This window comes from Mucilaginibacter sp. UYNi724 (genome assembly GCF_054057495.1).
In genome coordinates this window covers 1-57671 of the sequence record NZ_JBSRZI010000020.1, presented here as the reverse complement: position 1 = coordinate 57671, position 57671 = coordinate 1, and the positions used below count along the sequence as shown (strand labels likewise).

General features: G+C 43.3%; 48 protein-coding genes and 1 tRNA gene (1 of these 49 running past the window's edge). 27 read left to right on the top strand and 22 right to left on the bottom strand.

Going from position 1 to position 57671, the window contains the following annotated elements; translation table 11 throughout:
* Together ACVW0P_RS20805 and ACVW0P_RS20800 are read left to right on the top strand one after the other, a co-directional pair.
* Positions 1-581: the 3' portion of a tetratricopeptide repeat protein gene (locus tag ACVW0P_RS20805; RefSeq protein WP_457133774.1), read on the top strand. 271 nt of this gene lie to the left of the window's left edge; the window shows 581 of its 852 coding nt (coding positions 272-852); its start codon lies off the left edge, out of view; the stop codon is at positions 579-581.
* A gap of 228 nt (positions 582-809) precedes the next feature.
* Positions 810-2360 (top strand): Rne/Rng family ribonuclease, encoded by a 1551-nt coding sequence (locus tag ACVW0P_RS20800; protein WP_354427138.1) that lies wholly within the window; start codon positions 810-812, stop codon positions 2358-2360.
* Positions 2361-2424: 64 nt separating this feature from the next.
* Here ACVW0P_RS20800 and ACVW0P_RS20795 read toward each other — a convergent pair whose 3' ends face one another.
* Positions 2425-2895 carry a helix-hairpin-helix domain-containing protein gene (locus ACVW0P_RS20795; RefSeq protein ID WP_457133773.1) on the bottom strand — a complete coding sequence of 157 codons (471 nt, stop codon included), beginning with the start codon at positions 2893-2895 and terminating at the stop codon, positions 2425-2427.
* A gap of 93 nt (positions 2896-2988) precedes the next feature.
* On the opposite strand from ACVW0P_RS20795, the gene radA reads away from it, so the two are divergent.
* Positions 2989-4434, top strand: coding sequence for a DNA repair protein RadA (gene radA / locus ACVW0P_RS20790; protein ID WP_457133772.1), 1446 nt, complete (start codon positions 2989-2991; stop codon positions 4432-4434).
* Between the two features lie 97 nt (positions 4435-4531).
* Here the strand turns inward: radA and ACVW0P_RS20785 are convergent, their stop codons facing one another.
* A complete protein-coding gene (locus tag ACVW0P_RS20785; RefSeq protein WP_457133771.1) occupies positions 4532-5971 on the bottom strand; it encodes a DNA/RNA non-specific endonuclease in 1440 nt (479 codons plus the stop codon).
* Between the two features lie 165 nt (positions 5972-6136).
* On the opposite strand from ACVW0P_RS20785, the gene thiL reads away from it, so the two are divergent.
* Complete coding sequence (gene thiL, locus ACVW0P_RS20780; RefSeq protein ID WP_457133770.1) at positions 6137-7186, top strand: thiamine-phosphate kinase; 1050 nt, start codon at positions 6137-6139, stop codon at positions 7184-7186.
* Positions 7187-7237: 51 nt separating this feature from the next.
* On the opposite strand, the gene ACVW0P_RS20775 is transcribed toward thiL, so the two are convergent.
* From ACVW0P_RS20775 to ACVW0P_RS20755, 5 genes are all read right to left on the bottom strand, one after another.
* Entirely contained in the window at positions 7238-8602 is a 1365-nt protein-coding gene (locus tag ACVW0P_RS20775) for a DNA recombination protein RmuC (protein ID WP_457133769.1), read from the bottom strand.
* Between the two features lie 64 nt (positions 8603-8666).
* Entirely contained in the window at positions 8667-8915 is a 249-nt protein-coding gene (locus tag ACVW0P_RS20770) for a hypothetical protein (protein WP_457133768.1), read from the bottom strand.
* 72 nt (positions 8916-8987) lie between these two features.
* Complete coding sequence (locus ACVW0P_RS20765; protein ID WP_457133767.1) at positions 8988-9467, bottom strand: gliding motility lipoprotein GldH; 480 nt, start codon at positions 9465-9467, stop codon at positions 8988-8990.
* Positions 9468-11030, bottom strand: coding sequence for a PSP1 domain-containing protein (locus tag ACVW0P_RS20760; RefSeq protein WP_457133766.1), 1563 nt, complete (start codon positions 11028-11030; stop codon positions 9468-9470).
* Between the two features lie 2 nt (positions 11031-11032).
* Positions 11033-12178: a DNA polymerase III subunit gene (locus ACVW0P_RS20755; RefSeq protein ID WP_457133765.1), complete on the bottom strand. Its 1146-nt coding sequence runs from the start codon at positions 12176-12178 to the stop codon at positions 11033-11035.
* 152 nt (positions 12179-12330) lie between these two features.
* Between ACVW0P_RS20755 and ruvX the strand changes: the two genes are divergently transcribed.
* The 8 genes from ruvX to ACVW0P_RS20715 all read left to right on the top strand — a co-directional run bounded on the left by ruvX (position 12331) and on the right by ACVW0P_RS20715 (position 18678).
* Positions 12331-12741, top strand: a complete 411-nt coding sequence (ruvX, locus tag ACVW0P_RS20750) for a Holliday junction resolvase RuvX (protein ID WP_354427156.1) — start codon at positions 12331-12333, stop codon at positions 12739-12741.
* Positions 12742-13003: 262 nt separating this feature from the next.
* Positions 13004-14332, top strand: a complete 1329-nt coding sequence (locus ACVW0P_RS20745) for an alpha/beta fold hydrolase (protein ID WP_457133764.1) — start codon at positions 13004-13006, stop codon at positions 14330-14332.
* 77 nt (positions 14333-14409) lie between these two features.
* A complete protein-coding gene (locus ACVW0P_RS20740; protein WP_457133763.1) occupies positions 14410-15048 on the top strand; it encodes an O-methyltransferase in 639 nt (212 codons plus the stop codon).
* 2 nt (positions 15049-15050) lie between these two features.
* Positions 15051-15602 (top strand): glucosaminidase domain-containing protein, encoded by a 552-nt coding sequence (locus tag ACVW0P_RS20735; protein WP_354427158.1) that lies wholly within the window; start codon positions 15051-15053, stop codon positions 15600-15602.
* A gap of 47 nt (positions 15603-15649) precedes the next feature.
* Positions 15650-16480 (top strand): glucosaminidase domain-containing protein, encoded by an 831-nt coding sequence (locus tag ACVW0P_RS20730; RefSeq protein ID WP_457133762.1) that lies wholly within the window; start codon positions 15650-15652, stop codon positions 16478-16480.
* A 62-nt stretch (positions 16481-16542) separates the two neighbouring features.
* Positions 16543-17298: a hypothetical protein gene (locus tag ACVW0P_RS20725; protein WP_457133761.1), complete on the top strand. Its 756-nt coding sequence runs from the start codon at positions 16543-16545 to the stop codon at positions 17296-17298.
* A complete protein-coding gene (locus tag ACVW0P_RS20720; RefSeq protein WP_457133760.1) occupies positions 17277-17606 on the top strand; it encodes a hypothetical protein in 330 nt (109 codons plus the stop codon). Before ACVW0P_RS20725 ends, ACVW0P_RS20720 begins: the two co-directional genes overlap by 22 nt.
* Positions 17607-17685: 79 nt before the next feature.
* The gene (locus ACVW0P_RS20715; RefSeq protein ID WP_457133759.1) at positions 17686-18678 is read left to right on the top strand and encodes a DUF3078 domain-containing protein; all 993 of its coding nucleotides are present in this window, start codon (positions 17686-17688) and stop codon (positions 18676-18678) included.
* Between the two features lie 2 nt (positions 18679-18680).
* Here the strand turns inward: ACVW0P_RS20715 and ACVW0P_RS20710 are convergent, their stop codons facing one another.
* Both ACVW0P_RS20710 and ffh read right to left on the bottom strand, forming a co-directional pair.
* Positions 18681-19490, bottom strand: a complete 810-nt coding sequence (locus ACVW0P_RS20710; RefSeq protein ID WP_457133758.1) for a TonB family protein — start codon at positions 19488-19490, stop codon at positions 18681-18683.
* Between the two features lie 72 nt (positions 19491-19562).
* Positions 19563-20891, bottom strand: a complete 1329-nt coding sequence (gene ffh / locus ACVW0P_RS20705; protein WP_457133757.1) for a signal recognition particle protein — start codon at positions 20889-20891, stop codon at positions 19563-19565.
* 232 nt (positions 20892-21123) lie between these two features.
* Here ffh and ACVW0P_RS20700 point away from each other — a divergent pair, with 232 nt between their 5' ends.
* The 4 genes from ACVW0P_RS20700 (at position 21124) to ACVW0P_RS20685 (ending at position 27542) form a co-directional block, all read left to right on the top strand.
* Positions 21124-23580, top strand: a complete 2457-nt coding sequence (locus ACVW0P_RS20700; protein ID WP_457133756.1) for a DUF5916 domain-containing protein — start codon at positions 21124-21126, stop codon at positions 23578-23580.
* 75 nt (positions 23581-23655) lie between these two features.
* Positions 23656-25275 (top strand): M1 family aminopeptidase, encoded by a 1620-nt coding sequence (locus ACVW0P_RS20695; RefSeq protein WP_457133755.1) that lies wholly within the window; start codon positions 23656-23658, stop codon positions 25273-25275.
* 192 nt (positions 25276-25467) lie between these two features.
* Positions 25468-25845: a hypothetical protein gene (locus tag ACVW0P_RS20690; protein WP_457133754.1), complete on the top strand. Its 378-nt coding sequence runs from the start codon at positions 25468-25470 to the stop codon at positions 25843-25845.
* 158 nt (positions 25846-26003) lie between these two features.
* On the top strand, positions 26004-27542 hold the full coding sequence (locus ACVW0P_RS20685) for a YifB family Mg chelatase-like AAA ATPase (RefSeq protein ID WP_457133753.1): 1539 nt from the start codon (positions 26004-26006) through the stop codon (positions 27540-27542).
* A gap of 130 nt (positions 27543-27672) precedes the next feature.
* Here ACVW0P_RS20685 and ACVW0P_RS20680 read toward each other — a convergent pair whose 3' ends face one another.
* The 5 genes from ACVW0P_RS20680 to ACVW0P_RS20660 form a co-directional block, all read right to left on the bottom strand.
* The gene (locus ACVW0P_RS20680) at positions 27673-28293 is read right to left on the bottom strand and encodes an ABC transporter ATP-binding protein (protein WP_457133752.1); all 621 of its coding nucleotides are present in this window, start codon (positions 28291-28293) and stop codon (positions 27673-27675) included.
* A gap of 94 nt (positions 28294-28387) precedes the next feature.
* On the bottom strand, positions 28388-29173 hold the full coding sequence (gene lpxA, locus ACVW0P_RS20675) for an acyl-ACP--UDP-N-acetylglucosamine O-acyltransferase (protein ID WP_354427180.1): 786 nt from the start codon (positions 29171-29173) through the stop codon (positions 28388-28390).
* A gap of 2 nt (positions 29174-29175) precedes the next feature.
* Positions 29176-30573 carry a bifunctional UDP-3-O-[3-hydroxymyristoyl] N-acetylglucosamine deacetylase/3-hydroxyacyl-ACP dehydratase gene (locus ACVW0P_RS20670; protein WP_354427181.1) on the bottom strand — a complete coding sequence of 466 codons (1398 nt, stop codon included), beginning with the start codon at positions 30571-30573 and terminating at the stop codon, positions 29176-29178.
* A gap of 94 nt (positions 30574-30667) precedes the next feature.
* Positions 30668-31714, bottom strand: a complete 1047-nt coding sequence (gene lpxD, locus ACVW0P_RS20665; protein ID WP_457133751.1) for a UDP-3-O-(3-hydroxymyristoyl)glucosamine N-acyltransferase — start codon at positions 31712-31714, stop codon at positions 30668-30670.
* A gap of 108 nt (positions 31715-31822) precedes the next feature.
* The gene (locus ACVW0P_RS20660) at positions 31823-33049 is read right to left on the bottom strand and encodes an HD domain-containing protein (RefSeq protein ID WP_457133750.1); all 1227 of its coding nucleotides are present in this window, start codon (positions 33047-33049) and stop codon (positions 31823-31825) included.
* 139 nt (positions 33050-33188) lie between these two features.
* Here ACVW0P_RS20660 and porX point away from each other — a divergent pair, with 139 nt between their 5' ends.
* The 3 genes from porX to ACVW0P_RS20645 all read left to right on the top strand — a co-directional run bounded on the left by porX (position 33189) and on the right by ACVW0P_RS20645 (position 36504).
* A complete protein-coding gene (gene porX, locus ACVW0P_RS20655) occupies positions 33189-34742 on the top strand; it encodes a T9SS response regulator signal transducer PorX (RefSeq protein WP_354427187.1) in 1554 nt (517 codons plus the stop codon).
* A gap of 67 nt (positions 34743-34809) precedes the next feature.
* Entirely contained in the window at positions 34810-35226 is a 417-nt protein-coding gene (tsaE, locus tag ACVW0P_RS20650) for a tRNA (adenosine(37)-N6)-threonylcarbamoyltransferase complex ATPase subunit type 1 TsaE (protein WP_457133749.1), read from the top strand.
* Positions 35227-35277: 51 nt separating this feature from the next.
* A complete protein-coding gene (locus tag ACVW0P_RS20645; protein ID WP_457133748.1) occupies positions 35278-36504 on the top strand; it encodes an alanine dehydrogenase in 1227 nt (408 codons plus the stop codon).
* Positions 36505-36962: 458 nt separating this feature from the next.
* Here ACVW0P_RS20645 and ACVW0P_RS20640 read toward each other — a convergent pair whose 3' ends face one another.
* Complete coding sequence (locus tag ACVW0P_RS20640; RefSeq protein ID WP_457133747.1) at positions 36963-37100, bottom strand: hypothetical protein; 138 nt, start codon at positions 37098-37100, stop codon at positions 36963-36965.
* A gap of 159 nt (positions 37101-37259) precedes the next feature.
* On the opposite strand from ACVW0P_RS20640, the gene ACVW0P_RS20635 reads away from it, so the two are divergent.
* From ACVW0P_RS20635 to ACVW0P_RS20625, 3 genes are all read left to right on the top strand, one after another.
* The gene (locus ACVW0P_RS20635) at positions 37260-38291 is read left to right on the top strand and encodes a YihY/virulence factor BrkB family protein (RefSeq protein ID WP_457133746.1); all 1032 of its coding nucleotides are present in this window, start codon (positions 37260-37262) and stop codon (positions 38289-38291) included.
* A 228-nt stretch (positions 38292-38519) separates the two neighbouring features.
* Positions 38520-39608 (top strand): aspartyl protease family protein, encoded by a 1089-nt coding sequence (locus ACVW0P_RS20630; RefSeq protein WP_354427195.1) that lies wholly within the window; start codon positions 38520-38522, stop codon positions 39606-39608.
* 79 nt (positions 39609-39687) lie between these two features.
* Positions 39688-42297: a zinc-dependent metalloprotease gene (locus tag ACVW0P_RS20625; protein ID WP_457133745.1), complete on the top strand. Its 2610-nt coding sequence runs from the start codon at positions 39688-39690 to the stop codon at positions 42295-42297.
* 77 nt (positions 42298-42374) lie between these two features.
* Here the strand turns inward: ACVW0P_RS20625 and ACVW0P_RS20620 are convergent, their stop codons facing one another.
* The gene (locus tag ACVW0P_RS20620; protein ID WP_354427197.1) at positions 42375-42647 is read right to left on the bottom strand and encodes a hypothetical protein; all 273 of its coding nucleotides are present in this window, start codon (positions 42645-42647) and stop codon (positions 42375-42377) included.
* A 195-nt stretch (positions 42648-42842) separates the two neighbouring features.
* Here ACVW0P_RS20620 and ACVW0P_RS20615 point away from each other — a divergent pair, with 195 nt between their 5' ends.
* On the top strand, positions 42843-43751 hold the full coding sequence (locus ACVW0P_RS20615) for a hypothetical protein (protein WP_354427198.1): 909 nt from the start codon (positions 42843-42845) through the stop codon (positions 43749-43751).
* 218 nt (positions 43752-43969) lie between these two features.
* Positions 43970-46936, top strand: a complete 2967-nt coding sequence (locus tag ACVW0P_RS20610; protein WP_457133744.1) for an outer membrane beta-barrel protein — start codon at positions 43970-43972, stop codon at positions 46934-46936.
* A gap of 65 nt (positions 46937-47001) precedes the next feature.
* Here ACVW0P_RS20610 and ACVW0P_RS20605 read toward each other — a convergent pair whose 3' ends face one another.
* The 5 genes from ACVW0P_RS20605 to ACVW0P_RS20585 form a co-directional block, all read right to left on the bottom strand.
* Complete coding sequence (locus ACVW0P_RS20605; RefSeq protein ID WP_457133743.1) at positions 47002-47667, bottom strand: hypothetical protein; 666 nt, start codon at positions 47665-47667, stop codon at positions 47002-47004.
* Between the two features lie 76 nt (positions 47668-47743).
* Positions 47744-48364: a hypothetical protein gene (locus tag ACVW0P_RS20600; RefSeq protein WP_457133742.1), complete on the bottom strand. Its 621-nt coding sequence runs from the start codon at positions 48362-48364 to the stop codon at positions 47744-47746.
* A gap of 111 nt (positions 48365-48475) precedes the next feature.
* On the bottom strand, positions 48476-50161 hold the full coding sequence (locus ACVW0P_RS20595) for a sodium/sugar symporter (RefSeq protein WP_354427207.1): 1686 nt from the start codon (positions 50159-50161) through the stop codon (positions 48476-48478).
* A gap of 47 nt (positions 50162-50208) precedes the next feature.
* The gene (xylA, locus tag ACVW0P_RS20590; protein WP_457133741.1) at positions 50209-51537 is read right to left on the bottom strand and encodes a xylose isomerase; all 1329 of its coding nucleotides are present in this window, start codon (positions 51535-51537) and stop codon (positions 50209-50211) included.
* A 51-nt stretch (positions 51538-51588) separates the two neighbouring features.
* Positions 51589-53082: a xylulokinase gene (locus ACVW0P_RS20585; protein ID WP_457133740.1), complete on the bottom strand. Its 1494-nt coding sequence runs from the start codon at positions 53080-53082 to the stop codon at positions 51589-51591.
* A 176-nt stretch (positions 53083-53258) separates the two neighbouring features.
* Between ACVW0P_RS20585 and ACVW0P_RS20580 the strand changes: the two genes are divergently transcribed.
* Both ACVW0P_RS20580 and ACVW0P_RS20575 read left to right on the top strand, forming a co-directional pair.
* Positions 53259-53332: transfer RNA gene (locus ACVW0P_RS20580), tRNA-Asp, on the top strand.
* A gap of 253 nt (positions 53333-53585) precedes the next feature.
* Positions 53586-54803, top strand: a complete 1218-nt coding sequence (locus ACVW0P_RS20575; RefSeq protein ID WP_457133739.1) for a site-specific integrase — start codon at positions 53586-53588, stop codon at positions 54801-54803.
* 52 nt (positions 54804-54855) lie between these two features.
* Here the strand turns inward: ACVW0P_RS20575 and ACVW0P_RS20570 are convergent, their stop codons facing one another.
* Positions 54856-55812 (bottom strand): HNH endonuclease, encoded by a 957-nt coding sequence (locus ACVW0P_RS20570; RefSeq protein WP_457133738.1) that lies wholly within the window; start codon positions 55810-55812, stop codon positions 54856-54858.
* A 635-nt stretch (positions 55813-56447) separates the two neighbouring features.
* On the opposite strand from ACVW0P_RS20570, the gene istA reads away from it, so the two are divergent.
* On the top strand, positions 56448-57671 hold a 1224-nt coding region (gene istA, locus ACVW0P_RS20565), incomplete at its 3' end, for an IS21 family transposase (RefSeq protein ID WP_457133737.1).

Sequence of the window (57671 nt, the reverse complement as noted above, 5' to 3'; positions counted from 1 at the left end):
TGCAAAGGCAATTAGCCAAGCTTTGGGATAGCGTTGCACAGCCCGCCCCGGCAGCTTTCTACTACCTGGATATTGCTCAAAAAAGCAATGCCCTGGCAGATTGGTTAGATGCAGGTAAAGATTTTAACGGGGCTTACAAATTGTCGCAGGATACATCGGCACAGGGTACATATGTAGTAAATGCAGTTGATGCATTTAAAAACGCTACCAAACTACAACCCGCCAGCCTTGAGGCTAAAACGGGTTTAGGTGTTGCTTATGTAAATGGTGGCGCTTCGCCAATGCAAGGTATCGCACTTTTGCTTGACGTGGTAAAACAGGATCCCGAAAACCACGACGCACTGCTAAACTTAGGCATGTTTGCCATGAAGAGCGGCCAATACGAAAAAGCGGTTGAAAGGTTTAAAACGCTTATTGCGCAAAAAGAAGAACTTGAGCCATACTTTTATTTAGCCGAAAGCTATAAACAGCTGGGTAAAAAGAAAGAAGCGATTGCAGCTTATGAAAAATGCAAAGATCTGATGGGCGACCCTGCTGCAGGCCAGCGCATTGATGAGTATATAAAGGAATTAAAGAAATAAATAATCACATTTAAACATTATTACTATGCCAAGCGGTAAAAAACGTAAGAGACATAAAATGGCTACCCACAAACGCAAAAAGCGTTTAAGAAAAAACAGACATAAGAAAAAATAGGCTACTTAAGTAGTTTATTACCCCGGCCTGTGCCGGGGTTTTTATGTGAGTTTTTTTACCCACTTATTAACTCGCGGTGCAATTTTGCACCGTTTTAAGAAATGGAGTAGCAATTGATAAAAGAATTAATTATCGATTCATCCCCCAACGGGGCTACTATTGCATTATTACAGGACAAACAACTTGTAGAACTCCACAAAGAGCAGATCACTAACAATTATACTGTTGGCGATATTTATTTAGGCCGCATTAAAAAAATTATGCCGAGCCTGAATGCCGCATTTGTGGATGTAGGTTACGAGAAGGATGCCTTTTTGCATTACCTTGATTTGGGGCCGCAGGTACAAAGCCTGCTTAAGCTTACAAAACAAGTACGTAGCGGTGGGTACCAATCGAAGCTTTTAGATAACTTTAAGCCGGAAGCTGATATTAACAAAGGGGGCAAGATCTCTGATGTGTTATCAAAAGGCGTGCTTGTACCAGTACAAATAGCTAAGGAGCCAATTTCAACAAAAGGCCCCCGCTTAAGTTCCGACCTGTCAATAGCGGGCCGTTACGTGGTATTAGTGCCTTTTTCTGAGGTGATATCTATCTCAAAAAAGATCAAAAGCAATACGGAACGCAACCGCCTGCGTAAGGTGGTTGAAAGCATTAAACCAAAGCATTTCGGCGTTATTATACGTACCGTATCTGAGGGTAAAGGTGTGCAGGAACTGCAGAAAGATCTGTTAGACCTGATATCGAAATGGGAAACATTTGTGACCAAGCTGCATGGCACCGAGCCTTCTAAAAAGGTATTGGGTGAAATTGGCCGTACATCTACCATCCTGAGGGATATCCTTAACCCCGATTTTCAACATATTTATGTGAACGAGCAGAGTATGTATGAAGAGGTTAGGTCGTATATCCACGAGATCTCTCCTGATTTGGAAGGTATTGTACGTTTGCACAAACACAAGGAGCCTATTTTTGAGCACCATGGTGTGGATAAGCAGATAAAATCAACCTTCGGGAAAACGGTAAACCTTGCCGGTGGCGCCTATCTGGTTATTGAGCATACAGAGGCCCTGCACGTTATTGACGTGAACAGCGGTAACCGTACAGCTAATAAAGAGAACCAGGAGGAGAATGCTTACCAGGTAAATAAGGAAGCCGCCAAAGAAATTGCACGCCAGTTGCGCCTGCGCGATATGGGTGGTATAGTGGTTGTCGATTTTATTGACATGCATAAGCCAACCAACCGTAAAGAGCTTTTTGACTATCTGAAAGCCCAAATGGCCGATGACCGTGCTAAACACACCATTTTGCCTCCAAGCAAATTTGGCTTGATCCAAATTACACGCCAGCGTGTAAGGCCCGAAATGAATATCATTACAAGTGAGGTTTGCCCCGCTTGTGGCGGTACCGGTACCATCAGGCCAACCGTGTTGCTGATAGATGATATTGAAACAAACTTCAATTATATACTGGAGGAGCAAAACGAAAAAAATATTACGCTTTGTGTACACCCGTACATTGAGGCATACATTAAAAAAGGTTTATTTAACCGCCAGATGAAATGGTACTTTAAATATAACCAGTGGATAAAAGTGAAAAGCAACCCTGCTTACCAGATCACCGAGTTCAAGTTCTTCTCAAGCAAAGACGAAGAGATAAAGTTATAATTGCCGTAGGGCGCATATAGAAAGAGCGGATGTTTTAAGTAGCATCTGCTCTTTTTTATTTACATCATTTATTCGTGAAAAATATATTCTCTTTAGGCCTGGTATCGGGATAGCCATTTTCTCTGCGATAAGCTTTACGGGCTGTCGTAAAATCCCACCATTGATTCTTGCTGTTCGGGTGGTTGGCGTAATTAACCACCAGCCAAAACTGGTCTTCAACACATGGATCTACTTTATAGCCGATTTTATATTCATACTCGTTCAGCAAATCGGGCCCGCTTTTATCTTTAATATCAGTTAGTTGATAATATCCTAAAAATATAAGGTCGTGGGCAAACCTTATACCAACTGAGGGTATGGATTGAAATTCAAATAAAGCCTGTATTATCTGTACCCGTTGCGGAGGAGGGGATAATAATGTAATTATTTCATCAACAGCTAAATCTATAAGACTTTTTTGGGTAATATTATGTTTTTTCAATATAAGCTTTTCGGCTACCGTTAGTTCAAGGTTTATTCTCTTTTTTGTGATCATAAGGAACAATATTACTAATTATTTTAGTAATATTGTTTGCGATTCTTGATTAAATCTGCACATTTGTACATCTTCATATTTGCTCATCATTAAATGGCTAAATCTAAAATCGCTTATTTCTGTCAAAGCTGTGGTTACGAATCGGCTAAGTGGCTGGGTAAATGCCCAAGCTGCCAGCAATGGAATACTTTTGTTGAAGAAATTTTAGAAAAGTCGAACGCGTCTGTTCCTAACTGGAAGGCAAGCCCGGCTTCATCGCAGCGGGCCCACAAACCCGTTGAGGTAGGTGAAATTACCTTTAAGGAAGAGCATCGCCTGCTTACCCCCGACAAGGAGTTTAACCGCGTATTGGGTGGCGGTATTGTTGCCGGTTCGTTAGTGCTGATTGGTGGCGAGCCGGGCATCGGTAAATCTACCCTGATGTTGCAATTGGCACTTAACATGCCGAATGTAAAGGTGCTGTATGTATCGGGCGAGGAAAGCGACCACCAGATTAAAATGCGCGCTGAGCGTTTGGTGTCGTTAGATACCCATCAAGAACGCGCCAAGAATAAAGAATTAAAAGATGAGTTTGGCAAGGGTTGTTTTATCTTGACCGAAACCTCCACCCAAAATATATTTAAGCAGATAGAAGAATTGCAACCGGATATCCTGGTGATAGATTCTATCCAAACGCTGCATTCATCGCATGTGGAATCTACCCCGGGTAGTGTATCGCAGGTGCGCGAATGTACTGCCGAACTATTACGTTTTGCGAAGGAAACATCAACCCCCGTATTTTTGATAGGCCACATCACCAAAGATGGTATGATAGCCGGACCGAAGATATTGGAGCACATGGTAGATACGGTATTGCAATTTGAAGGCGACCGCCACCATGTTTACCGCATATTGCGTACCATTAAAAACCGTTTCGGCTCATCATCAGAGATCGGTATTTACGAAATGCTGGGCGAGGGCTTGCGCGAGGTGTCAAACCCATCAGAGATCTTATTATCGCAAAGGGACGAGCCTTTAAGCGGCATCACCATATCTGCCACATTAGAGGGCATGAGGCCCATGCTGATAGAAACCCAGGCGTTGGTAAGCACATCGGCTTATGGTACGCCTCAAAGAACTGCAACCGGCTTTGACACCAAACGTATGAGCATGCTGCTGGCCGTGTTGGAGAAACGTTGTGGTTTCCGCCTTGGCGCCAAAGATGTATTTCTGAATATCACCGGCGGCATCCGGGTAGAAGACCCCGCTATTGACCTGGGCCTGGCCGCTGCCATCATTTCATCGCACGAGGATATCCCCATTCCTGCGAAAACGTGTTTCGCAGGCGAGATAGGTTTATCCGGTGAGATCCGCGCGGTTAACCGGGTGGAGCAACGCATTGCCGAAGCGCAGAAGCTTGGCTTCGAACAGATCTTTATCTCCAAGTACAATATGCCTACCGCCGCGAAAGACAAAAAACGGTTAGACCTGTCGCGCTACACCATTGATGTAAAAGTTGTGGGTAGGATAGAAGAAGTATTTGGGCTCTTATTTGGATAGATACCGCCCATTATACTACAAAAAGGCCTTGCTTAATATATAAGCAAGGCCTTTTCTATTTGTGTAAAATCAATTCTGGATCGGTGTGATCCCCAAATTATAGATTATCTTTTTTCGTTTCAATAGCATCCTGCACACTTTGCGGCAAGTTAGATAATAGGTTATAACCTGTAGCAGTTTCAATATCGCGTACCGTTACGCGGTATTGTTTCCAATCGCTATTGGTGGTATTGATGTTTGGGGTGTTAACTGCAATAACGCGCGTATTAGTGGCAACACGGTTTGCATCACCATCGCTTTTTGGAACAATAACAGCAACCTTCCATACATTGCTTGGTACGGTGATATGGTCGTTATTTATTTTGTTGACGGTACCTTTTGAGCCCGTACCACCTACACCGTAATTACCCATAATAATATAAACCTCGTTACCGGCAACTACTTGCTCGCGCAGGTAGTTTTCCATATTGGCCCAGGTTTGCTGGTTATTGTTGGGTGCCTGCGGTATCATGTTAGTCATCAGGAAAGTTGCAGAATTTGCATCTGCCGAGCTTGTCCTATCTGCAGACGGACAATTGTGCCCCCTGTCAAAACCCGACCCTGAGTAGCTGGTGCTTTCTACATGGTAGAACGTATTTGATAAGCCAATAAATCCTGCAAAATTATCCACCCGCGGCGCCGCGTTTGTAATATTAGTAGCATCTAAGTGCCAGCTAACCCAGTTTGGCGTACCCCTTGTACTGCTGTACGATTCTGTGTAATAACCCTGGTCTATCAGGTAATTATCAACCATAACAATGGCCGGCTGCGCGCCCGATGGGTTGCCCATTAAAAGGTTGCTGTTATCGCCGGCATTGGGTGGTGCATCAGCACCTACGGTAACACCGCGCTCTGCGTTTGGGGTACCGGTTCCTGTACCGGGGTCGGTACTTCCGTCACCGCCGCTTGTATCGGGTGCGCCAATTACAATACCTGCATCACCTTTACCCTTAAACGTAATATCATCCAGGTTAATCCGTGTGGTGCCTGTTTTTTGGATCCGGAAACGTACCTTTTTGGTGGTATTAACCGCAAATGAGTCGGTAACTAAGGTGGTGTTATTTTCAGCTATATCTGCACCTAACTGAGTGTATGTACTGCCGCTATCTGTCGACATCATTAACTGCCAGGTAGAGGCGTCGTCGTTACCATATTTAGCGTGTTTAATGCTTATTTGTTCAACGCCTGTTATATCAAATTTCATAGTGATATCGCCCGTGCGCAAACGAACGGCTTTTAAACCAGCCTTAACATCAGCCGCAAGGTTACCGATCAAGGCATCGTTGAAACTCCATAAGCCGGTGTTCAGTTGTACATCGGCAATAGCGTAACTACCTTTTGTACTCGTTTCAAAACCTTCAGTAATTGCATATGGTTTTGGCATGGCGGGTATTATCACTACGGGTGGGTCTACCGGTTGTGTTGGGGCATTGTCTTTTTTACAGCTCGCAACTGCAAGTATAAGAGCCGAATAAATAAGTAATTTTCTGATTTTCATATAAACTTGTTTAGTAAAGCAAAAATAGACCCTTAGTATTAACCAAATGTTAATTATTTTATTGTATGATAAATATTACAGGGGGGATAACAGCATGCGCATAAAGCAATTAGCTTAAGGTTATTGTATTAAGCTTTTGTATTTTTGCACTTTGGAAATAATACTATGTTCGAGAACGAAGAGAAAACCAATATAGAGAACCTTGGCGAGTTTGGCCTGATAAGCCACTTAACCAAGAATATAACCCTTACCCAAAAAAGCACCATAAAAGGCGTGGGCGATGATGCGGCGGTATTAAATTTTGAGGGAAAGAAAACCCTGATATCTACCGACTTGCTTTTAGAAGGCATCCATTTCGATTTGGCTTACACTCCGCTTAAACATTTAGGTTATAAAGCGGTGCAGGTAAACCTAAGCGATATTTACGCCATGAATGGTACGGCCAGCCAGATCACCGTTTCTATCGGCATGAGCAGTAAGTTTCCGTTAGAGGCTGTTGAAGAATTGTACGAAGGTATTTACCTGGCTTGTGGCAACTACAATGTGGATATTGTAGGTGGGGATACTTCAGCATCAAAACAAGGTTTGGTGATCAGCATTACCTCTATTGGTTACGCCGATGAAAAAGATGTGGTGTATCGCAATACTGCCGAAGAAGGCGACCTGATCTGCGTATCGGGCGACTTGGGTGGCGCATATACCGGCCTGCAATTATTAGAGCGCGAGAAACTGGTTTACATCGAAAACCCAAACATCCAGCCCGATCTGGAAGGTAAAGACTACATAGTAGAGCGCCAGTTAAAACCGGAAGCCCGAAAAGATATTATCGATTTATTGAAAGAATTGAGTGTTAAACCAACGGCCATGATAGATGTCTCTGACGGTTTAGCATCGGAGGTATTACACATTTGCAAGCAAAGCAATAAGGGCTGCAAATTATATGAAGAAAAGATCCCTATCGACCCGATGACTTACGAAACCGCCCGCGAGTTTGGCCTCGACCCAACCGTATGCGCCCTAAGTGGTGGCGAAGATTACGAACTGCTCTTCACCGTGAAACAAGCCGATTACGACAAGATAAAACACAAGATTGACTTCTCTATCATTGGCTATATCACCGAGCCTAACGAAGGCTGTAACCTAATCACAAAATCGGGCAACCAGCACGAGTTAAAGGCGCAAGGGTGGAACGCGTTTAAATCCAGTGAGCAGTAGGTAGTTTTAAGTTTGCAGTTGCTCGTGCTAAAGCCAACCTGTAACTGCCAACTATTCCTCCCCAATATATTTCTGATCTATCTGCTTATTAGCCTTAGCACCTAATTTTTTGATTTTTTCGGCAGTAACAGTTAGGTTGCCGCGGCCGTCGGTTAGTTTGTTAAGGGCTTTATCGTAGTTGTCCTGGCTTTGCTTTATATTTTTGCCGATGCCTTCCATATCGCCAACAAAGCCCACAAATTTATCGTACATCTCACCGCTAAGGCGGGCAATCTCCAGCACGTTCCGGTTTTGGCGTTCCTGTTTCCAAATGCTGGCAATGGTGCGCAGGGTGGCTAACAAGGTACTTGGGCTAACAATTACCACCCGCTTATCCCAGGCATCGCTAAACAGGTCTGCATCCAATTGTACTGCAAAGCTGAAGGAAGATTCTATCGGCACAAAAAGCAATACAAAATCGGGAGAGTTTACCTGGTACAGGTCGTGGTAGCTTTTTGATGACAAGCCGTGCACATGATTGCGTAACGATTCGATATGCGCTTTTGAGTAAAGCTTCCGCTCCTCTTCCGTTTCGCAATTCACCAAACGCTCGTAAGCGATAAGCGACACTTTAGAATCGATTATCAAATGCTTTTCATCCGGAAGGTCAATTATCACATCGGGCTGCAACCTGCCGCCATCTACGCTGTTCAGGCTGGCTTGTACCCGGTATTCCCGGTCGCGCACCAGGCCGCTACGCTCTAAAACTTTCTCCAATATTACCTCGCCCCAGTTACCTTGTTTTTTGTTGTCGCCTTTTAATGCTTTGGTTAAGTTAGATGCTTCTGTACTGATCAGTTTGTTCAGGTCCATCAATTGGGTAATAACCCCTTTAAGCGTGTTGCGCTCGGCGGCTTCCATGTTGTAAACCTTGTCTACTTTTTCCTCGAAAGCTTTAATATTTTCTTTAAGCGGGTTTAGGATGGTATCGATGCTCAGCTTATTCACATCCGCAAACTCCCGCGATTTTTCTTTTAACAGCTTCTCAGCCACATTCTCAAACTCGCGCTGAAAATGCTTGCGGGTATTTTCGATGTCCCCTTTTTGCTCGGCAAGTTTTTCCTGTTGTGCCTTAAAGTAGGACCGGGACGATTCTAATGACTGATTAGCCTGGGCCAATTGGCCACGCTCGTACAATAGTTCGTCGAGCAGCCGGTTTTGCTCATCCTTTAAAAGTTTGGTGATGTTTTCCTTTTCGGACAATAAACCGGCAGCTTTTTGTTCTGCCTGGGCTACCGCTATTTTTAACGCTTCATTTTCTACTTTCAGGTTAGCAAACTCATCCGCAGAAAAACCATTTGAGGCAGGGCGCTTCAAAAAAATAAAGACCGCTATCAGCAATATAACTATAGAGAAACCTAAAACTAAAACGTCCATTTTGATAAAAATATTAGCAAAACGAATGTAGTGATTTTAGCATTAATATAAAATGCTTAGTAATTTACGGATTGCTTTTAAGCGTATCCTTTGGCGCATTAGTATTTCCGCTTCCATTGCCGCTGCTATCCTTGCCACCGGTTTCGGTTGGTGTGGTAAGCAGTTTATTAGTATCTGCAGGGCTCTCGTTGCCTACATGGGCTTGCCCGGAATCCGCTGCGGTGGTATCGCCGGCATTGCCTGCAGTTTTCCCTTTACAAGAAGTTATGGCGATTGCCGTAATTAAAAACAGATAAACAAATAACTTTTTCATAATTAAGTACGATGGTGTACTTTAACTACAAACGGATTTATTACAGGTTTTAATTATTTGGAATGAAGATTTTTACTGCGCTTTCTCTACCCTTAAACCGGCATCTATAACTTCGTGGAGGGGATTATCGCGCATGTTTTGCTCAACCTCGAAATGGTAAACCCCTTTGGCCGGGAATTTATAGTTGGTACGTAAAGGCAACTGGTAGCTGTACAGGTTGCCACTGCCGCTACCCAGCCATTCGCCATCTTTGGTAGCCAGCGTAAATTCGTAACGGGTGGTATGCGTTTTTTTGCCCGGCGACGTCTGGAACAGCAGCGCGAACATATTGGAGTATTTATAACTACCGCTAACCCTCAGGTTAAAATAAAGGTTATAGGGCACGCTTATATCATCTATCTTAACATCAAATTTAACCCGGTTAACGTACGACCAATTGTGATTGGCGATCTCTGTATTCTGATCAATAACCGCGTTAGGATCGGTGCAGCCTTGTGCTGTAAAAAGCACAAGGGTTATTAAGCCACCGAAAAGATATTTTAAAGCATTCATTTATTCTGCACTGCCGCCGCCCGGGTTATCGGTACGGGGTTGGTTGTTGTTTGGGTTATTTGGCCTTGGGCGGTTGTTGTTGCGCCTGTTGTTATTGCGGTTACCCTGCGGTCGGTTTTCACCACCGCCTTCGGGCTTTTGCCCGCCGGCTTGCTGCCCTTCGGGGCGGTTACCTCCTTGTTGCTGTTGCTGGCGGTTACCGTCGGGCCTGTTGCCCTGTGGTCGGTTGCCCCCACCTTCCGGCCTTGGCTGCCCATCCGGCTTATTGCCTCCTTGTTGTTGCTGCTGGCGATTGCCTTGCGGCCTATCACCTTCGGCACGGTTGCCCTGCGAGCGGTTTTCTCTGCCACTACCTTCCGGGCGTTGTCCGGCGGCTTGCTGGCCATCGCGTCTGCCATCGCCACCACGGCGGTTACGGTCGCGGTTATTATTATTGTTGTTGCTATTACTCTTGTTTCGATTTTGGTTACGGCGATCGTCCAGGCGGGTTAAGCTATCCTGGCCTACAACATTCTCGTAATCCAATGCTTTTGCCGGTGTGTTCTCCATCTCAACCATTTCACCCAGATCGGCAGGGATAATCCCCTCGCGGTTCTGTTGTTGAATTTCCTTTACCTTGGCAATTGGCATAGGCACCCATGCTTCTTCGCGTGGGTAGCTAAACCACATTATCTTTTTAAAGATGTCGGTTTTTTGCAGTCGCGCATCCCCTTTTTCGGTTTTAAGCACATTCACATTATCGGGGATGTGCTTTAACGCATCCATGTAAGTATCCAGCTCGTAATTTAAACAGCACTTTAACTTGCCACATTGGCCGGCAAGTTTTAACGTGTTTAAAGATAGGTTTTGGTATCGCGCTGCAGATGTAGAAACGGTCTTAAAATCCGTTAACCAGGTGCTGCAGCAAAGCTCGCGGCCACATGAACCGATACCACCTAAGCGGCTTGCTTCCTGGCGCATACCAATCTGGCGCATCTCGATCCGAATACGGAAACTCTCCGCCATTTTTTTGATCAGTTCCCTAAAATCTACGCGGCCTTCTGCTGTGTAGTAAAAGGTTGCCTTGGTTTTATCGCCCTGGTAATCTACATCGCTTATCTTCATAGATAACTTTAGCTCTAATGCCAGCGTGCGCGATTTATGCATGGTTTCCCACTCCATATCCTTGGCAAGTTTCCACTTGTCAACATCGGCAACGGTAGCGCGGCGATAGATCTTTTTAACAACGTCTGCCTCCTTTACATGGCGCTTGGTCATTTGCATGCGCACAAGTTCGCCGGTGATAGATACATGGCCAATATCATAGCCACCCGTGGTGGTTTCTACAGCAACCAGGTCGCCGGCTTCCAGGTAAATATTATCGTTGTTGTGATAAAACTCCTTACGCGATCCCTTGAATTTTACTTCGATTATTGAGTAAGGTTTATAGTTAGTTGGCATATCCATGTGCGATAGCCAATCGTGTACATCTAATTTGCTGCAACCATTTGTAAGGCAAGAGCCATTACTTTTGCAGCCTGCAGGCGAACAACCGCCGCCTGTTGAGCAACTTCCGCATCCCATAATTAATTCGGTATATAATGATTCCCCGCAGGGACAGTTTTCAAATTTAGAACTATTATAATTTGTAAAGATACGTCTAAAAACAAGATTTTAGGGTTAGCATTACGTTCTATATGATAATGAGCCTTTTCCAGCTCGCTTATGATAGCTTGTGCCTGTGCATTATTGATCACCGCCGACATCTTTTTAGCGGTTCCCATTTCCTGCTCCGGCAGTTTTACGATCCGTTCGGCCCCGGCGCGCAGCAGCGTACACTCGCGGATAAAACTGGTGCCGTATCGTAAAAAGTTCTTTTGGTTTTCCCGGCCCATCTTAGACATTTGATCAACAAAACTTAGTATCTCCGGCACCTTATTACTAAAACACAAGCGCAGCCATTGTACAAACAGCTCATGGTAGCTTTTGGTATCGTGTTGTAACATAGCCAAAGCCTCGGTCATATTGCCATTACTTAAATAAGCAATTTGCGAGGCGGCGGTTTCCGTTTGATGGTATTTGTCAATTAGCTCGCCTTTAATATCCTCGTAATTTAAACAAGGTATTTTGATGAGTTGTGTACGCGATAATATGGTGTTCAGGATCTGGTCCTGGTTTTGGGCCACAAGTATGAACAGCGTATTTGGCTGTGGCTCCTCTATCATTTTTAACAGGGCGTTACCCTCTTTATCAAGATACTCGGGCAGCCAAAGGATCAGGACCTTGTAAACCGATTCGAATGGCTTAAAGCTGAGTTTTTTGATGATCTGGTGGCACTCGGCAATGTTGATATTGGCCTGTTTGTTGTCGGCTTCCAAATAGCCACGCCAAATATCGAGGCTTAAATATGGGTGGGCCGTAAAGGCATCGCGCCACTGCTCAATAAAGGTAAGCGCGGTATCATCCTTATGCTTGGCGAAAAAAGGGTAAGAAAAATGCAGATCGGGGTGCATCAGTTTTTGGTATTTGCGGCACGATGAACATACCCCGCAAGAATCTTCCGGCTGCTTATCCTCGCACGATAGATATTGCGCGTAAGCAACTGCCAATGCCAATCCTCCCGCACCTTCGGGCCCTAAAAACAACTGAGCGTGGCTTACCCTGTTCTCGTTTACCGAGGTAATCAACCTTTGCTTAATTGCCCCTTGCCCTATAATATCCTTAAACCGCATTTGGTGCAAAATAGCGAATTGATTTTAGATGTACGATTTTAGATGTTAGATTTAGCCGACGCGAAGAACACAAACACAAATAATCCGCACATTTGCAGATATAGTTAAGCCATGCTCAAATCTAAAATCGTACATCTAAAATCTAAAATCCTATGCGCATAATGGCTTTCGATTACGGCACCAAGCGGATCGGCATTGCCGTTACCGACCCGATGCAGATCATCGCGACGGGGCTGGATACTATTCATCCGCTAAAAATTATCGACTATCTAAAAAAATACCTGGTAACCGAGCAAGTAGAACGTTTTGTATTGGGCGAGCCCAAGCAGATGGATAACACGCCCTCGCAATCGGCCATGCATGTAAAGGGTTTTGCCAATCTGCTCAAAAAAACGTTCCCCGAGATCCCGGTAGAAATGTTCGACGAGCGCTTTACCTCTAAAATGGCATCGGCTACCATCGCCCAAAGTGGAATGGGTAAAAAGGCCCGGCAGAATAAGGAACTGGTAGATACCATATCGGCAGTGATATTGCTGCAAAGCTGGATGAGTAAAAGCTTCTAAATATTGATTGCCATTATCAAGGCAGCGCTTCAAAAGTTAGTGTTTCGCCAGCACCTAAATATGTAAACTGCTGATTATAAAGAGATTTAAAAATATCCATGCCGTTCACGGCCGTGAACGTGAACAAAACCGTTGGTTTGACAGTTTAAATATGGGCGATTCCTTAAGCAGAAAATAGGCGCTTAAAAGCGTCCCGTGTTAAAGTTTGTTAAGTGCCGCAAAATCTGCACGTAAACAAATAGCTTTGGGAAAACATCACGCCATGAAACACCTATTAGTATTATTCGCGTCGCTATTTCTTTCGTCGGCGCTTTTCGCACAAACACCGGCGATTGATACAGCTTATAATCTTGGGTTTGAAAACGTCGGGCCAGGCAAGTCACTGCCAAACAAATGGCGCATGTTTTACGAATCGAAAGGTTATAAATGCGAAACAACCACAACCGAGAAACATAGTGGCGAACGATCTTTGCAAATAGAACAAACCGAGCCCGGCGATACGTGGGCCTATGCAAGCGTTGTGCAAGAGATCCCCGCAAAGTTTATTGGTAAAAACATAGAGTTTAAGGCCTGGATGAAATTTGCGGATGTTATCCAAGCAGTCGCGCTCATGATCCGTATTGACAATGCCCTACCTAAAATGGTGCAGTATAAAAGCATGCAGGGGCTACAAATAAAAGGCACTAAAGATTGGGCACAATACAGTATCAAAGCCGAGATCCCTATAGACGCGCATACGATATATGTCACCCCAATTTTAAGCGGCCCCGGTAAACTTTGGGTTGATGATGCCGAGATATTGATAGATGGAGTAGATATTAAGCAGGCAAAACTTAACCCCGATTACGACCCGCACCCTATCCCTTATGGCAGTAACAAGGCAGCATCCGGCACCGTGAAGTTAAAGGATGCTAATCTTTATTACGAAACCTACGGTAGCGGCGAGCCGTTACTATTATTGCATGGCAACAGCCAGGAGATCTACGCATTTAATTTCCAGATCGGGGCGTTATCAAAAAAGTATAAGGTAATTGCTGTAGATACACGCGGCCAAGGCAGAAGCATTGATGAAACAACCGGCCCATTAAGCTACGACTTGTTTGCCGAGGATATGAAGGAGCTGATGGATTCGCTGCACATAAAAAAAGCAAATATTTTAGGCTGGAGCGATGGTGGTAACACGGGCCTAATTATGGCAGTAAAATACCAAAAGTATGTAAATAAGCTGGCTATAATGGGCGCAAACCTTTTTCCTACAAACGAGGCTCTGCCAGATACGGTGCTTAACCAAATAAAACAAGCCGTTAATTTCTACAAAGATAATAAAAGCGCCAAAGCTAAAATGCAGACACGCTTATTTACTATGTTGCTTACCGAGCCGCACCTGACATTTGCCGACATCAAAAAAATAAAAGCCCCCGTGTTGGTAATGGCCGGGGAAAATGATCTGATACTGGATAAGCATACCCGCACAATTGCGGCAGCTATCCCCAAATCTAAAATGATTATTTTTAAAGGGGCTACACATTACGCCCCTGTTGAAATTGTGAAGGAATTTAATAAAACCGTGCTCGATTTTTTAGCAATGTAAAGACGACATAAATCGCTTGGAAACATGTGGTTATCTCCGCAAAAAAGGCGTTAAAATTATTTTCTTACTTTTGCGGCATGGAAATCCTTGATCCGGCCTTACAGGCTTACCTTGATAACCACTGCGACCCCGAGCCGGAGGCGTTGCAAAAAATAAACCGGGATACCTACCTAAAGGTATTGAAACCGCACATGCTTTCGGGACATTACCAGGGCCGGGTGCTGAGCATGCTCAGCAAAATGATACAACCTAAACTTATTTTAGAGATAGGCACTTTTACCGGTTACTCGGCTATTTGCCTGGCAGAAGGATTGGCAGAAGGCGGCATTTTGCACACCATAGAAGTTAACCGCGAATTTGAAGAATTGCTTAATTCACACTTTGCATCAACAAATGTGGATAAAAAAATAAAGCTTCATATTGGCCCTGCTGAAGCTATAATAGCTGATTTTGAGGACACTATCTTCGATTTAGTATTTATTGATGCGGATAAACGAAATAATTTTAAGTACTTTGAGTTAATAATTGATAAAGTAAGGCCCGGAGGCTTAATAATAATTGATAACGTTTTGTGGAAAGGAAAGGTGTTTGGCGCCGAAAAAGATGCCGATACCGAGAGCATCCGCAAACTAAATGAGCAAATAGCTGTTAGCACACAGGTTGAAAAATTCATTCTACCTGTACGCGATGGCCTACTGATCATCAGAAAAAAATAATTATGAAGAAACTCTTAACTGTTACACTTCTTTCAGTTTCAGCATTTTTTGCTTCAACAACAGCAGCGTCGGCTCAAAGCGCAGCACAATCATACATCGAGAAGTTCAAAGATAATGCCATTCGTATAATGCATGAAACCGGCGTACCGGCAAGTATCATTTTAGGCGTTGCCATGCATGAGTCTGCAAGCGGAAAAAGCGCTATAGCACAAAATTTAAACAATCAGTTTGGTGTAAAAGGCAGTGGTGGCGCAGTGTACTATAAAGGAAACAAAAAGGTACATTCGGCCTACAAACGATACGACAATGTAATGGCATCGTTCCAGGATTTTGCCCGCATCATGACAGAGCGTAAGCAATTTAGCCACCTTGCAGATAAGTTTACCCAGTACGATTACAACGGATGGGCAAAAGGCATCCAGCGCAGCGGCTACGCAAGCAGCAAAAAATGGTCGGCACAGGTATTAGGTATCATCAATAAATATGACCTTAATGACTACGATGACGATGCCGCAACTACCCCGAAAAAAGAGGAAATAGCCAATAACAATTAATAATTATATTTTTAACCTTAAGTTTGGCCAACAAAAGCTAAAACTGCATGCGTAGGATATACACATTAATGGTTGCCGTTTTGTTATTTACTTCGTGCTCGGCCCACAAGAGCGTAATTAGCAGCAAAAAAGCATCCAAAAACAATAAAATCATTCAAAAACGCAACCGTGCATCAATTGACGGGCACCGCGATTTTACTTCCCTTGAATATATAGAGCGTTTTAAAGCTATTGCCATACAGGAAATGAACACCTATGGCATCCCTGCAAGTATTACATTGGCACAGGGCTTATTTGAAAGCGGCAGCGGCAACAGCGACCTGGCTGTTGTAGCAAATAACCACTTCGGAATTAAATGCGGCTCTACGTGGACAGGTGAAAGTTACTACAAGAACGACGATAACGTGAACGACTGTTTCCGCGTTTATAACAATCCTGAAGAATCTTTCCGCGACCATTCTGAGTTTTTAAAGAAAAAAAATTACGCCCGCCTTTTCGAACTGGACAAGAACGATTTTAAAAGATGGGCCTATGGGCTTAAGGCTTGCGGTTATGCAACTAATCCAAAATATCCTCAATTATTGCTCAACATCATCAACAAATACCAGCTTGATCAATACGACCGACCGGAAGGTGAGTTAGCCAAAATAAAACGCGAGGACCGTGTGTTAGGCGAAATAAACGAAAACATTAATCAACCCCAACAGGATAGCATTTCTAAAACCCCGCCCGACGATAAAATATATACCGTAAAGCAAGGCGACACACTATACAGTATATCTAAACGTTTTGGTATCACTGTTGATGAGTTAAAAGCACTTAACAAACTATCTGACTATGGCATTAAGCTTGGGCAGAAACTTGTTGTAGTGAAATAGTGTGTTAAAGATTGTTAAAGTATAGTTTATCCCTCCACAAACGCTTAGCTTTAAACTTTGTAATGAAGTTATGGCCGGCTTTTTTCCTGTGCATTTTATGCGTTAATACATTTGCCCAAACCAGGCAGGTTACCGGTATTGTGTTTGATAAAGACAGCAAGGCACGTGTAGCTAAAGTAAACGTGCTTAACATTACCGCTAACAAAACCGTTTACAACACATTTAAGGGCGAGTTTAGTATTGACGCCAAACCCGGCGACCTATTAGTTTTTACCAAGCCCGACCACTTTACCGATACCGTTAAAATAAAGGACTACACCGCTTTGGCCATCTATTTAAAACCGAAAGCCATATCCCTGCAAGAGGTTACCATCCGGGATAGCTTTTTAAGCCCGCAAAGGCGGTATGCAAATACACGGCAAGAATACAGCAAGATTTATGGGTCGCAATACAACTCCGATCTGCTGAACCTTGGTTCTGGCGGGATAGGGTTTAGTATAGATGCCATATACAACGCTTTTAGCAAAAGCGGCCGTAATGCCGAAAAGCTTCGTGGCCTTATAGATGCCGAGTACCGCCAAAACATCATAGACTACCGGTTTAACAAAGGCTTTGTACAGGGTATAACTCACCTCGAAGAACCCAAACTGACCGACTTTATGCACAAATACCGCCCCGGCTTTTATTTAGTTACCACAGCAAGCGATTATGATTTTATCGATTACATCCGCAAGAATTTGAAACGTTACCAGCGCCGGCCAAATGCATACGAACTTGCCCCCTTACCACAAGTTAAATGGGAGCCAGATACAAAATAATTGTAGTGCCCTTTTTACAGGTTAGCGGCATGGCGTTGTTTCCATTTATATTGGTTAACAAAAAAAGTTTATTGAATGATGCCGTTACGATTAACCACGAGCGTATTCACCTGCGGCAACAAGCCGAATTACTGGTGATACCCTTTTACATTGCATACCTTCTCAATTACCTGATTAACCTTACCATTTACCGTAACCACAATAATGCCTATTTAAATATCGTTTTTGAGCGGGAAGCATACGCCAAAGAGGCTGATATGACCTATCTTAAACAACGCGGGTGGTATAGCTGGGCGAGGTATTTTTAATTAAACCATCGAAATAACAGATTTTTACTTTTTATTTGTGGCTATGTTGAAACCCGGTACCAGACTATTCCTCCTACTGATGTTCACAGCGGCGCTTGGCGCAAACGCGCAAACTGCCGATACCGTAAAAAAAGACACGGTAAAAATTGATACCAACCTGCTTAATAGGTACCGCATTCAAACAAAAAAGAATGCCATACCTGTACCCCCAACACCCATACAAATACAGCAGGAACTGATCCCGGTTACCATGCTGGATTATAAGATAAGTTACTGGCGCAAATTTGTAACCTTTGGGTTGAACTTTAGTCAGGCCGCTTTTAGCGATAACTATGCAGCGGGTGGTGTTACAGCTGTTGCCCTAACGTCAAACTTTATTTACAGGGTTGAATATAATAAAGCGCCATTCAGTTACACATCTGAGTTGAATTTGCTTTACGGTAAATCAAAAAACAAGGGCCAATCGTCCCGTAAAAGTAATGACAGGATCTTTTTTGATAATAAGATAGCCACGCAGATGTCCAAGCATTGGTTCTTTTTTGGGTCGTTAACCTTCGAGTCGCAGTTTGATACGGGTTACCAGTACGACGGAAGTGGCGTTAACCCTCCTGTGCTGATCTCTAACTTTATGGCGCCCGGTTACTTAACAGAATCGATAGGTTTTGAGTATAAACCGGCACCTTATTTCGACCTCCGTTTGGGTACAGGTACCGCCCGGCAAACCTTTGTGCTTGATGATAAAGTATTTAATAGCCTGCCGCCAGATCAAACAGAACTTTACGGCGTAAAGAGAGGGAACAGTATCCGTACGGATATAGCCTTCCAAATGGTAGCCATATTTGATAAAGACATTGCCAAAAATATGCACCTTAACGCTCGTTACGATGTGTTTGTACCTTACGGCGAGGAGCTAAGCTTTACCCGCCACCGCTTTGACGCCATCCTTGCGGCCAAAGTGAACCGCCTCATCAACGTATCTATCAACGGAACGATACTTTATGACAAAAAATCGAAACCGGGCGTGCAGGCTACAGAAGGTTTAGCGCTGGGGGTGCTGTATAAGTTTCCGTGATATTAAAAAGAGCGAATAATTGGTACACCAGCGGCCATAATTACTATTTGATTAGTCTTTGGCAACACATTTTCGCCTGTATATATAGCGAATAATAAGGATAATTCACATTGAACAGCGGCCGGCTTACCATTTACCACGGCCGGCACCCACTCCCCCAAAACATTTTTAACAGCATTTAGCGCGGTAGTTTCAAGTCCGTACCCAAGATTGGTTTTAGCAATGTAATTGCCAGTTGTGCCTTTTTCATCAACAGTAAAACCAATAATGACTTCGCCTTGCTTGCGGGCCTCTCGCGCTTCCGCGGGGTACTTAACGGAATTTGAAATGTTTCGAAATAATGAGGTAATTCCGCTTACATAAATAGGTTGCCTGTCGAATACCACGCCTGCGTTTGAATCTGTGATAATACTACTTGTTTGGGTTGAATCGCCGGGGTTATTGATAAATGCAACCATTTCATTTTTACTGAAATTGTATTTGAAACTTTCAAAACCTCGGGTATATCCAATCCACTCACCAACCTTTTCTCCGTTTTTATAATTGCCTTTCCCAACCAGTTTGCTATCCGAATAATATTTCCAAACACTATCCTTTAAATTATTACGGTAATAACCATCAACCAACAATTCTGAGTGAGATCCGGCAGACGAATACTTTTGATACTCGCCCTCCCGAACATTCTTGTCAGATTTTAAAACATAGTAAACTTCTCTGCTCCATGTTTTAAATTCCGAATGGGTAACTTTTTTAGTTTGCGCGCCTACAGAAAGCGATGAAAATATTACGATAAAGAGAAGTAGGCGTTTCATGAGTTAAAGATAATTGATACAAACGGAAAAGCCCCAACATGGTCGGGGCTTTTCTATTCATTTTTATGATCGTTACATTTTAGGCATCCTGCGCATCATGTTGGCCATGGCTGCGGGGTTACTCATTTGTTTCATCATTTTACGCATATCGTCAAACTGTTTCATGAGGCGGTTAACTTCCTGCAAGTCGGTGCCCGAGCCTTTGGCTATACGGTTGCGGCGGCTTGGGTTGATCAGGTCCGGGTTTTCTTTTTCTTTAGGGGTCATCGAGTTGATGATGGCTTCGATACCTTTGAATGAATCGTCGCTTACTTCAACATCTTTCATCATTTTACCTACGCCCGGTATCATGCCCATCAGATCTTTCATGTTACCCATTTTTTTGATCTGCTGAATCTGGCCGTAAAAATCGTTAAAGTCAAATTTGTTCTTTCGGATCTTGCGTTGTAGTTCGGCGGCTTCTTTCTCGTCAAACTGCTGTTGCGCGCGTTCAACAAGAGAAACCACGTCGCCCATGCCCAAAATCCTTGATGCCATACGATCAGGGTGGAAAACGTCAAGCGCTTCCATTTTTTCGCCCGTACCAATAAATTTAATAGGCTTATTAACAACCGATTTGATGGATAATGCCGCACCACCACGGGTGTCACCATCCAGCTTGGTTAAAACCACACCGGTAAAATCAAGGCGGTCGTTAAACACCTTAGCGGTGTTTACAGCATCCTGGCCCGTCATGGAATCTACCACAAATAGTATCTCGTGCGGGTTAACGGCAGCTTTAACCTGCTCTATCTCCACCATCATGGCTTCGTCTATAGCTAAACGGCCGGCGGTATCAATAATAACCACGTTATTGCCATTTTGCTTAGCCAGCGCAATACCTTCACGCGCAATAGCGATCGGGTCTTTCGACTCGAGGTTGGCATAAACAGGAACCCCTATCTGCTCGCCTAAAACCTGTAATTGTGTAATAGCCGCGGGGCGGTAAATATCATCGGCAACCAATAGTGGTTTTTTGCCTTTTTGTATTTTTAAATAGTTAGCCAGTTTGCCGGCAAACGTGGTTTTACCCGCGCCATTCAAACCTGCTATCAAAATAATGGTTGGCGATGCTTTAAGCTCAAGTTCGGCAGTGGTGCCGCCCATTAGCTCGGTCAGCTCGTCGTTCATCAATTTGGTAAGCAACTGGCCCGGAGAAATTGAGGTAAGCACGTTTTCGCCCATTGCCTTCGTCCTTACATCATCTGTAAAGGTTTTGGCGGTTTTATAGTTAACGTCGGCATCTAAAAGAGCTTTGCGAATCTCTTTCATGGTTTCGGCCACGTTTATTTCTGTTATTGATCCCTGTCCCTTCAGTACTTTAAACGCCCTGTCGAGTTTATCTGATAAATTTTCAAACATTATTAATTCCTAATTTTTGAGGACACAAAGTTAAGATTTTGAAGCGATTTGGCTAATATATCTGAAAATGACGGTGGCGGCCTTTAAGCTAACATTTTATTAGGTGGTAAAATATATAGCTACTCAATTTACTCATTACCAAACTTTAACATTCGTTAACCAACATTTAACATAAAACCTTGTAACGTTTTGCAAAATTTGAGCATCTTATCGATACTGTTAACCAACCTGAATGAGATTTTTTTTACTTGTCATATTGTTATCTGCTATAACATTTAGTGCCTTTTCGCAAGAGAAGAAGAAAACCCTTGTGGCTATAAAGACACAGGCCGCCCCAAAAATGGATGGTGAATTGGATGATGCCGTATGGCAAAATGTACCCATAGCTACAGATTTTGTACAACTACGCCCCAACGCCGGCACGCATGAAAGCCCTTCAGAACGGACCGAAGTAAAGATCATTTACGATAACGAGGCTGTTTATATCGGTGCCCGCATGTTTGAGAAAGACCCAAGTAAAATTGCCCGTGAGTTTGCCACACGAGACCAGATTGGTAACGCCGATTTCATCGGGATCATTTTTGATACCTATAAGGATGGTATAAATGCATCAGGCTTTTTTGTAACATCAACCAACGGGCAGTTTGATGCTAAGTATGCCCTGCCAAATTCGGAAGGAAATTCCGAAGACCCAACCTGGAACGCCGTTTGGATAAGCAAGGTAAAAATTGACAGCCTGGGCTGGACGGCCGAGATCAAAGTTCCTTATTCGGCACTGCGTTTCGCAAAAAAAGATATCCAAACCTGGGGGATGAACATCATTCGCAAGCGCCAAAACACACAGCAGCAATTATTTTGGAACGAACTCGACCCAAAACAAAACGGCTTTATAAACCAGGAGGGCATCCTTACCGGGATAGAAAAAATTGCGCCGCCTGTGCGTTTAGCCTTTTACCCATACTTTTCTACTTATGTAAACCACTACCCTTACAATACCGCGGGCGTCCCCAACACAAAAACATCTGTAAATGGTGGTATGGATGTAAAATACGGCATCAACGAAAGCTTTACGCTCGACCTTACCCTCATCCCCGATTTTGGGCAGGTACAATCAGACAATAAGATCCTTAACCTTACCCCGTTCGAGGTAAAATATAATGAGAACCGCCCCTTTTTTACGGAAGGAACCGAGTTGTTTAACAAAGGCAACCTGTTTTATACGCGCCGTGTGGGCGGGCAGCCCATCAACTATGGCAAGGCTTACGATAACCTGCAAACAGGCGAGTCTGTAGTAAGCAACCCTACCGAAACCAAGCTGATCAACGCGTTCAAGCTATCTGGCCGTACCTCAAAAGGGTTGGGGATCGGTGTTTTTAACGGCATCACCAATACCGCTTATGCTACAGTTGAGGACGCGGCAGGAAACCAACGCCAGGTAGAGACCAGTCCGTTGACCAACTATAACATCATCGTGCTGGATCAAAACCTGAAGAACAACTCTTCGGTAACGTTGATCAATACCAATGTTAACCGTTTTGGTAAAGATTACTCGGCAGACGTAGGCGGATTTGTATTCAACTTAAATAACAAACGCAACTCTTATAATCTATCCGGCTACGGGCTAATGAGCAACAAGTTCTATCGCGACCAGCAAACGGTTACGGGTTATAACTACAACCTTACTTTCGGTAAAACGCTGGGTAATTTTACCTGGAGCGTATCTGAAGACCGCGTAGATAAAAAGTATGACCCTAACGATCTGGGCATCCTGTTCAATAATAACTTCCTGGACCATAACCTAAACCTATCATACGCCAACTATAAACCCAAGCACTTTTTCACCAAATGGGATGTGTGGACCAACACTTATTCATCGTACCGGGTATCGCCATCATCATACCAATACTTTAACCAAAACTTTGGTGCCGAGGCAAACTTTAAAAACTTTTGGTATGCCAACTTTAACGGCCACATCCGCCTTAGCGGAAACGATTTTTATGAGCCACGTGTGCCCGGCCGTGTATTTAAAACAGCTGAAACATTTGTGTTTAACCTCAACCTGCAAACTAACCAGGCTAAGCCATTTTCGGTAGGCATCTTTTACTCAAACGCTTGGTTAAACCGCTTTAAAGGCAAGGGTAACGACCTGGAACTTTACTACAATTACAGGGTGAGCAACAAATTCTCGGTAGGTGGCGACCTAACGGTTAGTCCACGGATAAATTACGTGGGGTTTGCTACCGTGGCTACGGACAATGCTACCCCGATATTTGGCTTACGCGATGCACAAACGGTACAGAATATTTTTAACGTGAAGTACACCTTCAGTAACATTATGGGGCTTACGTTCCGGTTAAGGCATTACTGGAGCAAGGTTAACTACAATCAGTTTTTCGACCTGGCGCAGGATGGCTCATTGGCCAACGTAACCACAACCGATTTTAACCACAATGTTGATCAAAACCTAAACCTTTGGAACATTGACATGATATACGTTTGGCAGTTTACACCGGGCAGCGAAATAAGCCTGGCGTGGAAACAGTCGGCACAAAGCTACACCAATATGGGCACGCAAAACTATTACAACAACTTCCGTGACACGTATAACCAGCCGCAAAACAATAACTTTTCTATTAAGGTGCTTTATTATATTGACTTTCAAAGTTTAAGGAAACACCATAAGGGGTAAGATAATAGGAAAGTTGCCTGTAAAAAGGGCTGAATCCCCCTTGTTTTGGCAATGAGATTTTTTGTAATATTACCCATGCGTAAAAAATTTTATCTATTGCTGGTTGCTCCGCTAATAGCTGCTTTATCTGCCGGTGCCCAGGCGCCCGGTGCTAAAGTCGATATCCAACATTACCGCTTCGCCATAACCCTAAACGATGCTGACAATATAATAAAGGGACAGGCCACTGTAACTGCTAAGTTTATTAAACCAACCACAACTTTACAGCTGGATCTTTACAAAAAGAACAAAGAAGGTAAAGGCATGCTGGTATCGGCCATCAAAGAGAAAAACCTGCCGGTAAAATATACGCAGGATAGCGATAAACTCAATATCAACATAAAGGCTGTAGTGGGTTCGACTCATAGCTATGTGATCACCTACCAGGGCATCCCTACCGATGGGTTGATCATCTCCACAAACCAATACAAACACCGCACCTTTTTTGGCGATAACTGGGCAACGCGCGCCCGCTATTGGCTCCCCTGTGTTGATAACCCCGCCGACAAAGCATCTGTAGAGTTCCTGGTTACAGCCCCTGCTAAATACAAGGTGGTATCTAATGGCCTAAAAGTGCTGGAAAAACCGCTGCCGCTTAATAAGAAGCTAACCCACTGGAGCGAAACGGCACAGCTACCCACCAAGGTAATGGTAATTGGCGTAGCCGATTTTGTAGTTAGCGCACCTGTAACCGCCGGCGTTACGCCGGTTTACAGCTACGTGTTCCCGGAGGATAAGGTAGACGGTTTAAAAAACTATGCCGTAGCCGCCAAGATACTGCCTTGGTTTGTAAAACGCATTGGCGCGTTCCCGTATAAAAAGTTGGCTAATGTGCAGTCGAAAACGATATTTGGCGGGATGGAAAATGCCGGCGCCATTTTTTATTATGAGAAGTCGGTAAATGACAGCAAAGGCATTGAACCTTTGATGGCGCATGAAATAGCGCACCAATGGTTTGGTGATGCCGTGAGCGAGAAAACCTGGCCAAATGTTTGGCTTAGCGAAGGCTTTGCTACTTACATGACCAACTTGTATATGGAAGGTACCTATGGTGTCGATACCCTTAAAAGCCGTTTAACTACCGATAGGGATATGATATTCGGGTTCGAAAAAAAATATCGGGCGCCAATTGTAGATTCGGCGTTTAAAGGGCCAATGATAAACATGCTTAACGCCAATGCGTACCAGAAAGGAGGCTGGGTACTGCACATGCTGCGCCGTAAAATTGGCGATATCGCTTTTTGGAAGGGGATAGCGGCCTATTACAAACAGTACAACGGCAGCAACGCCAACACCAACGACCTGCGAATGGTGATGGAAAAAGCAAGCGGTAAAGATCTGAAACACTTTTTTACCCAATGGCTGCGCGAAGCCGGGCACCCGCAACTTAGGATCTCGTGGGAATATATTGACAAAACCAAATCGGTAGCCATACACATTAACCAGCTACAGGAAAAGCCCTACCAATTTACATTAGAGTTATTAGTTAACGGAAAACTAATTAAAACCGAAGTAAAAGGTATAGCATCATCAACCGTGATACCGGTGGCATCGCCTAAGATTGAAATAAAAGCGGACCCTAACGTGGCCCTCTTGGCTACATTTGATACCACTAATAAACCTTTAGATACAAAACCTGTCGTACCTAACAAGTAATGAGTTTAAATGTCTAATCAAATTGTAATTTAGTTTCGATATTTGTAAATTAGCCTTATATAATTTTGATAAATAAAAAAAAATCAAAACATTATATCTTTTTTAAATGTTTTTCGTATAATTGAATTATATAATAACCCGGTAGGGTTGTTATGAGAATTAACCCGATCTGTTCACTTAAATTTTAACACCATGGCAAAAGCGTATCAATCCATTTATGTAATGTTTTACAGGTGGAGCTTCAAAAATTTCGGTCAGGGCTCATTGCCCCAGTTTAAATCGTTGTTTAATGTTAGCTTTTTGCTGATTGTGGTGTTAACAAACGCCATGCTTTTTACCAAGCTTATGGTAAAGGCAAATTTGCTTACCCTAAACACATCAAGCTATGTTGCCATTTTATTTGGCGCAGTAGGCTTTTTGCTAATAAACCATTTTATATTATTAAATAACAGGATGTTTAAGCGCCTTAACATGCGTTTGGCAACCATTAGCGCACACAATAAAAATATGTTTTCGGTTGTATTGCTGGTGAATGTAGTATTCGCTTGTAGTTTGTGTTTTATCAGGTAGACACAACGTAACCATGTAATCAAGAAGCCCGCCTGGTATCCAGGCGGGCTTCTTGCATAAGAATATATTAGTTAGGTTAGATTTTAGCACAAAACCTCAACTTAACCATTCGCCCCTCAAATAAAATCTATATCTTTCGCTTAAAAAAATCCTATCACGTGTTAGTTAAGACCTTTGGAAGTGCGGTTTATGGTATCCAGGCAATTACCATTACAGTTGAAGTGAATATTGCGGCGGGCACTAAATATTTTGTGGTAGGCCTGCCGGATGTAGCCATTAAGGAAAGTTATTTCAGAATAGACTCTGCATTGAAAAACTGCGGTTACCGCATGCCTCGTCAACAAGTAGTAGTAAATATGGCCCCTGCCGATATCAAGAAAGAGGGCTCGGCGTATGACCTTACCATTGCCACGGGTGTTTTAGCGGCATCCGGCCAGATAGAAGCTGAGAACCTTGACAAGTACCTCATTATGGGCGAACTGTCGTTAGACGGTGGCCTGCAGCCCATTAAAGGCGCGTTGCCAATTGCCATACAAGCCCGCAAAGAAGGGTATAAAGGTTTCATCCTCCCAAAACAAAACGCACGCGAGGCCGCCATTGTAGATAACCTGGAAGTTTACGGCGTGGAGAACATAAAACAAGTGGCCGACTTTTTTAACGGCGACGGTACATTAGAACCCGAGGTGGTTAACACCCGCGACGAGTTTTACAAAAGCCTTACCGCTTACGATAGCGACTTTAGTGAAGTACGCGGGCAAGAGAACATTAAACGCGCTTTAGAAATAGCCGCTGCAGGTGGGCATAATGTGATACTGATAGGCCCGCCGGGAGCAGGTAAAACCATGCTTGCACGCAGGCTGCCATCTATATTGCCTCCGCTGAGTTTATACGAATCGTTAGAAACTACCAAGATCCATTCTGTGGCCGGGAAACTGTCTACAGCGGATGCATTGGTTACAACAAGGCCGTTCAGGGCGCCGCATCACACCATTTCTGACGTTGCCCTCGTAGGTGGGGGTAGCAACCCGCAGCCGGGTGAGATCTCGCTTGCGCATAACGGGGTTTTATTTTTGGATGAGTTACCAGAATTTAAACGCAGCGCGCTCGAAGTAATGCGCCAACCGTTAGAAGAACGCAAGGTTACCATATCGCGGGCTAAGTTTACGGTAGATTATCCGAGTAGCTTTATGCTGATCGCCAGTATGAACCCTTGCCCTTGCGGCTATTACAATCATCCCGAAAAAGAATGTATTTGCCCGCCGGGCACTGTACAAAAATATTTGAGCAAGATCTCGGGCCCGTTGCTTGACCGGATTGACCTGCACGTGGAAGTTACACCGGTAAATTTTAACGAGTTAGCATCAGACAGGCTATCTGAAAAGAGTGGATTGATTCGCGACCGCGTGATAAAAGCCCGTGAAATTCAGATAGAACGATTTGGCGAACGGCCAGACCTGCACGCTAATGCGCAAATGAGCCCACAAATGGTGCGTGACGTTTGTAAGATAACCACGGCGGGGCAAACGCTTTTAAAGAAAGCCATGGAAAAGCTGGGTTTATCTGCGCGCGCATACGACCGCATCCTTAAAGTTGCCCGCACCATTGCCGACCTTGCCGGCAGCGAAGAAATATTATTAGAGCACCTTGCAGAGGCAATCCATTTCAGAAGTTTGGATAGAGAAGGCTGGGCTGGATAATGGCTTAAGCTTTTATGCGTTATACATGAGCGCCGGTGGCAGTATCAACTTTTACCTTATCGCCTGTATTTGCAATTTTATAATTGATTTGAAACTTCAACATGCCTGTAAGATGCGAGGTATCGCATCACTACGATTTGTAATCGGCTATGCTTAATCTGTTCTCACAAAAGCTGTATTCGTGCTCCTGGTTAGAGCAAACAATTGTTAGGCGGTTCTCGCTAAATTTTTCTACCAGGCTTAGGTACCAGTCGATGCCCTGTGTATCCAGGTTGGAGGTGGGTTCATCCAGCATCAGCATGGGGGTATCGGCACAAAAAGCAAGTGCCAGTTTTAGACGTTGTTTCATACCCGATGAAAAGTATTTCACAAGTTTATTGCGGCTGCCTTCTAAATTCAGGATCTCGGCAACAGCATTTTTATCCATCCCCGCTTTAAATTTTTTGAACTTAAAATGAAAATCGATCATCTCGTTCAACGAGAAATCTTCGATAACCTCAAGGTAAGGTGCTGCTAAACTCAGGTAATTGAAAATCTCGCCGGCTTCAATTTCTTTACCGGCATCTTCATACTTAAGCACCCCGACAGAAGGTACAAGGCTACCGTTAAGCACCTGCAATAAGGTGGATTTGCCCGAACCATTTGCCCCCAATACCGCGTATTTACCGGCATTTTCGAAGGTATAATCTATCCCCCTGAAGATCCATTCACGGTTAAAGCGGCGGCCAATGTTTTGGAGGGTGATGTTCATTTTTAGTTGGCAGTTATTAGTGCGCAGTTGGCATAGGTAGAGCGATCGAATTATCTTTTAACTGCAAACTGCCCACTAATAACTGCAAACTTTTTTAAGAGCTTCCAAATCCCTTCATGATACCGCGTTGCGAGTTCTGCACAAAGTTTATGATCTCGTCGCGTTCAACCGTTGGGTTAAATTCGGCCTCGATGATATCGAGGGCTTTGGTGATGTTGTATTTTTTCAGAAAGATGATACGGTAGATCTCCTGGATCTCGTTAATGGTTTCGGCACTAAAGCCCCTGCGGCGTAAACCAACTGAATTGATGCCGATGTACGACAATGGCTCGCGGCCGGCCTTAGTATATGGGGGAACATCTTTACGCACCAACGAACCACCAGAAATCATGGCATGCGCGCCAATTTCTACAAACTGGTGCACGGCAGAAGTGCCGCCGATAAAGGCATAGTCGTAAACGTTGATGTGGCCTGCAAGCTGCACACCGTTTGCTATAATAACGTTATCGCCAATAACACAATCGTGTGCTACGTGGACATAAGCCATTAGTAGGCAATTTTGCCCAATTGTGGTCGTGTTTTTATCAAGGGCGGTACCACGATTTAAGGTAACGCATTCGCGGATAACTGTGTTGTCGCCAATGGTAACGGTGCTGGCCTCGCCTTTATATTTCAAATCTTGTGGTGGTGCAGATACTACAGCCCCCGGGAAAATGCGGCAGTTTTTGCCGATGCGGGCGCCATCCATAATTACGGAGTTTGAACCCACCCAGGTACCTTCCTCAATTACCACATCTTTATGTATGGTAACAAAAGGCTCTATAACCACGTTGTCGGCAATTTTTGCCTGTGGGTGTATATATGCTAAAGGCTGTATCATACTTATTTATATCTAACAATTTGCGCCATCAGCTCGGCCTCTACAACAATCTTTTCCCCAACCATACCTATACCTTTCATTTGAGCAATGCCCCGGCGGATAGGCGCTATCAGGTCGCAACGGAATATTAACGTATCGCCGGGTAAAACCTTATCCTTAAACCTCGCACTTTCAATTTTAAGGAACAATGTTAACCAGTTTTCCGGATCGGGAACGGTGTTTAAAACCAGTATACCACCGGTTTGTGCCATAGCCTCTATTTGCAAAACACCGGGCATGACAGGCGCACCAGGAAAATGGCCTACAAAGAACGGCTCGTTCATAGTTACAGCTTTTAAACCTACTACGTGCGTTTTAGAAAGTTCCAGGATCTTATCAATCAGCAACAATGGCGGGCGGTGTGGCAATATGTTCATGATCTGAACAGTATCGTAAACCGGGGTCATGTTGGGGTCGTAAACTTTTACATGTTTGCGGCTTCGCTCCTTTTTAATAAGCGTTTTAATTTTTTTAGCGAAGGCTACGTTTGCCGCGTGGCCCGGCCTTGCAGCCATAATATGCCCTTTTAACGGCACACCAACCAAAGCAAGGTCGCCTATCATATCCAGCAACTTGTGGCGTGCCGGCTCGTTTTGATGGCGAAGCTCGATATTATTCAAAATACCTTGTGGTGCAACATTAATATCCTTGCGGTTAAACAGCTTAGCAAGGCTGGCAAGCTCTTCTTCGTCAACGTCTTTATCAACCACTACGATGGCGTTGTTAAGGTCTCCGCCTTTTATCAGGTCGTGTTTAACCAGCATTTCCAGCTCATGCAAAAAGCAAAAAGTACGGCTGGATGCAATCTCCTTTTTAAACTCGGATAAACTCGAGATGGTTGCATGCTGGCTACCCAACACCTGCGAATTATAATCAACCATACAGGTAAAGCGGTAATCATCATCTAAAGGCATAGCTACCATATCTACTTTACGGTCGGGTTCCGAGTAGTGGATATTATATGGGATGTGGTAATACTCCCTGTCGGCAGCCTGTTCTTCGTAACCGGCTTTTTCTATCGCATCAATAAACTGAATAGAACTGCCATCCATTATCGGCGTTTCGGGGCCATCCATATCAATCAGCACGTTATCTATCTCTAAACCAACCAAGGCGGCAAGCACGTGCTCAACAGTACTTACACTGGCACCATTTTGGGTTAGCGTGGTTCCTCTTGAGGTATCGGTTACATTATCAACATCGGCATCAATAATTGGCTGGCCGGGCAAATCAACCCTGCGAAACTTGTAGCCATGTTTTTCCGGGGCGGGGTTAAACGTCATGGTAACGCTTTGCCCGGTGTGTAACCCTGTGCCCGAAACTGATATGGGCGCCTTAATAGTTCTTTGTTTTACATTCATGTTATGATGTTCAATGGTTCATCGGTTCAATGGTTCATTGGTAAATAGTTTATTATACTGCTCAGCGAGCCTAATAAACTAATGAACAAGTGGACTAATGAACATCTTTGTTCTTTAACTCTTTTATTATCTTTTCAAGTTCGTTAACTCTTCTTTCCAATTCGGGCAAGCGGCTTACCACTACATTAGATCGCATATCTGCCGCGTATGCAATAGCCGGCGAACCCGCCCAACTTTTACCTTCTTCCTTAATAGTACGGCCAACCCCGGATTGCGCCTGCACTTTGGTACCTTTAGCAAGGGTAATATGCCCAACTACCCCTACCTGGCCCCCAAGCATTACGCCTTCGCCCAGTTTAGCACTACCTGCAATACCCGCTTGGGCAGCTATTACAGTGTTGGGGCCAATATCAACGTTATGGGCAATCTGCACAAGGTTATCCACCTTCGCACCTTTGCGCACGTAGGTTGAGCCCATCGTAGCCCTGTCTATAGTGGTATTAGCACCCACTTCAACGTTGTCTTCAACAACAACATTACCTATTTGGGCTACTTTGGTGTATGTGCCGTCGGCATTAGGTGCAAAGCCGAAACCATCGCTGCCAATAACAGCACCTGAATGGATAACTACATTATTGCCTATAACACAATCAAAGTAAACCTTGACGCCGGGAAACAAAGTTACGTTATTACCCAATTTTACATTATCGGCAATGTAACAACCGGGATAGATCTTACAATTATCGCCCATAACAACATCCTGGCTAATGTAGCTAAAAGCACCTATATAAGGATTTTTGCCAATTTGCGCCGATTTGTGTATAAAGTGCGGTTCTTCAATACCCGATTTATTCAGTTTAATGGTATTGTATTGTTCCAACAATAAGGTGAACGATGAGTAGGCGTTCTCTACCCTGATCAGGGTGGCTTTTACCGGCGCGGTTAACTGCAGGCTATTATTTACAATTACTACCGATGCATTGGTAGTGTACAGGTACTGCTCATATTTAGGGTTAGCTAAAAACGATAAAGAACCAGTGCCGCCTTCTTCTATCTTGGCCAGGTGATTAGCTTCCACAAGCGGGTCGCCTTCAACTGTTCCCTTTAGCATAAAGGCTATATCCTTTGCGGTAAATTGCATCGTACAAATTTAAATGTTAAAACCATAGCAACAAATTATTAATAATGCGTGAAGTATACTGGTTTGCAAGCGGCTATTATAACCACTAACCAACATACTACTCAGTACTTATAACAGTTCTTTGGCATAGCAAAGTATATATTTTTTTACAGTTTTTGATAAAGCCTCCAGGTTTGAATTGTCGCTGGCCAGGGTTATATCTGTTATTTCGCCATTCTTCTTTAAAATATGTATGTTGCCATCGCCTTTGTTGTAAGCATTGTTACGGATGCTATCGGTAAATACAAAGTATGATGCCTCATGCTCGCTGATGCCATGTTTTTTTATCGCGTTAGCCGTCAATTGCTTAACAAAGTCGCAGTGGGGTTGCTCGCTGGTGATGTCTACGTGGTAAAGCCTGCGGTTTATCAAGTTATTACAAAGGTGCGATAGTACAAAATCTTCGCTATCGGCCCAGATTTTTACTGCGGCCATCACATCGGTATCATCAAGCAGGGCGAAGGTTTTTAAATGCTCGTCGCTCGCGATAAACTCTTCCTTGGTGATAAAATTTTCCAGGAAGTAACTAAGCGCCGGCGTAAGCGGGAAATGTGTTCCCTGCAAAGCAAGTTCGCGGCTGCGGGTAAATATCTTGCAAAGCAACTGCTCGGCGGCTATTACGGTTTTATGCAGGTAAACCTGCCAGTACATCAGCCTGCGGGCGATCAGGAATTTCTCTATCGAATAAATACCCTTCTCTTCTACAGCAATGCTATCATCTTTTACGGTGAGCATTTTTATGATCCGGTCCGAACTGATAACCCCTTCAGATACGCCTGTAAAATAGCTATCGCGATTTAAGTAATCCATCCTATCCATGTCCAATTGACTGCTTACTAACTGATGTAAGAAGTGTTTTGGATGGCTGCCTGTAAATATGCTGATGGCTAATGAAAGCTTACCGTCGAACTCATCGTTCAGCTTATTCATCAACAGGATTGAAATATCCTCGTGGTCTATTTCATCTACTATGGTATGCTCTAAAGCGTGCGAGAACGGGCCGTGCCCAATATCATGCAATAATATCGCGATCATCAGGCCTTCTTTTTCTTCGGGCGAAATCTCCGCGCCTTTATTGCAAAGGGTTTCAATAGCGAGGCTCATTAAATGCATAGCACCCAAAGCATGGTGAAAACGGGTGTGCAAAGCGCCGGGATATACCAAATGCGTCATCCCCAATTGTTTAATATAGCGCAGGCGCTGAAAGTATGGATGGTCTATCAGGTCATACACCAGTTCAGTGGGTATACTTATGAAGCCGTAAACCGGGTCGTTTATGATTTTCTTTTTGTTCAAGGTAGCTGTTAAGAATACAAAAGTGTTGAATTATGACAAAACAAGCACCGTCTATTTGTTAATTAATGTTAATCCTTTGCATATTTTTACAACAAAACATACTACCTAAAGGTTATAGGGTGGTAAAATTAAATATATTATGCAGGATACCACTATATTATGGGCCGATGACGAAATTGATCTGCTGAAACCACACGTTCTATTTTTAACTGAAAAGGGATATAAAGTAATAACCGTTACTAATGGCAACGATGCCATTGAGGAATTTAAAAAGCAGTACTTCGACCTGGTTTTCCTGGATGAGAATATGCCCGGCCTAACCGGCCTGGAAACTCTCCAACAAATAAAGAACATCAATAATGATATACCAATTGTACTGATCACCAAAAACGAGGAAGAGTATTTAATGGAAGATGCCATAGGCTCGAAAATTGATGACTACCTGATAAAGCCGGTACACCCGAAGCAAATACTGCTTACCATAAAAAAGCTTACCGAAAACAAAAAGCTTGTTGGCGCAAAAACCACCATGGCCTATCAGCAGGATTTTCGTAACCTGGGTATGACCCTTAACGATAACCTGAGCTACCAGGAATGGGTTGATGTTTACAAGAAACTCATTTACTGGGAACTTGAACTGGAGACCTTAGAAGATGCCGGTATGCACGAGATCCTTACTATGCAAAAGGCCGAAGCTAATGTACAGTTCTGCAAGTTTGTAGAACGGAACTATTTAGGCTGGATCAAAGACCCGGAGAACGGGCCAACATCATCGCCGCAGTTATTTAAGAAAAAGGTGTTCCCTAAATTGGATGGTAAAGGGCCGGTTTTCTTTATATTGATAGATAACTTACGTTACGATCAGTTTAAGATCATTAATCCTATTATATCAGAGTATTTTCGTTTAGAGGAAGAGGACACCTATTACAGCATCTTGCCTACGGCTACACAATACGCTCGTAATGCTATTTTCTCGGGTTTAATGCCTTTAGAAATGGAAACCCGTTACCCGCAAAAATGGCAAAATGACGAGGATGAAGGCGGTAAGAACCTTTTTGAGGCCGACTTTGTTGCCGATCAACTAAAACGCGTTTTGCGTCGTGATGTTAAACACTCGTACCACAAGATACTCAACATTGACGAAGGCCGCGCATTGAATGAGTCGGTTAACAACCTGATGAATAATGAGCTAAACGTAGTTGTTTACAACTTTGTGGATATGCTTAGCCATGCCCGTACAGATATGCAGATGATACGCGAGTTGGCGAGCGATGATGCAGCCTACCGCTCGTTAACATTATCCTGGTTTGAGCATTCGCCGTTATTCGAGTTGTTGAAATTCCTGGCATCGAAACAGGTGAGAGTTGTTATCACAACCGACCATGGTACCATACGCGTTAAAAACCCAAGCAAGATAATAGGCGACCGTAATACTAATACCAACCTGCGTTATAAACAAGGTAAAAACCTAAACTATAATGCTAAAGAGGTGTTCCATATCCGCAACCCGCATGATGCTATGTTGCCAAAGCTGCACGTAAGCAGTAGCTTTGTGTTTGCCAAGGGCGATAGTTACTTTGTGTACCCAAACAACTACAACCACTTTGTTAATTTTTATAACGAAACCTTCCAGCACGGCGGTATCTCGTTAGAAGAAATGATTATCCCGATAGTTACCTATGGCCCTAAATAGGAATTGAAAATATTAAATTCACCATCTCCTTTGCGTGCTTTCGCAAAGGAGATGGCGAACATATACTATGGACTTATACATTACATCAACCGCCGAACTACCGCAGGTAGCATCAGATATATTAAACTTTGCACACGATACCCGCATATTTCTATTTTACGGAGATATGGGTGCGGGCAAAACAACTCTTATAAAAGCACTTTGTGCACAATTAGGTGTTTTAGACGCGGCCACAAGCCCTACGTTCTCAATAGTAAACCAATATGAAAGCCAGGACGGACCGGTTTATCATTTTGATTTTTACAGGTTAAAAGATCATAATGAAGCGCTGGATATGGGTTATGAAGAATATTTTTACTCGGGTAATTACTGCTTTATCGAATGGCCCGAAAAGATTGCTAACCTTATCCCAGATAGTTATACCGGCATACGCATCCATGTAATCGACGCATTAAGCAGGCAAATAAGCGTTGAAAACATTTAATAAGCAATCCTGTTTTTTTCTTATCTTCATCAGCCGGAAAAATAACGTATCATGAGTACAGGGAAATACAGTGGGTTTTCAGATGTTGCCAGGCAGGCAATGATGCAGCCCCAAGAGTCGATGCTGGAAGTTAAGAGCAAAAAAGACAAGCTTTACATTGGCATCCCCAAGGAGGTTTCCTTCCAGGAAAACCGTATCCCGCTTACCCCTTTATCGGTAGCACTGCTAATAAACAATGGCCACGAAGTAATGCTTGAAAGCAACGCCGGCCAGGCCGCAAACTTTACTGATAACAACTACAGCGAACAAGGCGCCCAAATAGTTTACGATACCAAAAAAGTTTACGAAGCCGACATCATCATTAAAATTGCCCCGCCTACCAAGGAGGAAATAGAGATGATGAAGCCCGGGCAGTTACTTATATCGGCCCTGCAGTTATCAACACTTAAAGCCGATTGCTTGCACGCGCTGATGAAGAAGAAGATCACCGCGTTGTGTTTTGAACACTTAGAGGACGAAGGTGGCTCACTTACCGTAGTGCGCGCCATGAGCGAAATTGTAGGCGCAACATCTATACTCATCGCCGCCGAATACCTGAGCAATATTTTTGAAGGTAAAGGGCTGATGCTGGGTGGCATTACCGGTGTACCCCCAACAGAAATTGTGATACTTGGGGCAGGCACTGTTGGCGAATACGCCGCGCGTACGGCCATATCATTAGGCGCGCAGGTAAAGGTGTTCGATCCATCTATTTATAAATTACGCCGTCTGCAAAATAACATAGGCACGCGGGTATTTACCTCGGTAGTGCAACCAATTGTATTAGAAAAAGCCATTACCACCTGCGATGTTGCCATTGGCGCTATGCGTGCCGATGACGGGCGCAGCCCGCAAATAGTATCACAAACTACTGTAAGCAAAATGAAACCCAACTCGGTTATTATCGATGTTAGTATTGACCAGGGGGGCTGTTTCGAAACATCAGAAGTTACTAACCATACCCACCCCGTTTTCCGCAAGTACGATGTTATCCATTACTGCGTACCCAACATTGCATCGCGTGTAGCACGTACTGCTACTTATGCGCTTACCAACATTTTTGCACCTATCTTATTGGATATTGGCGAAATGGGCGGGCTTAAAAATGTGATTTGGCAAAAGGCGGGCATCCGTAAATCGGTATATATTTACCAGGGGCACCTCACCAACAAGCACATGGGCGAGCGTTTCAATATTCCTTGTAAAGACCTCGACTTACTGGTGGTATCTAATCATTAAGCGAAGCAAGATTAAAAGAACCAAAAGACAAGATAAAACCGAATTTCTATTATTTCTTGATTCTTGCTGTCCTGACTCTTGATTCTCTTTTAATAATTAGTAAAGGGCCTTACTGCCTCCGGGTGGTTTATCTGGGGATGATATTTTTCGGGAATCTCGTTGGTGTGGTGCTTATCGCCGTAATAATCCGTAGCTATTCTCTCGTTTCGTTATCTTTAATAGTGATCTTAAAAAGCATATCGTAATCTTCCTCATCTAACGACGATGGGAATGGCACATCAGCTCCAAAGGCTCCTAAGAGCTTCATTACGGGTATTAGAGTGTCCAACAATTAAAACATTTTCGCCCCTAAAGTTTAATAATGGTTTTTGCAAATACATTTAGCGCGGGGTCCACATAAACACATGGCAGTATCTTAGCTTTGTAAGTAAGCGGCCGTGCGGTTAAGCCAGTTCGTTTTACTTGGTTACATATATGGCTTTTATATTTTCGCGCTTTAAGTATTTGGCTAATGCCCCGGCACGTTTGGTGCCCGCCGGGCTTAAAATGGGGTCATTATAGTGCTTGATATTGGTCACTTTTTCGGTATGGCGCACTATCCAAATGGTGGTCTTTGTGCCGAGGCACTAAAATTGCTTACTAACAAACAAATATATAATAGCCTTAAAAATTTAGCGGGCATCATTACAATTTTCATAAACTGGTGTTATCTGTTTTATAACGTAAGGTACTAACAAATACATTCGATTTTTAATATGAAATTTTTTAGCAAAGAATATTTAAAACAACTGTGGAAAGTGTTGATCGCGACCTTCAGCGGCTTTGGTTCAGATAACGGTTTAAAACTTAGTGCATCGTTAGCATATTACACCGTTTTTTCGCTGGCGCCGTTGTTGTTATTGGTATTGGCGCTTGCGGGGATTTTTCTGAAAGACGGCAGTTATCGTCAGGATTTTTACGATCAGATACAACATTATTTAGGCAAACAAGGTGCATTACAAATACAAAGCACCATAAAATCGCAGGATATTGCAGGCAAAAGCGGCATTGGCCTGGTAATAAGTATTGTTACCTTATTAATTGGTGCAAGCTCTATATTCTTAGAGATCCAGGATTCGCTTAACATTATCTGGAGGGTTAAAGCAAAACCAAAAAGGGGCTGGGTGCAGATGATAAAAAACAGGTTTTTGTCGTTCTCGCTTATTGTAAGCCTTGGATTTTTACTGCTCGCATCATTGTTAGTAAATATAATTATAAGTGCCATCAGCGATAAAATAGTGGCTTTTTTACCGAAAATATTAGGTAAAAGCATTGCCGGCGTAATTGGCGAAACATTCTTATTTACGGTAAACTTCGGTATTACCCTATTGGTAATTTCGGTACTGTTCGCTATTATATTTAAAGTATTGCCAGACGTTAAGATAAAATGGAAGGATGTACGTTCTGGGGCTATATTTACCGCCATACTATTCATTATTGGCCAGTATGTAATTAGCTTATATATTCAATTTACTGCGCAAGGGTCTTTATATGGTACAGCCGGGGCGCTTATTGTAATATTAGTATGGATCTATTATACCGCCGCGATTCTATATATTGGAGCAGAGTTTACGCAGGTATATGCTGAAGCGCGGGGCAGCCGCATTGAGCCTGCCGATTATGCCGTTGTTGTACAGCAAACCGAGGTTGAAAGAAAGTTGGCGACCGTTCCATTACAAAATCCCGAGTTGCGTGGCGCGCTAAAATGCGACGAAGGCAAAGACGGCAAAAAGCCTGAGGGCTGTTAGTATGCTATGATTGGTAGCTAAACTATCCTGCTATTTTTTTAAAAATAAAATGTAGATTTAGCTTCCAATCCAAACCAGGTGTTAGCCGGTCTTTATAAATATTCAACGTTTAAACATATATGGCTCTTTGTCATATTTAATTGCCTTTTTCTATCGGCAAGTGCCCAGTCTTTTGAGGTAGACTCAAACCACAAAAACGTCGAAATTCCTTTTAAGCTTGTTCGTAATATGATGATCGTCAAGCTTAATATAAACGGTAAAGGGCCTTTTAATTTTATTTTAGATACGGGTGTTGGGTTGATGATTATCACCGAACCCAAGCTGGTAGATTCCATCGGCATCACGTCAAAACGAACCATAAAATTATTTGGGCTTGGCGAAGGCGATGCATTCGAAGCCTATGTTACCCCGGCTTTAAACATTGGCATTCCCGGCCTGGTGACCGACAATGTATCTGCAGCGATACTTAAAACCGATTATTTTAACCTTTCGGGATACGTAGGGTTGCCTATACATGGTTTACTGGGATACGAGTTTTTTAATTCGATGGCGGTAAAAATAAACTTTACCGATAGCACCATTACCGTTTGCCGCCCTAAAGACCTTAAGCCTTTTAAAAAGAGCCGAAAGATCCCTATCAATATAGAGGATAAAAAGCCCTATATGCAAACTACGGTGAGTTTTCCCGATGGTACAAAAGCGTTAAGTAAGTTTGTAATAGATTTGGGTGCCGGACACCCATTATCTATCGAGAATATGTTGCAGAAACACGGCCTGCCCAAAAAGTCGATCCAGGCAAATCTCGGGGTAGGCCTTAACGGCCCGATATCGGGGTACTTAAGCCGGGTAAAGGATATTGATATGGCCGGATACAAGATAAAAAACATCATTACATCCTTTCCTGATAAAGATTATGTGGAACGAACAGCGAGCGTACCAAGGGATGGTAACCTTGGTATAGGGATACTTAAACGCTTTAACCTTATTTTTGATTATACCAATGGCTTGCTGTATTTAAAGGCAAACGAGAAATTCGGCCTGCCGTTTGAACACGATATGAGCGGGATAGAATACTTTATGGCCGGCGAAAATCTTGCACATTTAATTATTGGCCGCATCGCGCCCGGCTCACCTGCCGATGAGATAGGGCTTATAAAAGACGATGAAATCACATCCATCAATTTTAAACCCATCTCCAAAATGACCGCTGAGGAGATAGACTCCTACTTTAAAACAAGCGAGCGCAGCCTTTTGCTGGAGATCTATCACGATAAGAAATATGATAGGGTTGTCATTAACCTTAAACGCCGCATATAAAGTGCATGTAACGAATATGTTCCAATAGGTTTCTAAAAAAATTATTCCATATTTTTAGCTTTTACTAATTAACTTAACGATGAATACACCTTTACGGGTAAATACTTACCTGGGCGTTGCATTTTTTGCTATGGCAACTATTGCAAGTTCATGCGCCACCAAAAAAGCGGCAGACCGTACGGTTACGCTAAAAACCACAACCACCCCGGGCGGCTCTACCGCCACTGCAACAATTGGTGCCGCCAAAAAAGAAGGCATCAAAAAATTCAGCGATCTTATTGGGAAAGCAAAAGCCGATAGTGGCCTTTTTAACACCTATAAAGTTGATGGTAAGTATTACTTTGAAATTCCTGATAGCTTGGTTAGTCGCGAAATGCTGGTGGTTACCCGCTTTGTAAAAACGCCAACCGGCTTAAAATCTTTTGGCCAGCAATATGGTGGCGAGGAGGTTAATAATCAGGTTTGGAAGTGGGAACGCCATGATAAACAAGTATTTATACGCGTACCAAGCTACTCGGTAAGGGCCGATAGCACCAGCGACATGTATCAATCGGTAAAAAACTCAAACCTTGATGCTGTATTAGCGGCTTTTGATATTAAAGCATACAATAAAGATACTACCGGTGTTTTGGTAGATGTAACAGACCTTTATAATGGCGACGTTGCAGCAATTGGTCTGCCCGATAACATTAAAAAAATGTACAAGATAAGCGCGCTGGATAACACCCGCTCTTATATAGATACCATGAGGAGCTTCCCGATAAATATCGAGACACGCACTCTTAAAACCTACCGCGCTACAGAGTCGCCAACCGACAATACCAACGCGGCAGTAACCTTTGAGTTGAACACGTCGATGCTATTGCTTCCTAAAACGCCAATGAAGGCGCGTATAATGGATGCACGTGTTGGTTTTTTTGGCCAGGGCCAAACAGATTATGGTACTGATGCCCAAAAAGCAGAAGCAACTGCCTACATCCACCGTTGGAAACTGGAGCCTAAAGACGAAGCTGCTTACAACCGCGGCGAATTGGTTGAGCCTAAAAAACAGATTGTTTACTATATAGACCCTGCTACACCTAAAAAATGGGTGCAATACCTTATTGCCGGTGTTAACGACTGGAACAAGGCGTTTGAGGCAGCAGGCTTTAAAAATGCTATCGTAGGTAAAGAAGCGCCAACTAAAAAAGAAGACCCTGAGTTTAGCACTGAAGATGCGCGTTACAGTGTATTAAGATACTTTGCGTCTGATGTGCAAAATGCCTATGGCCCGCACATATCTGACCCGCGCAGCGGCGAGATCCTGGAAAGTCACGTAGGCTGGTATCATAACGTGATGAGTTTATTGCGTAACTGGTACTTCATACAAACAGCGGCGGTTAACCCTAATGTACGCATGGCTAAATTTAGCGACGCGCAAATGGGCGAACTTATCCGTTTTGTATCGTCGCATGAGATAGGGCACACTTTAGGCTTGCCACACAACTTTGGTTCGAGCTACGCATATCCGGTTGATTCGTTACGTTCAAAATCATTTACTGATAAGCATGGTACGGCTCCCTCAATAATGGATTATGCCCGTTTTAACTACATAGCACAGCCTGGAGATAATGTAACGCACCTTTACCCTCAAATTGGCGAGTACGACTTATGGTCGGTAAAATGGGGTTACAGTTACTTCTCCGGAAAGAAAACTGCCGTGCAGGAAAAAGAAATGTTAGATGTTTGGACCAAAGAGAAAGCCGGCAACCCGCTTTACTATTATGGCAGACAGGGAACTTCTATAGACCCACGCTTACAAAACGAGGATTTGGGAGATAATGCGATGAAGGCAAGCACCTATGGTATTGCTAACTTAAAACGGATTCTTCCTAATATCGAAAAATGGACTTATCAAAAAGGCGAGGATTATGATGACCTGGTAACTTTATACAACGAGGTTATTGGCCAGTACAATCGCTACATAGGCCACGTTACGATGAATATTGGTGGCATGAACGAAAACTATAAAACCTACGATCAAAGAGGTGCCGTTTATGGTGTTGTAAACAAAAACCTGCAGCACGATGCGATGGTGTTTTTAAACCAACAAGTATTTACTACACCAAGGTGGTTAATAAACAATGCCGAATTAAGCAAATTCGATAATGGCGTTGTTATAGGCCGCATTAAATCTGTACAGGTAAATGCTGTTGCAAACGTTATCAACCCATCTCGTATGGCGCGCATGTTTGACAATCAATCAAAAAACGGGGCAATTGCTTATACCGTTGCAGATATGTTTAACGATCTGCGTGTAGGCATATTTGCAAAAAGTACACCTGATGAGTTTAAACGCAACCTACAACGTGGATATGTTGACCGTTTAAAAACTTTGTTAAATGATGATGCGAGTCAAAGTTTTCCGGGTGCTACTTCAACACAATTGGCAAACCTTGGGTTAACACCTATCAACATCGCTTTATCAGATATCAGGCCGATGGTACGTGTTGAACTTGTAAAAATTAGCGCAAGCCTGCCAAAGGGGGGCGATGCGTTAACAACAGCGCACTATGCCGACTTACGTTTGCGCATTAAAGAAGCTTTGAACCCAACCCGCCCAATTGTTAATGTTAGCGGTGGCGCACCGGGCCGTTTAACAGACGGGGTTGCCCCTGTGGATAACAGCTGCTGGCCGCAAACAAAATAATTTAAAGTTTTAAAGCAAAGCCCCCGTCAATTGACTGGGGCTTTTTTATTGCTTCATTTTTGGAAATGGGATAGGTATTATTTCAGCTGGCTTATATTATCAAAAAATGCGGTTTGCAAATCAAGTAATGTTTTAACATTCACTTTTTCACCATAAGTATCAAAACACAAAAACTTGGCTTTTGCAGGATCGTTATCTTTCCACTTTTCAAAAAAATTGAAGGTTTCAAAAAAATAGTGATTAGTAGTTATCTTACTTCTTCCGCTCGTTTGGGATGTATTTAATCTGAATCCGAATGCATCCATCCATTTATGCACTTTGTTATGCAACGACCCTTTAAAATTATCCATAGGTTAATGTTTTTTTATGTTTAACGAAAACATCATCTCGAAGGTTGTAGCCCAAACGAAATACTTGTTAACATATGTTATCTCCCGTCTGTAGGCATATTCATTGGCATTTGAAAGATAATTTATTCCACATAAATAATTTTTTGAAACCAAATGTTAATAACTCCGTACAAGACCCTACACTCACAAAAGATTATGAAAAGAAACAGACTTTTATTAGCAACTATAGCACTTAGCCTACTAACAGCAGGTGCATGTAAAAAATCTACAACCCCGGGCCCGCAAGGCGTTCAGGGAAAAACCGGAGGCACTGGTGCTACTGGCGCAACCGGTGCAGCAGGGCCACAAGGAGCAACTGGCGAAACCGGTGGTACAGGTGCAACGGGTGCAACGGGTGCTACAGGAACAGCAGGCCCTGCTGGCCCCGCAGGACCACAAGGCCCGGCCGGACCAGCAGGGGGACCAGTAGGCCCAACGGGTGCTACAGGTGCAACTGGACCGCAAGGGCCGCAAGGCGAAAAAGGTGAGACCGGCGCAACGGGTGCCAATGGCACAAACGGAACTAATGGCGCAACAGGTGCTAACGGCACTGCAGGTGCAAACGGCACTAACGGAGCTACAGGCGCAACCGGTGCCACTGGCGCTACTGGTGCACAAGGCCCTGCCGGCCCCGCCGGTGCTACTGGCGCACCAGGCCAAACAGGTGCCGCCGGCCAAAATGGGCAAAACGGACAGGACGGGCAGGCTAATGTTCAAAGTTTCTTGTTACCAAACAAATCGGTAACATTAACCGGCTTAACAAGGTTAACCATACCTGCAATTACACAAAGCGTAGTTGATCAGGGTATCGTATTGGTTTACTTTAGGGTTAGTGGTTCCGGAACCGGCTATTACGCTCTTCCATACAGCGAAGCTGACCGTACGTTAAGTGTGTCAAATTTTGGATTAGGTTATGTTGATGTGAAAGCTAACTTTACAGCCACCGGTTTAGACTTTAGGGTTGTTGTAATAGCAGGTACATCAATGACCACGCTATCAATTACACACCCCGGCTTAAACGTGAGAAATTTCAATCAGGTAGCATCTACCTTTAGGTTACAATAGCCTATACAACAGCTGTATATTAAGAGTTTGTTAAAAGCCCTCCCAACATTAGTTGGGAGGGCTTTTATATTTTGATAATGTAACAATCCTATCGTTTAGATATTAAAATATGTAACAATGCTATGATTATTAAATATTTAAACCGAATAAAGTGAACATTTGCTCAATAAATGTGTCTATCCGATACTGTAACAGCCCCTTACGTGTAAAAAATGATTATGAAGTACCTCTATTTAATATTAGCATTTATTTGCATTAACGCTTTTAAATCTACCGCGCAGGAAAGGCCTGTAAGCGGAACTATTATCGATTCTACCAAACTATCCCTGCCCGGTAGTAACATAAAGCTGCGCAACGAACTTGGCGACAGTACAGTTACCATTGCGGATGTTGACGGAAAATTCACCTTCCCGGCAGTAAAGGGTACCAAAATAACGTTAACCATCAGTTCTATTGGTTACGAAGGGCTTATTAAACATTTCACCTTTGCTGCAGACAGCAAAGCCGTTGTGCTTGATCCCATAATATTAAAATCATCAACCAGGCAATTGGGTGCGGTAACCATTGTAGGTGTTAATCCGGTGGTGTTTAAAGAAGATACTGTACAATACTCCGTATCTGCATATAAGGTACGCGAAAATGCTCCCATTGAAGATGTACTGAAAAAAATCCCGGGGCTTGATGTAGCTAAAGATGGTACCGTATCATCGCAGGGAAAACAGATAACCAAAGTACGGGTAAATGGTAAAGACTTTTTTGGCGGCGATGTACAAAGCGCTACCAAAAACCTTCCTGCCGATGTTATTGAAAGCGTACAGATAGTTGATGACTACGGCGACCAGGCAAACCTTACTGGCGTTAAAACAGGCGAACCGGCCAAAATCTTAAACTTCACCATACGCAAGGATAAAAACTACGGTTACTTTGGCCAGGCCACGGCTGGCGCGGGCCGCGACTGGTTACCGAAGCAAGAAAATGCAGATGTTAAAAACGATGCCCGTTACATAGGCCTTGTAAACTTTTTTAAATTTAAGGGCGACCAGCAGATCTCAGTTTTAGGAAACCTTAACAACACCAATGTAAACACATTTAGCTATGGCGCTGCTACAGGCGCCGCGGCAGGTGGTGGTGGCTTTGGCGGCGGTGGTGGCGGCGGGCGGGGTAACGCTGCACGTGGTGGCGGTTCAACGGGGTCTACAACCAATGCAAATGGTATTACCAATGCACGTTCTATCGGTTTAAACTTTAGGGATCAGTGGGGTAAAAACCTATCCGTTTACGGTAGCTATAGCTTTAGCAATAATAGTACTTATACTAACTCTACAACGTTGCAAACCAATTTCGGCAATAACCCGAGCCAAAGTACCCAAAGCAGCCAGGAAACCAGTAGACCAACTAACCACCGGTTTAATTTTAACCTGGAATGGCGACCGGACACTCTTAACAATTTAAAGGTTACCCCCTCGTTTACATACAACGCAACCGATGTCAACAGCTTTGACGACCAAACGTTGGTTAGGAACGATACTACCAGGCTAGCTTACACATCAAACTCTATTAGTAATTCAACTTCGCCAAGCTATGGATTAAACGGCTATTTTAATCACCGTTTTAAAAACAGCAAACGTAATTTGTATATCGGTTTTAACGCAAGCACAAATAAAAACTCGCAGTTTGATAACCCGGTAAACACCTATACGATTGGTTCGGGAACTACGCCGGCAAACCAAGTAATTTATACCGATAGCCGTACTAATACATACGGCGCAAACCTATCATACCAGGAGCCAATTGGTAAGGTATCATTTCTGGAGCTTAACTACGCCTTTAGCCATAATTTTACATCAAGCAATAAGGAAACCGATACCTTGTACATGGCCTCTCCTCAATTGTACAACAACTATGCTTTGTTAAGTAACAACTATAATTATACTTTTACCACAAACCGTTTCGGATTAAACTATCGCATGATTGAGAAGAAGTATAATCTAACCTTAGGTGTTGGCGCTCAACCTGCTAAACTGGAAGGTATTAATCTTAGCAATAACGTCTCTACTAGTGTATCAACATTTAATATTATACCTGCAGCAAGCTTTAATTATAACTTTAGCAGGAGCCAGGCCCTACGCTTTAATTATAATGGCAGCAGTAATCAGCCTGCCTTCAATCAGTTGCAGCCGGTGCTTGATTTTTCAAATGCCTTATACCCGGTACAAGGTAACCCTAACTTGAATCCCGAGTTTACAAACAATCTGTCGTTACGTTATAATGCATTCAGTTTCCAAACGGGTAATATCTTTTTAGTGGGCTTAAATTTTTCACAAACAGATAACAAAATAGTTCAAAATACGGTGAACTACGCATCGGACTTTACAGCTGCGGCACTGGCAGCCGACCCCAGCTTGGTTAACTTTAAAAATGCTACATTAATAAAGTATCTCAATACAGACGGATACTATTCGGCAGGCGCTAACATCATTTACTCAAAACCATGGAAAGAGCGCCGTTATACTTTGACGTTTAATGGTAACGCCACCTATACCAACAACATTGGTTTTTCGCAGGATGTACATGCCGATAATACCATTACGCCAATACAGAAGAATATTGCCAAAACGCTTAGCTTAATACCCCGTTTGGGCTTTAGGACTAATATTACCGACATAATTGATGCTGAGTTATATGGTAAATATACCGTGAGCAAAACTGATAACTCATTAACATCTTTAGGCAACTCAAACACAAATATCCGCTCGCTTGAATTAGGGTTAAACGGCAAAAACTACGTTTGGAAAGATTGGACCGTAAGCTATGATTATACCAAAACTTTAAACTACGGTTATGATGAGGCCCTTAATATCAAAAATCCTAATATTTTAAATGCATATTTAGAGCGTAGGTTCCTGAAAGATCATCGTGGTACCCTGCGTTTAGCCGCATACGATTTATTTAATGAAAATACAGGTTTCGCTACTACGACCAATGGTAGTACCGTTACCCAAACAAACGTAAACAGGCTTGGTCGTTATTACTTACTAACGTTTACTTTCCGCCTGCAAAAATTCTCAGGCAAGGCCCCTTCAGCTGATCCGGGTCGCGGCATGAGAGATGGTGGCGGTAATGGTGGTGGCAGACCAGGTGGCGGTGGTGGCATGGGCGGCCCTCCAGGTGGCGGCCCGTTCTAATTGCCTGTAAATATAAAAGGCCGCTCAATTATTTGGGCGGCCTTTCTTTTTATAATTAAAGCCGATTATTTATTGCTAAACGCTGTTAATTTAAGCATATCCTGCATCTTGGCTATGCTGATATTGTTTTCTTTTACAAAAGAGTCAATTTGAGCCTCTTTACCCGGAAACTGCTTTGAAAAAGCTTTAAGGGTACTTATCTGCTTATATTCGTTGCCGGCTTTAAGCCAATAAGTTGTTTGGATTTCTGTCATATAACCGGTTGCAAATTTTAAAACGTAATTCCCGGGTTTATCCACGTCGTTTTTTCTGTTGCCAAGTTGACCCGTAAGTGTTGAGCTTGCTGTACCGATACGGCCTTCGAGCGGATCGCCCTGAACAATTTTACCCTTATATTGCGAATACAAAGCAACAGGCGTTTTTGTAAGCTTTTCAAAAAAAACACTTCTGGCTGGTACGAACACCTTGTTTTGAATAACAATGCTATCGATATTACTTACATCGCCTAAAATTATTTTTTTGCCTTCCTGGTCAAACATCATTTCCTGTGTTACTATATTATAATCTAACAAAGCATCAAGCGTTGCCCCATTTTTTTGGAATACCGTGCCGGTAGTAAATTCTGGGAAGATAAATGGTGAAGTAGTTTGTTTGGGGGTACCTTGTGCAAGAATGTTTGATGCACTCAATAATAAAATAGCCGCTCCGGTTAATAAATATGATTTTTTCAATTTAGTACTATTTAGAATGTAACGCGTTAGACTATAACGTTGCCATTAGTTTAAAATAAAAACCGATAATTGAATTTTATTGTTTTTCAAGAATCCCGGTAATTAATGCTTTCCACTGCGGGCCGGATAACCCCTTACGGGCACCCAATGCTATAATGGTATTACGCACGGTATCATAAAAGCCGGTATCAGTATTATTAGCGGTTTCGTTACGGCCATATGCTGCGGCACTAACATGGTTTTTATACCGCTCTACAATTAATGTATTGGTAGAGTTGTGGCTAAAAAAGTGAGCTATTGCTTTACCGGGCTGTTGCGGGTTTGCAATAGGCCTAACTGTTATAGTGATGTATTCACTTTCGGTATTGGTATCACCGTCCTCTTCTAAAGCGTCAATACGTACCCATTCCTTACCGTCCCCGGCTAATGAGCCAGGTGTGGGGATGGGCAAATTGATATAAAATATGTCGCCTTTTTCGGCCATCTTATAAATTTCTTTACCCTGGGTATCTGTTAAAGCAAACTTTGCCGAGTGCGGTCCGCTTAGCACATGCCATTGCGAGATATCCTTTAGTCTATCTTTCGCTAATAAAAATAAGTGGTGTGCTTTTTCAACGGTTGCGCAATCAACAAAATGTATAAAGTCGTTTTTTTCGCCTTCGGTTTGTGGTGGGATATTATCTGTGGCGCTATGCATAGTGTGTGGTTTAATTATATAACACAATAGTTTACAGCGTTGTTTTGATAAGCTGGGGCAGAAATAAAGGCGGCCTTTGGCAAGGCCGCCTTCAATCTGAAGAAAAATATCCTACCAGAAGAATGAATACAGTGCTACGATAATACCAAATACAATTAAAGCACCGGCAGTAAACGCGCGCGATGGTTTAAACATGGCGGCATCAATTTCAAGCCCGTTAGTTTTAACCCCTTTGGCAAGGTCAATTTTTGAGATGATCCACATACCCAGAACGCATAGCAGGAATACAAAGCCCATGCGATCTATAAACGGTATTTCGTAAACACCTTTTTCGTTTAATTTTGAGAAGCCGAATTGGTTAAGCCATTCCAGGTTTGCAAATCGGGGTAAAAATTTAAAGAATACCGAAAAGCAGAACCCGCCAATGGTGGCAAATAACGCACCGTTAGAAGTAGCCTTTTTCCAAAAGAAGCCCAATATAAACATGGCGAAGATACCCGGAGATACAAAACCGGTGTACTCTTGTATGTATTGGAAGCCTTGCTTGCCTTCGCCCATTAATTGCTCTCCAATTAATAACGACATAATTACACCAAGCGCCATTGCTACCACTACAGACCATTTACCCAGCTTAACCAGGCTTTTATCTGTAGCCTCGGGGTTGATGGCTTTTTTATAGATATCTAATGTAAAGATAGTTGCGATACTGTTTGCCTTGCCTGCAAGCGAAGCAACTATAGCTGCCGTAAGCGCCGCGAATGACAATCCCTTCAAGTAAGTTGGTAATAAATTTAAAAGCGATGGATAGGCCTTGTTAGGGTCCATAACGCCTTTTGAGCTCATCATCTCCTGGTGGAACATCCCTTTCTGATAAAGCAGGTAAGCCGCGATGCCCGGTAATACCACAATAACTGGCATCAGTAATTTTAGGAAGGCCGCGAATAGGATTCCCGCACGGGCGGTTTTCAAATCGGCACCAAGGGCACGCTGGGTGATGTATTGGTTACAACCCCAATAATTAAGGTTCACGATGATCATACCACCAATCAATACAGATAGACCCGGCATCTCCATATAGTTAGGATTGCTTTTATCAAATATCATTTTAAAGTGGTCGGCAGCTTCGGTACGCATAATGGTCAAGCCATTCCATAAACCCGTTGTGCCCGATTTTTCGCTGATCAAATTTAAAGCTAAGTAAGTAGCCACTAATCCGCCCAATATCAATACAAATACTTGTATAACATCGGTATAACCAATCACCTTCATACCACCGAGAGTAATGAAAACGGCAAACACAGCAAGTAAAGTAATACAAACCGTGATGTCGATACCAGATATGCCGCTGATAGCCAAAGCGCCCAGGTAAAGGATAGACATTAAGTTTACCACGATGTACAACAATAGCCAAAATATAGCCATAACCATAGCCACCGTGCCGTTGTACCGCTGGTTCAAAAACTGCGGCATCGTAAAAATCTTATTCTTGAGATATATCGGGATGAAGAAAACCGCTACGATAATTAAGGTTGCCGCAGCCATCCACTCGTAAGTAGAAATAGCCAGCCCCATTTTAAATGCCGACCCACTGGTGCCTATAAACTGCTCGGCAGAGATGTTTGATGCTATTAGTGATGCGCCAATTGCCCACCAGGTAAGGGAACCTTCGGCCAAAAAGTAATCTTTAGAGGTAGCATCGGCATTATGTTTACGCCTGTATATCCAATACCCATAACAGGATACGATGATAAAGTAGATAAAAAACACGACATAATCGCCGTTTGATAAGGTCTTCATTTAGGGACTTGGATTAAAAATGGTTTATAATTGGAGCTTAATAATAGTTATATATATCGGTTAATCAAATTCTCGAGATATTCTTGTTTGCCGCTTGCGACGGCGGGCTCGCCGTTTTTGCCGGCATATTTGCGCAGGTCTTCTAATGATAGTTTGCCGGCCTCAAAATCTTTACCTGCACCGCTGTCGAAAGAGGCATAGCGGTCGCTTCTTATTTTCTTATAATCTGATTTTTGGAGGATATTATCAGCAGCAATCAGCGCCCTCGCAAAAACATCCATGCCACCAACGTGGGCGTAGAAAAGGTCGGCAGGGTCAGTAGAGTTACGGCGGATCTTGGCATCAAAATTTATACCGCCGCCGGCAAAGCCACCTGCCTGCAAAATAATGAGCATATACTCGGTAACCTCGGCCACATCGTTCGGGAACTGATCGGTATCCCAGCCGTTCTGCTCATCGCCGCGGTTCGCATCTATCGAACCTAACAGGCCATTATCAGCAGCTACCTGTAACTCGTGTTGGAATGTATGCCCGGCGAGGGTTGCGTGGTTAACTTCCAAGTTCAATTTAAAATCACCCAACAGATCGTACTTCTGTAAAAACCCAAGCACGGTTGCAGCATCATAATCATACTGGTGTTTGGTTGGCTCGCAGGGTTTTGGCTCGATAAAGAAAGTGCCTTTGAAGCCTTGCTTGCGGGCGTAATCTTTTGCGGTATGTAAAAACTTAGCAAGATGCTCCTGCTCGCGTTTCATATCAGTATTCAGCAAGGTCATATAACCTTCGCGTCCACCCCAAAAAACATAGTTCTCGCCACCCAAAGCAATAGTTGCATCAATGGCGGCCTTAACCTGTGCACCTGCATGTGCCAGCGCATTAAAATCGGGGTTGGTGGATGCCCCATTCATATAGCGCGAATGGCTGAATACGTTTGCGGTTCCCCAAAGTAACTTAACGCCGCTATCGGCCTGTTTTTGTTTGGCATATTCAACCATGGTTTGCAAGCGGCGGTCGTTGTCGTCAAGGTTGTTGGTATAATCTACCACGTCCACATCGTGGAAACAATAGTATGGCAAGTTCATTTTGGTGATAAACTCAAAGGCAGCATCCATTTTATCTTTCGCGCGTTCAACGGCATCAGCTTTCGCATCCCAAGGGAAAATATGCGTAGCCCCGCCAAAAGGATCGGCGCCGTTACCATTGAAAGAGTGCCAATAGGCGCATGCAAAGCGCAGGTGATCTTTCATGGTTTTGCCGGCTACCACTTTATCCGCGTCATACCAGCGAAACGCCAGCGGGTTATCAGATTGTTGCCCTTCGTATTTAACCTGGCTAACGCCTTTAAAAAACTCTTTTTCTCCTGTTACTATTCCCATGGATTTATATTTATTATTGAGTTGGCAAATTAGTTATTTGTGTCTTGATTCTTAATTGTCTTGCGTCCCTTGCAAATGCATTTCAAGAATAGCTTTCCAATCCCGGTAAATCGCCTCAAAGGCTTCGGTATTATCCGGTTCAATGTAGCCCACGCGCCCGGCTTTGCTAAAAGCCTCCGCCTGCGATGAATAGATCTCTGCACCGATGCCCGCGCCCAAAGCTGCGCCAAGGCTACCATCATTATTATACAACTCCACAGGCACACCCGTGGCATTTACAAAAGTTTGGGTGAATAGATCGCTCAGGAACATATTGGTTTTGCCGGCGCGGATCACAGTGGGGTTCATGCCGTTCTCCCGCATTATATCCAACCCATAACGGAATGCACAGGCAATACCCTCTTGAGCAGCGCGAAAGATGTGGGCGGGGGTATGTAAGTTAAGATCAATGTTATGCAGGTGCGCACCAATTTGTTTATTGTTCAGCATCCGTTCGGCGCCGTTTCCAAAAGGTAAAATGCGCAGGCCATCGCTGCCAATTGGTGCTTTTGCAGCCTCTTTATTCATCTGCTCATAAGTAAGGGTGCTACCGAATGTGTTTTTAATCCAGCGGTACAGGCTGCCGGTGCCGTTAATGCAAAGCAACACCCCGAGGCGTTTACGCTCGTTGGTGTAGTTTACGTGCGCGAATGTGTTCACGCGCGATTGCGGGTCGTACGCCAACTGGTCGCTTACACCGTATATAACACCCGACGTTCCCGCCGTAGCAGCTACTTCGCCTGGCTTAAGCACGTTTAGTGATAATGCGTTGTTGGGTTGGTCGCCGGCCTTGTAAGTAACCGGAATACCCGCCGTTAGGCCCAATAACGATGCAACATCCGCCGTAACGCGGCCATGTGACGAGAATACAGGCTTAACCGTTGGGAACAGCTTATCGCTAAAACCAAAATAATCTATAATATCTTTTGAAAGGCCATTGAATTGAAAATCAAAGAAGATGCCTTCTGATAAGGCTGATGCCGAGGTGGTGATCTCGCCCGTTAATTTCATGGCGATATAATCGCCGGGGAGCATCATCTTGTCTATCTTATTGTAAATCTCTGGCTCGTTTTGCTTTACCCACGCCAGTTTTGATGCCGTAAAGTTACCCGGCGAATTAAGCATATGCGATAAACAGGTTTCGGTACCGATATAATTAAAAGCTTTATCGCCTATTTCAACCGCCCTGCTATCGCACCAAATAATGCTGTCACGAAGTGTCTTTTGCCCCTTATCCACCAAAACAAGGCCGTGCATTTGGTAAGCGATGCCAATTGCAGAAATATTTTTTGCTTCGAAACCGCTTTTTTTTACACACAAAGCCAGGGCGTACTGCGTTTGCTGCCACCACATTTCGGGCGATTGCTCTGCCCAACCGGTTTGCAGCGAAATGATGGGCGACTCTACATCCGGGTATTGGGCGGATGCGATAACGCTTTGGCTTTCAGCATCAACAACACATACTTTTACCGACGAAGTGCCTATATCGATGCCTAATAGCAGCATGTTTTTGTTCTTTAAAGGTTACGAGAGCCGTTTGCAATTGGTATGAAAAAACGAATTTAACGTAATTTTTGATAAAGTGTCTGTATGACGTGAATTAAGTGGAAAACAATAAAAATGAGAAATTTTAAAAAAGAGTTGTGTAAAACAAAAAGGTGCGTATATTTGCAATCCCAAACGGAGTGGTAGTTCAGTTGGTTAGAATGCCTGCCTGTCACGCAGGAGGTCGCGGGTTCGAGTCCCGTCCATTCCGCTTTTTTAATATCAAAAACAGTAAAAACCCCTTAGATGACATCATCTAAGGGGTTTTTCATTTTCAGGGCATACCAAATTATTCATCTTTTTGCATAGTATATGCGAATAATTCGGGAGTCATGTCAGGTCTGCGTAGAAAACTCCCGAATTGCACCGTAAATAGTTAATTTACAACTTGTTCAGTAATTGAACATCTTGATTCCAAGTGACAAATTAATCAAATTTGTTTCACTTTTAATTAATCAAAAGTCATGAGAACTACTATTTCTTTGCTGTTTTCCCTGAGAAAGCCAAAAAATTATCAATCTGGTGAAATGCCAGTTTATTTACGAATTACCGTCGATGGCCAACGTACTGAACTTGCCGTCAGCCGAAAATGTGAGCCTCAACGGTGGGAGGCCATAAGCGGTCGCGCCACCGGGTCAAAAGCGGATTCTAAAACGTTAAACGCTTATCTTGATAATATCCAATTTAAAGTCCTTGAACTCCATCGCAAAATGTCGGAGGGTGATGAATCCATCACAGCAGAAACAATAAAGAATCGCTTTGTGGGTAAGCATGAGAAAGCGCGTACATTATTGGCAGTATTTGAAGATCATAATCAAAAAATGAAAAGTCTTGTTGGGCAAGAGTTTGAGAAAAGCACATTGCAGCGTTATGAAACCTGTTTAATGCATACCAAAAATTTTATGCAATTGCAGTATAACATTTCAGATATAGCCGTAACAAAAATTAACTTCACTTTTTTGAACGATTTTGAATACTACTTGCGAAGCGTACGCAAATGTGGAAACAACTCTGCTATCAAATACATCAAGAACCTTGGCAAGATCGTTCGCATCTGCCTGGGCAATGGTTGGCTTATAGTTGATCCATATGTAAACTATAAGCCCAAACAGAAAGCGGTACATAGAGAGGTCTTGACTGAAGAAGAACTACGCCGGTTAAGCAAAAAGAAATTCAGCGTCGAGCGACTAAAAACGGTCAGAGATATGTTTGTTTTTTGTTGTTATACTGGTATGGCCTATGTAGATGTTCATAAGTTAAAACGTTCGGAACTTGTCAAGGGGATTGATGGCGATTTATGGATATATACCAGTAGGCAAAAAACGGATACACTTTCGAGAATACCAGTCTTGCCCGTTGCGCTATCCATTATTCGAGCCTACGAGGATCACCCACAATGCGTTGTTAAAGACACGCTACTCCCGGTAATGAGCAACCAAAAAATGAATGCTTATCTTAAAGAGATCGCAGACATTTGCAAAATTAAAAAGCCACTTACATTTCATATTGCAAGGCACACTTTTGCCACAACGGTAACGCTTAATAACGGTGTTCCAATAGAAAGTGTTGCCAAGATGATGGGACACACCAGTATAAAAACAACCCAAATATATGCGAAAGTTTTAGATCATAAGATCAGTTCGGATATGCAACTGCTAAGAAAAAAGTTAGCAGTTGGTTGAGCTGTTGCATATCAACTACCGAGTTTTATTCGGTAGTTGATATTTGATAAAACTATACCTTAAAAATCTGGCTGCGATGCCATTCAAGATTTTCCACTGCGGGCCGGTATTGCTGAGCCGTTGGTAGGATTAATTTTTTCCCCTTTAACTGATTTAAACTATAAGCGTGTATGATATCCTCGTTTATGTGGTTGGATGTAATTACATAATAATTGGAGTCAACCGTGATCAAACCCCGGTCAAATGCACGATGTAGGTTAGGGCACAACGCCAAACCATTGCTGACTTTATCATCATGGGATACACTAAATGGTGTAATATGACAAGCATCAATAAAGTTGTGACCAAATGTGCTTTCCAATCTCATCCCCGTAATGCAACAAGTATTATTATAAACTTTAGGGATCAATTTTTTAAATAGGCCTCCACGAACAAATACATCTTCCTCGGTTTCAACTCTGACGGTTTTATACTTTGCTTCAGGTTCATTCAAAACATATTGCTGCAAATCTTGATAATATCCCTTACCTGATTGCTTGTCTTTAAAATACGCCTGTTGTGTTTCTGGAAAATATGTGGAGAGCAATGCCAACAATATAGTTTGCCGGAATGTTGGCTCTACCAGCAGTTGAAACAATTCAGGATCGAATTGTCCATATTCCAAAACTTGGATCAGCGTATTGACACTTTTAATATGAGCATTAATTTGACAACCAGGTTTAGCGTTTAATTGCCAAATCGCTTTGTTATCTAATTTGTCACTTTGCAGATAAAAGAAAGGCTGGGTAAAATCTGGTTGATGGAGAGTACTAACTAATATGCGCCAGTTCTCCTGAAATGTACCTACCAATTCGGTATCAATGAAAACGCGGTTTTGATTGAAATAGCCATTATTGATAAGTTCAAGCAGCGTAATCAGCAAAACGGGCTTGTGCGGTGCCAAACCATACTTTGTAATGCCACGTTTTAGGTGAGTAAGTTTATGAAGGTAATGGTTTAAATTTGACATTAATCTTTTACAACGTATTTCAAATATAAAAGTTAAAATCAGTTTATGATTTTTGAGTTATGAAGCTACTCATTATTTTGATCTGAATATTAACTATTGTTGATGGTTAAGTGCTTTATGAACGACCACGCCTTATTCAACGCTTAAGCAACAAAAGCGCTTAGCCGAATCAAATGTCAAGGGCGGGCCAGCCGCAGGAAGCGGACAAAGCGGCCCGCTTGTATACCCTTGACGTTTGATTTCGGCTTGGGCTATCTTCGCGACCGCGGTGAATATGGTTAATTCTATTAGACTTTAGTCAAGATTTTTGTTGGTAAAAAAGGACATAATCATACCTTTGATGTATTATAGATATGTTATTATTTACAACATCTCATTTTTCTCCACCATATATATGCGAGATGTGATAATTTATAATTCTTTAAAGCTTGCCGATTTAGAGGTTGTGGGGGTTGTGGAGATTCTGATGAACCAGACTACCTGATTCCGGGGCAAGCTGACCACCAATTCCGGGGCAAACTGACCAGGGGATTCCGGGACAAACTGGCCACCCTGAACGTGTAGCAAATGCTGTAGAAGCAACCATCTTTCGGAGGCAACATATACCTCCAAACATGGCCAATTCGACGATCAGCATGAGTAAGATTAGAAAGATTTTAAGGATGTACAGCCAGCAGCGGCCTATAATGACCATCGCTGCTCAGACTGATGCATCCCGGAATACCGTAAAGAAGTACCTGGCAGCCTTTAAAGCCAGCGGCTTTACCTTCGAAGAGATCGATGCCCTTAACGATAAGGAACTCGAAGATCTCTTCGGGAAAAGCAAAGAACACCCGCCCACCAGCCGCATGCAGTCCATGCAGCGCTGTTTCCCCCACGTCGATAAAGAACTCAAACGCACCAGCGTCAACCGTTATTTGCTATGGGAAGCCTACCGTAAAGAGTTTCCTGATGGCTACCAATACAGCCAATTCTGCTTTTATTACAACCAATGGAAAGCCAGGGTCAACCCGACCATGCACATGGATCACAAAGCCGGTGATAAGCTTTATGTGGACTTTGCAGGCGAAAAGCTAAGCTATACCGACAAGGATACCGGTGAAGTTATTGCAGTAGAGGTCTTTGTGGCTATCCTCGGAGCCAGCCAGCTTACCTATGTAGAAGCGGTTCCGAGCCAGCAAAAGGAAGACTTTATTGCAGCCTGCGAGAATACGCTGCACTTTATCGGCGGCGTTCCCGCCGCCATTGTGCCCGATAACCTGAAGGCAGCCGTGACCAAAAGCAGCCGCTATGAACCCACCCTGAACGAAACGTTTGAGGACTTTGCAGATCATTACGGCACCACCATACTACCAGCGCGGGCGTACCGCCCGCGTGATAAAGCACTGGTAGAAGGTGCTGTTAAGATCATCTATACCAAGATCTACGCGCCTATCAACCGGGTTACCTATCATTCTTTAAAAGAGCTGAATACAGGTATTTGGGAAGCATTGGAAACCCATAACAGCCAGTTGCTTAAAGGACGTAACTATAGCCGCAGGCTACAGTTTGAAGAGATCGAACGGCATACCCTGATACCGCTGCCTGTCCTGCTTTACCAGTTCAAAAAGCACTTTTACGCTAAGGTGATCAAGAACGGCCACGTTAATCTTGGTCCTGACAAGCACTATTATAGTGTGCCTTACCGCTTCATTGGCAAGCGGGTTAAGCTGTTGTATTCCCGCACTATCGTGGAGATCTACTCCAACTATGAGCGTATCGCTTTGCATAAACGGGCAAAGAACCCTTACGGCTATACAACCGATAAAGACCACATGGCCACTACACACCGCTTTGTAACCGACTGGACACCTGATAAG

Excerpts from the sequence above, each read along its gene's own strand:
- ACVW0P_RS20795 (WP_457133773.1), bottom strand. The coding sequence starts at position 2,895 with ATGATCACAAAAAAGAGAATAAACCTTGAACTAACGGTAGCCGAAAAG.
- radA (WP_457133772.1), top strand. The coding sequence starts at position 2,989 with ATGGCTAAATCTAAAATCGCTTATTTCTGTCAAAGCTGTGGTTACGAA.
- ACVW0P_RS20785 (WP_457133771.1), bottom strand. The coding sequence starts at position 5,971 with ATGAAAATCAGAAAATTACTTATTTATTCGGCTCTTATACTTGCAGTT.
- thiL (WP_457133770.1), top strand. The coding sequence starts at position 6,137 with ATGTTCGAGAACGAAGAGAAAACCAATATAGAGAACCTTGGCGAGTTT.
- ACVW0P_RS20775 (WP_457133769.1), bottom strand. The coding sequence starts at position 8,602 with ATGGACGTTTTAGTTTTAGGTTTCTCTATAGTTATATTGCTGATAGCG.
- ACVW0P_RS20770 (WP_457133768.1), bottom strand. The coding sequence starts at position 8,915 with ATGAAAAAGTTATTTGTTTATCTGTTTTTAATTACGGCAATCGCCATA.
- ACVW0P_RS20765 (WP_457133767.1), bottom strand. The coding sequence starts at position 9,467 with ATGAATGCTTTAAAATATCTTTTCGGTGGCTTAATAACCCTTGTGCTT.
- ACVW0P_RS20760 (WP_457133766.1), bottom strand. The coding sequence starts at position 11,030 with ATGGGATGCGGAAGTTGCTCAACAGGCGGCGGTTGTTCGCCTGCAGGC.
- ACVW0P_RS20755 (WP_457133765.1), bottom strand. The coding sequence starts at position 12,178 with ATGCGGTTTAAGGATATTATAGGGCAAGGGGCAATTAAGCAAAGGTTG.
- ruvX (WP_354427156.1), top strand. The coding sequence starts at position 12,331 with ATGCGCATAATGGCTTTCGATTACGGCACCAAGCGGATCGGCATTGCC.
- ACVW0P_RS20745 (WP_457133764.1), top strand. The coding sequence starts at position 13,004 with ATGAAACACCTATTAGTATTATTCGCGTCGCTATTTCTTTCGTCGGCG.
- ACVW0P_RS20740 (WP_457133763.1), top strand. The coding sequence starts at position 14,410 with ATGGAAATCCTTGATCCGGCCTTACAGGCTTACCTTGATAACCACTGC.
- ACVW0P_RS20735 (WP_354427158.1), top strand. The coding sequence starts at position 15,051 with ATGAAGAAACTCTTAACTGTTACACTTCTTTCAGTTTCAGCATTTTTT.
- ACVW0P_RS20730 (WP_457133762.1), top strand. The coding sequence starts at position 15,650 with ATGCGTAGGATATACACATTAATGGTTGCCGTTTTGTTATTTACTTCG.
- ACVW0P_RS20725 (WP_457133761.1), top strand. The coding sequence starts at position 16,543 with ATGAAGTTATGGCCGGCTTTTTTCCTGTGCATTTTATGCGTTAATACA.
- ACVW0P_RS20720 (WP_457133760.1), top strand. The coding sequence starts at position 17,277 with ATGGGAGCCAGATACAAAATAATTGTAGTGCCCTTTTTACAGGTTAGC.
- ACVW0P_RS20715 (WP_457133759.1), top strand. The coding sequence starts at position 17,686 with ATGTTCACAGCGGCGCTTGGCGCAAACGCGCAAACTGCCGATACCGTA.
- ACVW0P_RS20710 (WP_457133758.1), bottom strand. The coding sequence starts at position 19,490 with ATGAAACGCCTACTTCTCTTTATCGTAATATTTTCATCGCTTTCTGTA.
- ffh (WP_457133757.1), bottom strand. The coding sequence starts at position 20,891 with ATGTTTGAAAATTTATCAGATAAACTCGACAGGGCGTTTAAAGTACTG.
- ACVW0P_RS20700 (WP_457133756.1), top strand. The coding sequence starts at position 21,124 with ATGAGATTTTTTTTACTTGTCATATTGTTATCTGCTATAACATTTAGT.
- ACVW0P_RS20695 (WP_457133755.1), top strand. The coding sequence starts at position 23,656 with ATGCGTAAAAAATTTTATCTATTGCTGGTTGCTCCGCTAATAGCTGCT.
- ACVW0P_RS20690 (WP_457133754.1), top strand. The coding sequence starts at position 25,468 with ATGGCAAAAGCGTATCAATCCATTTATGTAATGTTTTACAGGTGGAGC.
- ACVW0P_RS20680 (WP_457133752.1), bottom strand. The coding sequence starts at position 28,293 with ATGAACATCACCCTCCAAAACATTGGCCGCCGCTTTAACCGTGAATGG.
- lpxA (WP_354427180.1), bottom strand. The coding sequence starts at position 29,173 with ATGATACAGCCTTTAGCATATATACACCCACAGGCAAAAATTGCCGAC.
- ACVW0P_RS20670 (WP_354427181.1), bottom strand. The coding sequence starts at position 30,573 with ATGAATGTAAAACAAAGAACTATTAAGGCGCCCATATCAGTTTCGGGC.
- lpxD (WP_457133751.1), bottom strand. The coding sequence starts at position 31,714 with ATGCAATTTACCGCAAAGGATATAGCCTTTATGCTAAAGGGAACAGTT.
- porX (WP_354427187.1), top strand. The coding sequence starts at position 33,189 with ATGCAGGATACCACTATATTATGGGCCGATGACGAAATTGATCTGCTG.
- tsaE (WP_457133749.1), top strand. The coding sequence starts at position 34,810 with ATGGACTTATACATTACATCAACCGCCGAACTACCGCAGGTAGCATCA.
- ACVW0P_RS20645 (WP_457133748.1), top strand. The coding sequence starts at position 35,278 with ATGAGTACAGGGAAATACAGTGGGTTTTCAGATGTTGCCAGGCAGGCA.
- ACVW0P_RS20635 (WP_457133746.1), top strand. The coding sequence starts at position 37,260 with ATGAAATTTTTTAGCAAAGAATATTTAAAACAACTGTGGAAAGTGTTG.
- ACVW0P_RS20630 (WP_354427195.1), top strand. The coding sequence starts at position 38,520 with ATGATGATCGTCAAGCTTAATATAAACGGTAAAGGGCCTTTTAATTTT.
- ACVW0P_RS20625 (WP_457133745.1), top strand. The coding sequence starts at position 39,688 with ATGAATACACCTTTACGGGTAAATACTTACCTGGGCGTTGCATTTTTT.
- ACVW0P_RS20620 (WP_354427197.1), bottom strand. The coding sequence starts at position 42,647 with ATGGATAATTTTAAAGGGTCGTTGCATAACAAAGTGCATAAATGGATG.
- ACVW0P_RS20615 (WP_354427198.1), top strand. The coding sequence starts at position 42,843 with ATGAAAAGAAACAGACTTTTATTAGCAACTATAGCACTTAGCCTACTA.
- ACVW0P_RS20610 (WP_457133744.1), top strand. The coding sequence starts at position 43,970 with ATGAAGTACCTCTATTTAATATTAGCATTTATTTGCATTAACGCTTTT.
- ACVW0P_RS20600 (WP_457133742.1), bottom strand. The coding sequence starts at position 48,364 with ATGCATAGCGCCACAGATAATATCCCACCACAAACCGAAGGCGAAAAA.
- ACVW0P_RS20595 (WP_354427207.1), bottom strand. The coding sequence starts at position 50,161 with ATGAAGACCTTATCAAACGGCGATTATGTCGTGTTTTTTATCTACTTT.
- xylA (WP_457133741.1), bottom strand. The coding sequence starts at position 51,537 with ATGGGAATAGTAACAGGAGAAAAAGAGTTTTTTAAAGGCGTTAGCCAG.
- ACVW0P_RS20585 (WP_457133740.1), bottom strand. The coding sequence starts at position 53,082 with ATGCTGCTATTAGGCATCGATATAGGCACTTCGTCGGTAAAAGTATGT.
- ACVW0P_RS20575 (WP_457133739.1), top strand. The coding sequence starts at position 53,586 with ATGAGAACTACTATTTCTTTGCTGTTTTCCCTGAGAAAGCCAAAAAAT.
- ACVW0P_RS20570 (WP_457133738.1), bottom strand. The coding sequence starts at position 55,812 with ATGTCAAATTTAAACCATTACCTTCATAAACTTACTCACCTAAAACGT.